This is a genomic window from Cellulomonas sp. SLBN-39 (assembly GCF_006715865.1).
In the GTDB taxonomy this organism is placed as follows: domain Bacteria; phylum Actinomycetota; class Actinomycetes; order Actinomycetales; family Cellulomonadaceae; genus Cellulomonas.
The window spans coordinates 2,916,383-2,974,053 of sequence record NZ_VFOA01000001.1; the positions used below are offsets into that span (position 1 = coordinate 2,916,383).

Genomic DNA, 57,671 nt, shown 5'->3' on the forward strand with positions numbered 1-57,671 from the left:
CCGGCCCGCCAGGTGCGGCGCCAGCAGCGCGACCACGTCGGGCAGGCGCAGCGGCACGTCCTCGTGCCCGGCACCCGCCTCCCGCAGCCGGGCGAGGACCGCGGCGGCCTCGACCGGGGCCCACGGCTCGTCGTCCGGCGCCAGCGCCAGCAGCGTCAGCGCCCGCTCCAGGGTCGCGTGCCAGTGCGCGGCCGGGTGCACGCCGTCCAGGTCGCCCAGCAGGGCGGTCAGCCGGTCGAGCAGCTCCGCCACCCGCCCCACGAGGTCGACGTCGGTGCTCGTCACGTCGTCCAGCGGCAGCGCGGCGCCGACGAAGCGGTGGTCCTCGTCGGCCATCGCGACGCCCAGCAGCAGCCTGTCGGTGCCCGTGCGCCACGTGCCCTGCGCCAGGCCCGTCAGCCCGTAGCGCGCCCGGCGCCCGACGTCCTCGCCCCACCGCACCCCCGCGTCCAGGGCCCAGGCGCGCAGCCGGGCGAGGTCGTCGTCGTCGAGCCCGAAACGGTGCCGCACGGCCGCCAGCCCGGCGAGGTCCACCACCGCCGACGCCCCGACGCGCGAGCCGGCGAGCGCGAGGAGGTCCGCCAGCACCCGCAGCAGCGGGTTGGTCCGGGCGGGGGAGCGGTCGGCCAGGCGCACCCGCAGCGCGCGCCCGGGGTGCGTCGGGACGTCGTCGTCGTCGACCGCGCCGAACGTCGCGACGACCAGCGGGGCGAACGCCTCGACGTCCGGGCAGAGGACCAGCACGTCGCGCGGCTGCAGCGTCGGGTCGTCGGCCAGCAGCCCCAGGAGCACCTCGCGCAGCACCTCGACCTGCCGGGCGCGCCCGTGGCAGGCGTGCACCTGCACGCTGCGGTCCTCCGGCCCCGCCACCCACCGCCCGTGCGCGGGGGTGCGGCGGTCGTCGCGCAGCGCACCCTGCACGGCCCCCAGCACCGTGGCCGGCGGCGGCGGGGCGGGGTGGTGCACGACGCGTGCCCCGCGCCCCGCCAGGCGCGCCCCCAGCTCGGCGGCGTCGCGGGCCGACGACGTGAGGACGGGGTGCGACGCGACGCCGGCCACGGTGCGCCGCCGCGGGGCGTCGCGGGTCGCGCCCGCGCCCGCGGCGTCCCACAGCACGGGCGAGGGGTGGGGGAGCCACAGGTGGACCTCGCGGTGCTCCGCCAGCGCGTCGAGCACGTCCAGGTGCGCCTGCGGCAGCCGGGTCGCACCGAGCACGTGCAGCCGGCCCGGCAGGTCCACCGTGGCGGGCCGTTCCCGGACCGTGGCGACCGCCGCGGCGAGCCGCTCCGCGGGGCTGGGTACGCCGACGCGCTCGCGCACCAGGCGCCACAACGGCGGCTGCCACGCCAGGTCGTCGGGCACGGGGGAGCCGGCACCGTCCTCGTCGAGGCCGCGCGCCCACGCGACGACGAGCGCCGGGCGCTGCGTGCCGTACGCCGCGAGGAGGCGGGCCGTGCGCCGGGCGAACGCGCCGCGCCGGGCGGCCCGCACCTCGTCGCCGCCCAGGTGCCGGCGCAGCGGCTGCGCCCACGGCGGCCCGGACACGACCGCGTCGTCCACCGCGCGCAGCACGTGCCACGTCAGCCGGTCCGGGTCCCACGGGTCCTGCTCGGGGTCGGTCCCGCCCGCGGCGGCCACGACGTCGCGGACCAGCCGCCCCGGCGGGTCCAGGACGAGACGCGCGCACACGCCGCCCTCGCCGTCCGGGCCCGCGCCGAGGTGGTGCGCGAGGCGCTGCACGAGCCACCGCTCGACGCCCCGGGTCGGCACGGCCACGACCTCCGGCGCGAACGGGTCGTCCGGCGCCTGCGCCAGCAGCCGGGCGAGGTGGTCGACGAGGACGTCCGTGCGGGGCGAGGTGTGCACCACCAGCCCCGTCGTCGTCACGTCCCGCACGCTAGCCCAGGGCGCCCACCGGGCCCGGGGAGCCTGTGGACGACGCGCTCAGGACCACGTCCCGCGCTCGCGCAGCACGTCCCTCAGCAGGTCGGCGCGGTCGGTGACGATCCCGTCGACGCCCAGGTCCAGCAGCCGGCGCATCTGCCCGGGGTCGTTCACGGTCCACACGTGCACCTGCCGGCCGGCCGCGTGCGCGGCGGCGACGGTGCCCGTGTCGACCACCCGCACACGGCCCTGCGCGACGGGCACCTGCAGGCAGTGCACGTCGCGCAGCGCACCGGCCGCGACCCTCCGCAGGCGCGCCCGGTGCGCGAGGACGAACCGCGCGACCTCGCCCGTCCCGGCCGACGTCGCCACGGGCCGGGTCAGCAGCGCCAGCGTCGCGCGCCGCCGCGCCGCGGAGAACGACGCCACGCACACCCGGCCGTGGGCGCCCGTGCGCTCGATCGCGGCGGCCACCGGGGCGACCGCCCACTCCGACTTCACGTCCACGTTGACCCGCAGGTCCGGCCACGTGCCCAGCACCTCCTCCAGGGTCGGCACGGGCTCGGACCCGCCGATCCGCGCGTGCCGCACCTGCGACCAGGGCAGCTCGGCGACGAGGCCCTCGGCGTCGGTCGTGCGGTCCAGGCTCTCGTCGTGCAGCGCCACGGCGACCCCGTCGGACGTCGCGTGCGCGTCGGTCTCCACGTAGCCGAAGCCGAGGTCGACGGCGGCGGCGAACGCCGCGAGGGAGTTCTCGCGCCCGTCGAGGGAGAACCCCCGGTGCGCGAGCGCGACCACCCCGCCCGGGGCGTCGAGGTAGGGGTGCGCCGGGCCCGGGGCGGCGTGCGCGGGCAGGGTGTCCACGGCTCCACCCTGGCGGGTCCCGGGCCCGCGTGCGAGGCCGGTCCGCGGCGGTGCGACCACCATCGGGTGAATTCACCCGATGGTCACCGGCTGCGCACCGGGACGTGGTCGCCCCGTGGCCCGCGCCCCCTTCGGTAGGGACGCATGAGACGAACCGTGCCCCGCCCGACGACGAGCCCGTCGCGCCGCCGCGTCGCGCTCCTGCTCACCGCCGCCCTGGCCGCGGCGGCCGTCCCCGGGCTGCTCGCCCCGGCCGCGGCGTCCGCGGCACCCGACGCCACCGCCGCCGGCGCGCACGGGACCCGCACCGCCCCGACGCTCGTCGCACGCGCCACCCTGGCCGCCGACCACCTCGCCGCCGGACCGCCCTCGGGCGCGCTGGCCACGCCCGCCAACGGCCGGCAGGGACCGTTCGCCGGGCAGGTCGTCCCCGGGTTCTCCGGCGTCGTCGACGCCGGCGACGGCACGTTCTGGGCGCTGCCCGACAACGGCTTCGGCACGAAGGCCAACTCCGGCGACTTCCTGCTGCGGCTGTACCGCGTCGACCCCGCCTGGCAGACCCGCCGCGGCGGGTCCGGGGAGCTGCATCTGACCGGGCACGTCCAGCTGCGCGACCCCGACGGGCACGTCGACTTCCCGATCCAGCGGGAGGGCACCGCGCAGCGCCTGCTCACCGGCGCCGACCTCGACGTCGAGTCCGTGGTCCGCGCCCCCGACGGCACGTTCTGGATCGGCGAGGAGTTCGGGCCGTTCCTCGTGCACGTCTCCGCCACCGGGCGCGTCCTCGCCCCGCCCGTGCCGCTGCCCGGTGCGACGTCCCCGCAGAACCCGTCCCTCGGCGCCGGCGAGCAGCCGACCGTCCGGGCGTCCGCGGGCTTCGAGGCCCTCGGCGGCCTGCGCGACGGGCGGTACCTGTACCCCGTGCTGGAGAACGCGTACCTCGCCGACCCCGACCAGAGCCGGCGCGTCGTGCACGAGTTCGACACCCGCCGCGGCCGGTACACCGGCCGGACGTGGGACTACCGCACCGACCAGGTCGGCAACCTGGTCGGCGACGCGTTCTGGGTGCGCGGGCACGAGCTGCTCGTCGTCGAGCGCGACAACCTCGACGGCCCCGCCGCCGCCGTCAAGCGCGTCTACCGCGTCGACCTGCGCCGCGAGGACGCTGACGGGTACCTGCGCAAGGAGCTCGTGCTCGACGCGCTCGCGATCGCGAACCCGGACGGCATCGGGGCCGGCGACGGCTACGGCACCGGCGACCCGTTCCGGTTCGCCGTCCAGTCGTTCGAGACGGTCGTGCGCCTGCGCGACGGCCGGCTGCTGCTCGCCAACGACACCAACTACCCGGGCAACGCCGCACGGGTCCCCGGCACCCCCGACGACACCGAGATGGTGCTCGTCGAGCTGCGCCGCACCCGCTGAGCCCGCTGCCGTCCCAGCACGCGGACGGCAGACGTCCGGCAGGCGTCGGTGACCGGGACCTCCGGCCCGCCGACGCCCTCCCGCGCCCGCCTACCGTCGGACCACGCCCGGGCGCGGCGGCGACGCCCGCCGCCGCGCCCCGGGCGCCCTGCGACCCTGAGCGGAGCGTGCGACGTGGCCGACCCCCGTGGCTTCCTCACGCACCGGCACCGCGAGCTGCCGGTCGACCGGCCCGTGCCCGTGCGCCTGCAGGACTGGGCCGAGGTGCACGCCCACCGGGCGGGGCACGACGACGACGTCGTCATGGTCCGGCGGCAGGCGAGCCGCTGCATGGACTGCGGCGTGCCGTTCTGCGCCGCCGCGTGCCCGCTGGGCAACGAGGTCCCCGCGTGGAACGACCTCGTGTGGCGCGGCGGCTGGGAGCAGGCCGCCGACCGCCTGCACGCCACGAACAACTTCCCCGAGCTCACCGGCCGCGTCTGCCCGGCCCTGTGCGAGGCCGCGTGCGTCCTCGGCCTGCACGACGAGCCCACCACGATCCGGCACGTCGAGGTCGCGCTCGCCGAGGAGGCCTTCGCCCGCGGGCTCGTCGAGCCCCAGGTCCCGCAGCGCCTGACGGGGCGCACCGTCGCTGTCGTCGGCTCCGGCCCCGCCGGGCTCGCGTGCGCGCAGCAGCTGACGCGCAGCGGGCACACCGTCGTCGTCCTCGAGCGCGACGACGCGGTCGGCGGGCTGATGCGCTACGGCATCCCCGAGTTCAAGCTCGAGAAGCAGGTCCTCGACCGCCGGCTGGCGCAGATGACCGCCGAGGGCACCCGGTTCCGGACCGGCGTCACCGTGGGCACCGACGTCACCGGTGCGCAGCTGCTCGCCCGCTACGACGCGGTCGTCGTCGCCACCGGCTCCACCGTGCCCCGCGACCTGCCCGTGCCCGGCCGTGGGCTGCGCGGCGTCGAGCAGGCCATGACCTACCTCACGCAGGCCACCCGCGTCGTGCACGGCGCGACCGTCGCCGACCAGGTCCTGGCCACCGGCCGCGACGTCGTCGTGATCGGCGGTGGCGACACCGGTGCCGACTGCGTCGGCACGGCTCTGCGGCAGGGGGCCCGCAGCGTCACGCAGGTCGAGATCCTCCCCGCCCCGCCCGCGACCCGGACCGACGCCGACCCGTGGCCCGCCTACCCGCGGATCCTGCGCACCTCGACGTCCCACGACGAGGGCGGGGTCCGCGTGTGGGCCACCAGCACCGTGCGCGTCCTCGACGACGGCACGGGAGCGGTCCGCGCCGTCGAGGTCGAGGACGTCGAGGCCCGCGACGGCGGGTTCGTGCCCGTGCCCGGCACCCGCCGCGAGCTCCCCGCCGACCTGGTGCTCCTCGCCCTCGGGTTCACCGGTGCCGAGCCCGGCCCGCTCCTCGACGGCCTCGGCCTGACCCGCACCCCCCGCGGCGCCGTCGCACGCGCCGACGACTTCAGCACCGGCACGCCCGGCGTCTTCGTCGCCGGCGACGCCGGCCGCGGCCAGTCCCTCGTCGTGTGGGCGGTCGCCGAGGGGCGGGCCGTCGCCGCGTCCGTCGACCGGTTCCTCATGGGCGGCACCGCGCTGCCCTCGCCCGTGCGCGCCGGCACCCGCCCCCTCGCCGTGCCCGCGCGCTGACCCGCGCCGCACCCGGTCGGGCCGTCGCGGCGATCACCCCGCGCCCGGGGCGCGCACCGGCGCCGGGGCCGCTAGCGTCGCCACCAGCGGACGACGCACCGCAGCGCCGCCCGCGCACCACGACGACGTGGACGCGAGGAGGAGCAGTGCGCGACGGGGTCCAGCTCATCACCTACGCCGACCGGCTCGGCGGCGACCTGCCCGGCCTGGCCCGCGTCCTGCGCGACAGGTTCGGCGACGCGTTCACCGGCGTCCACGTCCTGCCGTTCTTCACGCCCTACGACGGCGCCGACGCCGGCTTCGACCCCGTCGACCACACGCAGGTCGACCCCCGCCTCGGCGGCTGGGACGACGTGCGCGACCTCGCCCGCACCCACGACGTCATGGCCGACCTCATCGTCAACCACGTCTCGGCCGACTCCCCGCAGTTCCGCGACGTGCGGGAGCGCGGCGACGCGTCGCAGTGGGCGTCGATGTTCCTCACGATGTCCTCGGTGTTCCCCGACGGCGCCCGGGAGGAGGACCTCGCCCGCATCTACCGCCCCCGCCCCGGCCTGCCGTTCACGGCCCTGCGGCTCGGCGACCGGCTGCGCTACGTGTGGACCACCTTCACGCCCCAGCAGGTCGACGTCGACGTGCACTCGCCCGCGGGGCGCACCTACCTCACGTCGGTGCTCGACGCCGTCGCCGCCGCCGGGGTCACCCTCGTGCGCCTCGACGCCGTCGGGTACGCCGTCAAGACGCCCGGCACCACCTGCTTCATGACCCCCGAGACCTTCGCGTTCATCGACGAGTTCACCGCCCAGGCCCGCGCCCGCGGCGTCCAGGTCCTCGTCGAGGTGCACTCCTACTACCAGCAGCAGGTCGCCATCGGGCGGTCCGTCGACCTGGTCTACGACTTCGCGCTGCCCCCGCTCGTGCTGCACGCCCTCTACACCGGCGACCCCCTGCCGCTCGCGCACTGGCTCCAGGTCCGGCCCCGCAACGCCGTCACGGTGCTCGACACCCACGACGGCATCGGCGTCATCGACGTCGGCGCCGACCGCACGGTCGAGCCCGGCGAGGACCCCCGCCCGGGCCTGCTCACCGAGCCCCAGCTCGACGCGCTCGTCGAGGAGATCCACCGCCGCACCGGCGGGGCCAGCGCCCGCGCCACCGGCGCCGCGGCCTCGAACCTCGACCTCTACCAGGTCAACTCCACGTACTACGACGCCCTCGGCGGCGACGACCAGGCGTACCTCGCCGCCCGAGCCGTGCAGCTGCTCACCCCCGGCATCCCGCAGGTCTACTACGTCGGCGCGCTCGCGGGCCGCAACGACCTCGACCTGCTGGCGCGCACCGGGGTGGGGCGGGACATCAACCGGCACGTGTGGACGGCGGCGGAGCTGGACGCCGACCTGCAGCGCCCGGTGGTGCGGGCGCTGCTGGCGCTGTGCCGGCTGCGCGGCAGCGTGCCCGCGTTCGACTCCGACGAGGTCGGCGTGCGGGTCGAGGGATCGGTCCTGACGCTGGCCCGGCGGGGGGCGGCGCACCCGGCGGCGACGTTCACGGCCCGCGTCGACCTCGCTGCAGCCCGTGCGTCCCTGGACTGGTCGGACGCCGACGGCACCCCCCACCACGTCCCCGACCTCCTCTCCCTGGCCACCCACCCCTGACGCCCGGACCCCGCCCGACGGCCGTCCCCGGGAGGGGTCGGCCGTCGGGTCGTGCAGGTCAGGCGGGGGTGGTGGTGCGGGGGAGGAGGCGTTGGAGGACGTCCGCGAGCGTCACCACCCGCGGGCCGTCGGCCCCGGGGGCGCCCTCGACCACGGCCAGGTGGTGCCGGCCGTCGCGCATGGTCGCGAACGCCTGCGCCACCGGCGTCGACGCCGCGAGGGTCGGCACGCCCCGCACGAGCTCCGCCACCGGCGTCGCCGGGTCGGCGATCAGCGTGTCGCGCACGTGCACCGTGCCGGTGAACCGGTCCGCGTCCTGCACGAGGATGCGCAGGTGCCCGCTGCCCAGCGAGGCCCGCTGCACGTCCGCCGCGGTCGCGCCCGCGGGCACGCCCACCGGCGCGGCGGCGGGGTCGACGAGCTCGCCGACGGTGAGCCGCTGCAGGTCCAGCGCCTGCGAGAGCTGCCGGCCGAAGCCCGCGTCCAGGGCACCCACGTTCGCGGAGTGCTCGACGAGGTGGCGCAGCGAGGCCGGGTCCGACCCGACGGCCATCTCGTCCACGGGCTCGACCCCGACCCGGCGCAGGCACCAGTTCGCGGCCTCGTTGAGGGCGCGCAGCGCCGGCCGCGTCGCCCACATGAACGCCCGCATGGGCAGCGCGAGCATCGTCGCCGACGTCTCGGGGTGCGCGATCGCCCAGGACTTGGGCGCCATCTCACCGACGACGAGGTGCAGGAACGTCACGATGACCAGCGCCAGCACGAACCCGGCGACGTCCGCGACCCACAGCGGCCACCCCCAGGTCTCGAACACGGGGGTGAGCCAGTGGTGCACGGCCGGCTTGGTGATCGCGCCGAGCGCCAGGGTGGCGGCGGTGATGCCGAGCTGGCTGCCCGCGAGCAGCAGCGTCAGCTCCGAGGAGCTGCGCAGCGCGGCGCGCGCGGACCGGCTGGCACCCGCGGCGTCCTCCAGGCGGTGCTTGCGTGCCGCGAGCATCGCGAACTCGACGGCGACGAAGAACGCGGACAGGGCGATGATGACGACGGTCGCGACCAGCACGACCCACGGGTTGCTCATCGGACGTCCTCCGGGGTGGTGCGGGCGGTGCCGGGGTCGGTGTGCGCGGGGTCGGGCACGACGGTCAGCCGCAGCCGCGAGGGCACGTGCCGGGCGAGCGTGAGGACCTCGACCCGCAGGACGTCCCGGGGCGGGCTGTCGGTGACGGCCAGCAGCGCCGGGTCGGCGGGCAGCGGCACGTCGACGACCTCGCCGACCCGCGGCAGCGCACCGCGGTGGTGGATGGTCAGCCCGGCGACGGTCTCGTAGTCGTCGCGGGGCAGGTCCCGCCCGAGGGCGCGCTCGGCCTCGTCGACGTGCACGTCGCCGGCCACGACCCAGGAGCCGTCGTCGGCGCGTGCCGTCAGCTCGGACTCCATCGGGTCGTGCTCGTCGGCGATCTCCCCGACGAGCTCCTCGGCGACGTCCTCGAGGGTGAGGGCACCGGCGAACCCGCCGTACTCGTCGAGGACGCAGGCCAGCCGGTTGTCGCCGCCGCTGATGAGCTGCAGCGCGTCGGGCAGCGGCATGGAGGTCGGCACCAGCACCGCGGGGCGTGCGAGGGTCGCGGCGGTCGCGGCGGGGTCGGTGCAGCGCAGCACGTCGGCGAGGTGGACGACGCCGGTGACTGCCTCGTCGTCGAGCACCGGGTAGCGCGAGTGCCCGGTGCTCATCAGGGTGCGCAGCTCGTCGAGGGTCGTGCCCGGGTCCACGGTGCCGACCCGGCTGCGGGGCACCATGGCGTGCTCCACGTCGCTGCCGGGGAAGTCGAGGATGCGGTCGAGCAGCACGGCGACCTCGCGGGGCAGGTCCCCGCTCTCGCGCGAGTCCTGGACGATGTGCTCCAGGTCGCGCGCCGTCGCGGAGTGCTCGACGTCGTGGACGGGCTCGATGCGCAGGGCCTTGAGCAGCAGGTTCGACGCGGAGTCGAACACGTGGATCAGCCAGCCGAACACCGTCAGGTACGCGGTCGTCGACCGGGCCAGGCCCACGGCCACCGGCTCCGGGCGGGCGATCGCGAGGTTCTTGGGGAACAGCTCGCCGAAGAGCATCTGCACGAACGTGGACAGCAGCAGGGCCAGGACCGTGCCGACGGCGACGCCGACGCCCGTGGGCACGGACAGCCCGCCGAGGGCCTCGCCGACGGACTCGCCGATGAGCGGCTCGGCCACGTACCCGACGAGCAGGCCGGTCACGGTGATGCCGAGCTGGGCGCCGGACAGCATGAACGACGTGCGGCGCGTGACCTGCAGGGCGCGGCGTGCGCCGTCGTCACCGGCGTCGGCGCGGGCGGCCAGGCGCGAGCGGTCGACGGACATGTAGCCGAACTCCTGGGCCACGAAGTACCCGGTGACGGCGGTGATGGCCAGCACGACGAGCACACCCAGGAGGAGCGAGAGGACCCACATCAGACCCTCACCCCCCGGTGGGTGGCGGTGCGCGTGCGGGGGCGAGGGCGGCGACTGTGGCCGGGACTGTCGGGGTCCATCATCTCTTCCAGGTCAGGGGTCAGGTCCGGCGGGGGAACGAGCGACGCGGCCCACCGGTTCCCACGGTCTCACGGACGACGTCGGCGGCGGGGGCAGCACCCACAGCCCCGGCCGGGGCGCGGTGCGCGAACACGTAGGCCCGCTGCGCGCCGTAGCTCACGCACAGCAGCGTCACGTCGGTGCCGAGCTTCGCCACGAGCAGCGGCACCCCGACGTGCGTCAGCGCGGCCAGCAGCACCCAGGTCGCGCCCAGCAGGGTCACGGCGAGCGCCGCGTACCGGGCCAGCGAGACACGCCACGGCACGCGGGCGCCGCCGAACACGTGCCGCCGGTTGACCGTGAAGTTGACGGTCGCCGACACCGCCCGCGCCCCCACGACGGCCACGCCGAGCGAGCCCGTCAGCGCCTCCAGCACGAGCAGCGCCCCGGTGTCGACGACGGTGGCGGCCAGCGAGGACGCCGCGAACCGCAGCAGCGGCGCCATGACCCGGACCGAGTCGCGCACGGCGCGGAAGTGCGAGGAGGCGTTGCCGTCGAGGTAGATCGTGGCGATCGGCACCTCGACGACCGGGACCCCGGCGCCGGGTGCGCGCAGCAGCACCTCGAGCTCGTACTCGAAGCGGTCCCCGGGCACCTGCGCGAGCCAGGGCAGCAGGCCCGCGGGGTACGCGCGGAGCCCGGTCTGGGTGTCGACGAGGCGCAGACCGGTGACGGCGCGCAGCAGCAGCCGGCTGGCGACGTTCCCGACCTTCGAGCGCCACGGCACCTCGTCGACGAAGAGGCGGGACCCGAGGACGACGGCGCCGGGCTCGGCGGCGGCGCGCGCGGCCACGCGCAGGACGTCGACGACGGCGTGCTGGCCGTCGCAGTCGGCGGTGACGACGTCGTGCCCGGGGTGCGCGGCGCGGGCGTGCGCGAACCCGTGCCGCAGGGCGTGGCCCTTGCCGCGGTTGTGCGCGTACCCCACGACGTCGGCCCCGGCCGCGCGGGTGGCGGCGAGGACGGGGGCGTACGCGGGGCCGCTGCCGTCGTCGACGACCACGACAGGCAGGTCGGGCGCGGCGGCCCGCAGGTCCTGGACGAGGGTGACGAGCCGGGCGTCGGGCTCGTAGGCGGGGACGAGGACGATCACGGCGGCCCCCTCAGCCCGTGACGTACAGGATGTCGGAGGTGCCGCGCTCCTCGCCCCGGCCCAGGGGGTCGTTCACGAGCGCGCCGTCGTACCACATCGTCGAGGAGCCGCCGCCGTCGAGGTTGTACGCCGTGGTGGCGCCGAGGTCGACCATGATCTGCGCGAGCTCGGTCATGTCGACGCCCGCGCTGTAGCCCGGCGAGCGGCCGTCGACGACGACCATGACGAGGTGGTTGGTGCCGACGATGCCGATGGCGGTGCGCGGCTGGTCGCCCTGGACGGAGTGGTTGCCCACGTTGGTGTCGACCTCGACGTCCTCGATGCCGTCGAGCACCTGGCCGTCGTCGACGAGCGCGGGCCCGAACGAGACGGTCTGCCACGCGCCGGCGGCGACGAGCTCGTCGGCGGTGGTCGTGGTCTCGTCGTAGACCTCCATGGTGCCGTCGCGGTACAGCACGAGACCCTCGCGGGCGCCCTCGTCGCGGTAGACGACGCCGTTGCGGATGACGATGCCCGTCTCGCGGAACCCGTAGTAGTCGCCGTTGATCGCCAGCAGCGCGTCGTTGTCCTCGGCCATCTGCGACGTGGTCTGGGTGATGTTCGTGCCGAACTCGTTCTGCGCGAACGCGGACCGCAGGGCGGTGGCGTCGCCGAGGACGACGTCGGCGACGTAGTACGTGACGGTCGCGTCGCCGCTGCCGGTGGTCACGGTCGAGACGGTGACGCTCGTGCCCGCGGCGGACGTCGCGGCGTCGGTCGGGGTGGTGCCGGTCTGCGCGGCCTCGTAGGCCTGGACGTCGGCGATCTCGACGTGCTCGACGACGAACCGGTCCAGGGCCCACCACGTGGCGCCGCCGGCCGGCAGCGCGACGGCCAGGGCGGTGACGGCGGCGACGCGGACGCGGGCGCGCCGCGCGCGTCGGGGCGGGGTGCCGGCAGCCGGGCCGGGCGGGTGCGGGGCGGGGGTGTGGGGGTCCATGGGTTCAGGTGTACGGAGGCGGCCGGTGAGGCCCCCGTGCGGGTGATGTGCGCCCGCTGGGAGCCGTGATCGAACAGGTGTTCGATACGCTCGGACCATGCCCGACCGCACCGCCACGCCCGCGCCGGGCCCGGGCGCGCCCGCCGGCCAGACCCCCGCCCGGGCCCGTGGGGGCGGGTTCGCAGGTCAGCGCCGGGACGTCGCCAACAGCGAGGTGCCGGACGGCATCCCGACCCGGCCGCAGGGGGACGTGCCGGTGATCGTGCGGGTCGTGTGGTCCGACGGCGTGGAGGAGTGGCGGCCCGCACGGGCGGTGCGCTGGACGCGGTCGCACGTCATGGTCGCGTGGCGGGACCGCGAGACCGACCCGCGCTCCGAGCGGCACACGTGGCTGCGCGCGGGCGACGTGGCGCGCTCGGTGAGCTGGTTCGTCCCGCCGGCGCGCCCGGGCCCGTGAGAGGCCGGTGCGCAGCCCCGTGCGTCAGGCCGGGATGCGTCGGGTGACGGCCTTGCCGGCCTCGATCAGCAGCAGCACCCCGACGGCCACGGCCGCCGTGAGGGCCCAGTCGCGCAGGCCGATGGGTGCGGACTCGAACCAGTCGTTCATGAACGGCGCGTAGGTGAACACGAGCTGCAGCACGAGGAGCGACCCGACCGCCACCCACACGACCGGGTTCCCGACCAGCACCCGCGGCGTCAGGCTCGAGCGGTGCAGGAACCGGCACGAGAACAGGAACGCGATCTGCCCGAGCACGAGCATGGTCACGGCGCTGGTCTGCGCGACCCCGTCGGAGGCGCCCAGGTCCTTCTCGACGAGGTACACCGCCAGGGTCGTCCCGCCGATGAGCAGGGACGCCCACACCACGAGCACCAGTGCCCGGCGCGAGAGCACCGGTTCGCGCGGGGAGCGCGGCGGGCGGTCCATGATGCCGGGCTCGGCGGGCTCGTACGCCAGGGCGAGGGACAGCGTCACGGCGGTGACGAGGTTGACCCAGAGGATCTGCACGGGCGACAGCGGCAGCGTCAGGCCCAGCAGCACCGCGACGAGGATGACGAGGGACTGCGCGCCGTTGGTCGGCAGCAGGAACACCACGGACTTGCGGATGTTGTCGTAGATCCGCCGCCCTTCCTCCACGGCCCGCTCGATGGTGGCGAAGTTGTCGTCCGCGAGGACGATCTCGGCGGCCTCCTTGGTGGCCTCCGTACCCTTGATGCCCATGGCGATGCCGATGTCCGCGCGGGTCAGCGCGGGCGCGTCGTTCACGCCGTCGCCGGTCATGGCGACGACCTCGCGGTGCGACTGCAGGGCCCGCACGATCCGGATCTTGTGCTCGGGGCTCGTGCGCGCGTACACGTCGACCTCGCCCACGCACCGGCGCAGGTCCTCCTGGCTCATGGCCTCCAGCTCGGGGCCCGTCAGGGCCTGGACCTGCTCGCCGGCAGGGACGATGCCCAGCTCCCGGGCGATCGCGACGGCGGTGCCCGCGTGGTCGCCCGTGATCATCTTCACGGCGATGCCGGCACGGTGGCACTCGGCGATCGCGGCCACCGCCTCGGGGCGCGGCGGGTCGACGATGCCGACGAGGCCGAGGAAGACCAGGTCGGTGTCGACGTCGTCGATCTCGAGGGAGTCGTCGGCCGCGGCGGCCGGGCGGTGCGCCGCCGCGAGCACCCGCAGGCCGCGGGCACCGAGCTCGTCGACGGCGCGCTCCCAGCGCTCCTGGTCGAGGGGCACGGGTGCGCCGTCGGGGCCGCGCTGCGCGGTCGAACGGTCGAGCAGCCGGTCGGGCGCCCCGACCACGTGCACCTGACGCGTGCCGTCGGCCAGCGCGTCGAGCGTGGCGGAGAACTTGTGCGCGGAGTCGAACGGCACGGCGGCGAGCCGGGCGGTGCCGGTCGGGTCGACCCCGGCCTTGCGCGCCAGGGTGCGCAGGGCGCCCTCCGTGGGCTGGCCCACGACCCGCCAGCGGCCGTCCTCGTCGGTGACGACCTGGGCGTCGTTGCACAGCGCGGCGGCGAGGACGAGGGCGTGCAGGTCGCCGTGCTCCGCCAGGTCGGCCGGTGCGTCGGCGCCCTCGGGCGTGACCCGGCCCTGCGGGTCGTAGCCCAGGCCCTCGACCGTGTACGTGCCCCCCGCGGTGACGACCGTCCGCGCCGTCATCTCGTTCTTGGTCAGGGTGCCGGTCTTGTCCGAGCAGATCGTCGTCACCGAGCCCAGGGCCTCGACCGCGGGCAGCTTGCGGGTGATCGCGTGCCGGCGGGCCATCTGCTGCACGCCCAGCGCGAGCGTGATGGTCACCAGTGCGGGCAGGCCCTCCGGCACCGCGGCGACCGCGAACCCGATGGCGGCGGAGATGAGGTCGGGGGTGTCGAAGTCGTGCACGACCCGCCCGATGACGAGCATCGCCCCGGCCATGAGCAGGATCCCGCGCGAGAGCAGGGTCCCCAGGCGGCCGAGCTGGCGCTTGAGGGGCGTGTCCAGGTGGTCGACCTCGGCGATGAGGGCCTGGATGCGGCCGATCTCGGTGCCGCCGCCGGTGGACGTGACGACACCCAGCCCGGTCCCGGCGGACACGATCGTGCCCGAGAACAGCATGCTCGACCGGTCGCCGACCCCCGCGTCCTCGCCGACCGCGGCGACGTCCTTGACCGCGGGCACGGACTCCCCGGTGAGCGCGGACTCGTCGACCTGCAGGTGGGTGGCCTCGAGCAGCCGCACGTCCGCCGGCACCTTGTCGCCGCCGCGCACGCGCACCACGTCGCCCGGCACGAGCGTGGCGGCGTCGACGTCGCCCCACCGTCCGTCCCGGCGCACCGTGGCCTCGAGCGAGAGCATGGTGCGGATGCCGTCGAGCGCGCGCTCGGCCTGACCCTCCTGCACGAACCCGACCACCGCGTTCGCGACCGCGACGACGAGGATCACGGTGAAGTCGACCCAGTCGCCCAGGAAGGCCTTGAGCACGGCCGCGGCGAGCAGGATGTAGATGAGCACGTCGTCGAAGTGCCCGAGGAACCGCAGCAGCGCCGGCGTGCGCGCGGCGGTCGGCAGCCTGTTGGGACCCGCCTCGTCGAGGCGCCGGGCCGCGTCGTCCGTGCCCAGCCCGTCGGGCGTCGACCGCAGGGCGGCGAGCACCTCGTCGGGCGTGCGGGCGTACGGGCGCGGGTCGTCGGGTGCGGGGTCCGCCGTCAGCGCCTGCGCCGTCGTGCGGTCGGCCGGGCTCGGTGCCATCGGGTTCACCTCGGGTCGGACGTCGTCGACGTGCCTGGCACGTGCATCGTGGCACGGCCGCCCAGCCTGGGCGCGGGGGAGGGCGGGTGTGGCACGAGGCCGCACCCCGGGGTCGGGGTGCGGCCTCGCACGGCGGCCGGGCGGGTGGCCCGGACGCGGGTCGCGTCGCCCGCACGGCACGGGCGGCGCAGGTCAGGGCGTCACACGTACAGCGGTGTGAGGGCCACGTAGTCGTCGATCGTGCCGTCGGCCATGACGGTCTCGATGATCCGGCGGCCCAGCGGGTCGAGGTCGTCGGTGAGGAACTGCTCGAGCTCGGACTTGAAGAACCCCGTGAGGATGGCGCAGCCGGCGTCATAGGCCTCGAGGCCCACCTGCGACTGGTACTCGGGCTGCAGCAGCGTCGGGCGGATCTGCTGCCCGTCGAGCTTGATCTCCTTGGGCCGGTACCCGAACAGCGAGCACCGCGCGGGCGTGAGCTGCTCGGGCAGGATCCGACCGCCGCCGCGCCGCGCCAGGTACTCCCGGGTCAGCCACTCGGCGGAGAAGCCCACCTTGTACGCGCCGATGTGCTGGTTGGGCGTGAGCACGTACCGGGTGCGGTCGTTCTCGACGAGCTGGTGCAGCAGCAGGTTCGCCGCGGCGACCTTGGTGCCGGTGGAGAAGGGCCAGTAGGAGCCGACGCCCTCGGCGACCATGCCGCCGTGCTTGAGGGCCTTCTTGACCTCCTTGCTCTCGCCGATCGAGGGGTTCTTGTCCCCGCGCGGCGCGATGAGCCGCCACACCCACGCCAGCGACGGCGGGATGACGTGCATCATGCCCATGATCCCGTAGCTCGGGTTCTCCCGCGTGCACAGCGGCATCCGGACGCCGAACGTGCGGACGTCGACCTCCTTGGGCTCGCTGATGACGTTCTTCACCGAGCCGCGGGGGATGACCACCCGCGGGTTCGGGCACCGCTTGCCGTTGGAGTCGAGCGTGTGCTCCCAGGGCAGTGCGGTGGCGTCGGCGACGCCGTCGATCGAGAGGAACACCAGCGGCTGGTCGGGGTCGATGACGGCCCGCTCGAACGCGGGGTCCTCGCCGTAGCTCGTCATGTTGTCGACGCGGACGAACCAGCCGGCCTCGGCGTCGGCCACGACCAGCTTGCGGGTGCCCTTCTGGATGGACGGGTGGCACAGCGTCATGTCGTCCGTGACGGGGGCCAGCGCCGACGTCTCGCCGAGGAGGATGTGGTACGGCTCGTCGCGGACCACGTTGGTGCCGACGAGGATGCGCCCGTCGTCCTCGCGGCGGATCTCCTGGCACATCTCGGACTTGCCGCCGCCCGAGGCGCCCTCGTGCATGATCACGGTCTCGTTCTCGTACGGCGTGGTCACGCGCACGCTCGAGGCGTGGGCCGTGAGCCAGCCCTCCTGCTCGCCGATGTCGAGCAGCACCGAGAACACGCCCTTCTTGGCGCTGGGGCCCGGGTACAGGTTGTACGCCCACACCTCGTGCAGGGTCGTCGAGCGGTTGTGCACGACGACCTGGCGGCCCTCGAAGTGCGTGTGCCGGAACGGCGGGGCGCAGTACAGGACCGACCGCGGCGTGAACGGCCCGATCTCGTCGAACGTCACCCAGCCCTGCAGGTCCACGAGGGTGAGCGCGAAGAACGCCGAGCTCACGGGCACGACGGCCAGCGACGGGTAGCCGTGCACGGGGCCGCCGGCCTTGAACGGCACGACGACGAGCTCCTGGGTGGCCAGCCAGTCCAGGGTCTCCTGGCGCGTGTCGTCGAACCCGGTGCCGAACACGTCGCGGTAGCGGGGCTTGTCGGTCGGCAGGTCGTCGGCGATCCGCATGCAGTCCGGGTCGCGCCGGCGCATGTAGTCCTCGGGGTAGTTCACGGCGAGCCCGTTGCGGCAGCGCGTCACGGTCGCCTCCGGCACCATGCGGCCGTCGACCTCGTACTCGACGGTGAACACGGGGCCGCCGTCGGGCCCGAGGCACAGCTCGTACAGCTCGGCCCGCGTGGCGGGCACGATGATGCGCGGGCACTTCTCGAGCGCGGCGCGCACCTCGGGGGGCAACGAGACGTCGAGCAGGCTCTCGGGGACGGTGACGCTCACGGCAGCTCCTTCGTCGCAGGTGCGACCGGGTGCGTGCGCCCTCGCGGTGGGCGGGTGCGTGGGCGGCCCGGCCGAGCGTCGTCGCGCACGCGGAGGTCGTCCCCGGGCGCGGCGTGCTCTTGACCTGGACGTTACGGCTGCTCGACCCCGTTCGTCGTGGGACCTTCGGCCGGGCCGGGGCCGGGTCCGGCGTGCCCGGCACCGGCGTGTCGTGCGGCCCCGGTCGGCCGGCGTGGTCCCGGGCGTCAGGCAGGGTCGCCGACGGGTGCCGCAGGGGCCGGTGCGGCGGCCGCGGCGCGCCGGCGCCGGGAGCGCCGCACGAGCACCACCGGGACGACGACGAGGGCGACGGCCGCGGCCCAGGGCAGCAGGACGCCGACGACCACGAGCGTCGCGCGCGCGGCCCCCACCAGCCCGGCCCAGCCCGACCCCAGCCCGTCGAGGAACGTGCGCGGCCCGGCCTGCGCGACGGGTGTGCCCGCCGGCGGGTACAGCTCCACGTGCAGCGTCGACAGCGCCACCCGGTCGGCCACGCGGGCCCGCTCCGAGCGCAGCTGCTCGAGGTTCGACTGCCGCTGCGTCAGGGCCTCCTCGGCGGCGATCACGTCGGCGTTGGTGCGCGCCCGCGACAGCAGGTCCTCCATGCGGGCCACCGACACCTCGGTGGCCGAGATGCGTGCGTCGAGGTCCTCGGCGGCCGCCGTGACGTCCTCCCGGCTGATCGTCAGCTCCTCCACCACGCCGATCCGGTCCAGCTCGGCCGTGACCTCGTCGACCGTGCCGGCCGGCACCCGGATCGTCAGGCGTGCGCTGCCGGGGTCGTCCTCGGTGCCGGCCCGCTCGTACCGGTCGTCGACGCGGCCCTCGACGCGCTCGACCAGGGCGACGACCTGCCGCACGGCCTCGTGCGGGTCCGCCACGGCCACGTACACGTCGCCGGTCTGCACGACCTGCCGGTCGTCCTCGCCGCTCGAGGACGTGTCGCCGCCCTCGTCCGCCGCCACGCCGTCCATCTCCTCGGCGACGTCCTGCCGGGCCATCTCCACGGACGACGCGCCCGCGTCGTCGCCCCCGCCGCTGCACGCGGCGAGCAGGGCGACGAGCACCGCGGCGGTGGCGCCCGCCAGCACGTGCCGTCGCCGCCGGGCGCGGCCGGCCGGTGGCGTGCCGCCCCGTGCGGGCGGGGCGAGTCGCGCAGCGGCCTCGGGGGCGGTCGGGGGGGACGGTGCGCGTGGTCCTCGTCATACCTGGCCACGGTAGGCACCTCGGGCCCGTGACGTCGACGGTTGGCGCGATCGTGACCGGAACGGCACCGGATCACCCCGTCACGGTGACCTGGCCGTGACCTGGCGCCCGTCCTGACGCGCGGCCGAGACCGCGCCGTGACCTGGATGTCAGTCCGCGTACCCGGCCGCGGCCCACAGGTGCGTCGCCGCGACGGCACGGTACGGCGACCACGGTCCGGCGACGGCGGCGACGGCCTTCGGGTCGGGCAGGTCGAGCACCCGGCGCAGCACGAGGTCGCCGCCGGGGAACGCGTCCCGGTCGCCCAGCGCCCGCAGCGCCACGACGTCGGCGGTCCACGGGCCGATCCCCGGGAGGGCCAGCAGCCGCGCGCGCACCTGCGCGAGGTCCGCGCCGGGCGCGAGCACGAGCCCGTCGGCGCACGCCGTGGCGAGGGCGTGCACCGCGCGGGCCCGCGCGTGCGGGACCCGCAGCACCGCCTGGAGCGCGACGGGGTCGACGGCGGCGAGCGCGTCCGGCGCCGGGTAGGCGAGCAGCCCGTCCGGTCCCGGCGTGCCGTACGCGGTCGCGAGCCGACCGCCGCACGTGCGTCCCGCGGCCAGGGTCACCTGCTGGGTGAGCACCGCCTGCACGGCGGCCTCGAACCCGTCCGGGTGCCCGAGCACCCGCAGGTGCGGCCGGGACCGCAGCAGGGGCGCGAGGCGCCGGTCCCGCCCCAGGTGCGCGTGCGCCGCCGCCAGGTCGTCGCCGAGGCCGAGCCACCGGTCGAGCAGCGCCCCGGTGGCCGCGGGCGGGGCGTCGGCGGTCGCGCTCACGCCGTCGGTGGTCACGCGCACCGTCACGGGCGTCGGCCCGCCACCGAGGTCGACCAGCCGGCGCACGGTGCCCGCGGCGTCTGCGGCCGGGCTGCCGGCCGCACCCGGCGTCGGGTCGTCGTCGGCCGGTGCCGCGTCCAGCGCGACGTCCTCGACGCCCGGCACGGCTCGGGCGCCGAACGAGACCAGCACGGCGCGTGCGTCCACCGGGGTGACCCGCGTCACCGTGACGGGTGACGGCCGCACGGGCGCGGTCCCGGCGTCGCGCGGCAGGTGCGGCGTCGTCATCCGTCGACCGTACGGGTTTTCACCCGCGGTTGCGGGCCGCGGCGATCGGGCTGATCTTTGACGGTTCAGCGACGTTCGGTCGAGAGAACGTCAAGGCCATGTGACGTACTGGTCACACGTTCGACATGCCAGACGTGACGAACGGTGCCACACTCGACACAGCCGATCGCGGGGACGTGCAGCTCCCGTGACCGGCCGCACCAAGGTCCGGCGAGAGCCGGCCGGCCCGGGAGGGTCCAGGGAGTGCGCCACGCCTCGTGCCGGCGAGACGCCTCTTGCGCCGGGTCCCGCCCCCGTCCGACGGGGGCGGGACCGGTCGCTCCCACCGCTGCACCCGTCCCACCACCAGCGTCCCCGCCAGCGCGGCCGGGCACGCGCCGCGTCGAGGGTGAGCACGCTCACGGCGTCCGGACCGCTTCCCCTGGTGCCGGTCCGCGGGCCTCTGCCTAGCCTGGACGGATGACCACTCCCTCCGTGGCCACCACCGTCCCCCTCCGTGCCGAGCCCGCCGCCGTGCCGACGCCCTCGCCGACCGACGGCGAGGTCCTCGTCGCCGCAGCGCGCGACGTCGGCGACGTCCTGCTGCTGGTCCTCGCCGCGCTCGCCGCCGTGGCCGTCGCGTACGTGGCGGCGGCCGTCATCGGTGCCGTCGTGCGCCGCGTCGCACGCCGCTCGACGGTCGCCGCCGAGCTGTCGCGGCGCTCGCGCCGCCCGCTGCGGGCCGTGCTCGTGGTCGTCGCCGTGTGGGTCGCCGCCCGGCTCAGCACGTCCGCCGACGAGGTGTGGCGCCCGGCGCTCGAGCACGTCGCCCTCATCGCCCTCATCATCACGCTGACCTGGCTGGTCGGGTCGTTGGCCTTCGTGCTCGAGGACCTCGCGCTCGCCCGGTACCGGGTCGACGTCAAGGACAACCGGCACGCGCGCCGCATGCGCACCCAGGTGCAGGTGCTGCGCCGCCTCACCGTCGCGGTGCTCGTCCTCGTCGCGATCTCGGCCGTGCTGCTGACGTTCCCCGGCGCCCGGGCCCTCGGGGCCAGCCTCTTCGCGTCCGCCGGGCTCCTGTCGATCGTCGCCGGCCTGGCCGCCCAGAGCTCGCTGGCGAACATGTTCGCCGGCATCCAGCTGGCCTTCACCGACGCGATCCGTGTCGACGACGTCGTCGTCGTCGAGGGGGAGTGGGGGCGGATCGAGGAGATCACCCTGACGTACGTCGTGGTGCACGTGTGGGACGACCGGCGGCTCATCCTCCCCTCCACGTACTTCACGACGACGCCGTTCCAGAACTGGACCCGGCGCGCGGCCGAGCTGCTCGGCACCGTCGAGATCGACGTCGACTGGCGTGTCCCGGTCGACGCGATGCGTGCCGAGCTCGCCCGCCTGCTCGCGGCCACCGACCTGTGGGACGAGCGCGTCGGCATCCTCCAGGTGACCGACGCGGTCGGCGGCGTGGTCCGCGTCCGCGCGCTGGCCAGCGCCGTCGACGCCCCGACCCTGTTCGACCTGCGCTGTCACGTGCGTGAGGGCCTCGTCGCGTGGCTCCAGCGCGAGGCGCCGGAGGGTCTGCCCCGCACGCGGCTGGAGCACGACGGCCGACCGTCCGAGGTGGTGCCCGAGCGCCCGGCGCCGCAGCCGGCCGACCGGCTCTTCACCGGGAGCACCGACGCCGTCGCGCGGTCGCAGGCCTTCAGCGGGCCGGGGCAGGAGGTCATCGACGAGCGGGAGCACGCCGCGCACCGGCAGGACGAGCCGGACCCTGCCGACGGACCGGCCGACGAGCCTGCGGGCACGGCCGCGCGCGACGTCCCGCCCGCGCAGCACGCCGACGGGCGCGGCGAGGACGACCCCGTCCGCGGCCGGGGCGAGTGACGCCGCGGCCCGCACGCCGCTGCCTCAGCCCGCGGGCGGCGCGGCGGCGGAGAGCCGCGCCGCCAGCCGCACCACCGCGTCCCGCAGCTCCTCGGGCCCGACGACGACGAACGGCACGCCGTACATCGTGAGCACCGCCGCCAGGCCGTCCCACGACCACGCGCCGACGACGACCCGGCTCCGGTCCGGTCCGAGCGCCTCCACCTCGGTGTCGCGCGCCGACCACCGTGCCGCGGTCGCCGCGGGCATCTCCAGGACCACCTCGCCCCGGCACGCCGCGTCGGGACGCCGCCCGAGCCGTCCCGCGACGAACGCGGCGACGTCCCCGCCGGGCACCGCGCGGGCGGGCACGCGACGACCCGCGGTCCCGCGCGGCGTCATCCGGTCCACCCGGAACAGCCGCCAGTCGTCCCGGTCGAGGTCGAACCCGACGAGGTACCAGCGTCCGCCCCACCGCACCAGGTGGTGCGCTTCGGCGCGGCGCGGCGGCCGGAACGCCGCCTCGCCCGTGCCCAGCACGGGTCCGCGGCCGCCGTCGTGGTCGAACCGGAGCACGACCCGCTCGCGCACGGCGGTGCCGACGGCCAGCAGGACGTCCCCGGCGACGACCGGGGTCTCCCGGTCGTCCGCGCGCGCCACCACCGTCACGGCGAGCGCGTCCGCCGCCGCCCGCAGCCGGGACGGCATGACCTGCCGGAGCGTCTGCAGCGCGCGGGCCGCGGCCTCGTCGACCCCGGCGACACCCGTCGCGGCCGTCTGCAGCGCGATCGTCAGGGCCACCACCTGCTCGTCGTCGAGCAGCAGCGGCGGCATGTGCGCACCCGCCTCGAGCCGGTAGCCGCCGTCCGGCCCCTTGGTGGCGTGCACCGGGTACCCGAGCTCGCGCAGCCGGTCGACGTCGCGCCGCACGGTGCGGGGGCTCACGTCCAGACGCCGGGCGAGCACGTCGCCCGGCCAGTCGCGGTGCTGCTGCAGCAGCTGCAGCAGCGCGAGGATCCGCGCCGAGGGTCCGGTCATGACCCCACCCTGGCACCGGTGGCGGTCAGGACCTGTCCGCCACCGCACCTCACACCCGCACGGCGTGCGGCGTCTGCCGGGTGCACGGGACGGCGGTGTCGGGGGCGAGGGTGAGGATGGGACGCATGGAGCACGTGCACGTGGTGGTCGGCTCGCCGATGGGCCCGGTGGTGGTGGCGGCGCAGGACGTGGCCGACGGGGCGGTGACGCACGTGCGGCTGCCCCGGGCCGACGGGTCCGCCGCCGACGACGCCCTCGGCGGACGCGTCGAGCCGCACGAGCACGCGGCCCTCGCGCACGCCGCCCGTGAGCTCGACGAGTACTTCGCCGGGGAGCGCCGCGACTTCACGGTGCCCCTCCACCCCGCCGGCACCGCGTTCCAGCGCCTGGTGTGGGACGGGCTGCGGCGCATCCCCTACGGCACCACCACCACCTACGGGGCGCTCGCGGCCGCCCTGGGCCTCGACCCGCGCACCACGTCGCGCGCCGTCGGGGCCGCGAACGGCGCCAACCCCGTCGCGGTCGTCGTGCCGTGCCACCGCGTCATCGGCGCCGACGGCACGCTCACGGGCTTCGCGGCGGGGATCGGGCGCAAGCGTGCCCTGCTCGACCTCGAGGCGGCCGTGGCCTCGGGCACGACGGTGCTCTTCTGATGGCGGCGCCGCACGCCGGTGGCGCACCGGGCCCCGCCGGCACGGTGATGGTCGCCCTCCTGCGGGGCGTCAACGTGGGCGGCGCGTCCCGCGTGCCGATGGCCGAGCTGCGGGCGGTCGTGCACGCGTGCGGCTACGGCGACGTGCGCACCTACGTCACCAGCGGCAACGTCGTCCTCACCTCGCCCGACCCCGACCCGGCCGACGTCGCCGCACGCCTGCGCGAGGCGTGCGCGCAGGCGTTCCCCGCCGCGCCCGACGTGGTGGTGCGCACCCGCGCCCAGCTCGACGCGGTCGTCGCCGCCAACCCCTTCCTCGACCGCGACGACGACCCCACCCACCACCACGTCGTCTTCCTGCCCGGCGCGGAGCCGGCCACCGCCCCCGCGCTCGACCTCGCCCCCTACGCGCCCGAGGAGTTCGCCGTCGGCGACCGTGAGCTCTACCTGCACCTGCCGCACGGCATGGGGCGCTCCGCGCTCGCGGTCGCGGTGACCCGTGCCACGCGGGGGCGCGGGACGGCCCGCAACTGGCGCACCGTGACGACCCTGGCGGGCCTGGCCGCCGCGACGCCGGGCTGACCCCGGCTCCACCCCGGGGCTGACGGCCCACGGCGGCGCCCCACCCGCCGGCCGACGCGCGGCCGCCGGGCGCCCCGCCATGCTCGGCGCGTGTCGACTCCCGCGCTCCGCGCCCCCGCCGCCCCCGCGACCGTCGCACCGCGCCGGGGCACCGCACGCACCGTGGTGCTCGCCGCCACCGCCGGGCTCCTCGCCGGTGTCGTGACGTCGTTCGCGCAGACCGTGCTGCCCGGCCCCGTCGCCGGGCTGGCGAACGCCGTCACGCCGTGGCTCGTCGCACCGTTCCTCGTCGGCGTCCTCGGCCCCGCCCGCCGCTGGGGCGCCGTGCTCGGCGTCCTGGCGTGCGCGCTGCAGGTCGTCGGCTACTACGCCACGGCCGCGGCCCGCGGCTTCGGCGTCAACCCCGGGACGGTCGGCTTCTGGCTGGTGTGCGCCCTGGTCGGTGGAGCCGTCGCGGGTGCCGCCGGCTGGTCGTGGTGGCGCAGCGGCGAGCCGGCCGCCACCGGGTCCGGCGCCGTCCACGGCCGGGAGCGAGGGCTCGGCGCCGCGCTGCTCGTCGCCGCCTGGCTCGCCGAGGCGCTCGTCTCCTACGGCTACGTGCTCGGCTACGTCGACGACGCGGTCACGTTCGCGGTCGTCGGCCTGCTCGCCGCGGTCCTGCTCACCCGCCGGGGCCCGCAGACCCGCGCCGTCCTGCGCTGGCTCGCGCCCGCGCTGGCCGCAGGATGCGTCGGCTTCGCCGCGCTGCACGCCTTCGGCGGTGCGGTGTGACGGCCGCCTCCGGACGTCTGCCCGGTGCGGTGCCCCCCGGGCGCAGCCGGCTCAGCGCGCCCCCGCAGGGAGCCACGTCCAGCTCGCGAGGAGGGCCTCGACGAGAGCCGTCGACGTCGGCTGGTCCGCCGGCGCGTCGAACACCCCCACGGTGAGCAGCCAGCCGTCGTACGACACGATCGTGTCGGTGTGCACGTGCCGGCGCGGAGAGCTCTCCACCTCGATCTGGAAGGCCGACGCGGGGGCGCCCGCCAGGCTCGTGGCGTAGGGGGCGGCCAGCTGCCGGGCCCGCAGCCCGTGGCTGCCGGACAGGACGTGGTCGAGCGACTCCTGCGACAGGGCGAGCAGCCCTTCCGCAGCGTCGCCCGGCCGGGCGCACGTGCCCATCACATAGCTCGCCGCCCCGACCCGTACGACGAAGTCGGTGGTCGCCCCGCGCGTGGAACGCTCCCGGACGGGGCGCGACGGCCCCGCGGCGGCGAACCGGTACCCGGGCCGGCCGGCGCGGTCCCGGGGCACGACGATCTCGCGGTCGATCCTGTCGGAGTACGGCAGCGGCGGTCGCCGCCGCTCCCACCGCACGAGCAGGCGGAGATGGAGGTCGTCGAGCCATGACCTGAGGTGCGTCATGCCGGTCGCATCGGTCGTCCTCCGTCCGGGCATGAGGCCGGAACTCTTCTCGCCCTGTGGTCGGCGCCGCGCCACGCCACGGTCCGGTCCGGCCGGGCGGCTGCGCCTCCGAGCGGGTGCGGTACCGGCCGTGCGGTGCGACGGTGGAGGGGCACGACCGGTGCTCGTCGAGAAGCGGGCGGCACCCCGCCGCGGCCGGTGGCCGCAGGCCCTCCCCCCAGGACGAGGTGATGACGACGTGCGTGCACTGACGTGGCAGGGACGTGAGCAGGTGGCGGTCGAGGACGTGCCCGACCCCCGCATCGAGGAGCCGACGGACGCGGTGGTCCGCGTGACGTCGACGGCGATCTGCGGCTCCGACCTGCACCTGTACTCGGTCCTCGGGCCGTACCTGAAGCCCGGCGACGTGCTGGGCCACGAGACGATGGGCGTCGTCGAGGAGGTCGGCCCGCAGGCCGCGGGGCGGCTGAGCGTGGGCGACCGCGTGGTCGTCCCGTTCGGCATCGCGTGCGGCACGTGCTTCATGTGCACCCGCGGGCTGCAGTCCCAGTGCGAGACGACGCAGGTCCGCGAGCAGGGCAAGGGCGCAGCGCTGTTCGGGTACACGTCGCTGTACGGCAGCGTCCCCGGCGGGCAGGCCCAGTACCTGCGCGTGCCCCAGGCGCAGTACGGGCCCGTCGTCGTCCCCGCGGACGGTCGCCCCGACGAGGCGTACCTGTACCTGTCGGACGTGCTCCCGACCGCGTGGCAGGCCGTCGTCAACGCCGACGTGCCCCCGGGCGGCACCGTCGTCGTCGTGGGGCTCGGGCCGATCGGGCAGATGGCCGCGCGCATCGCCCGCCACCGCGGCGCCGGGCGGGTCGTCGGGATCGACGGCGTGCCCGAGCGCCTCGCCATGGCGCAGCGGCACGGCGTCGAGACGATCGACGCCGCCGCCACCGACGACGTCGTGGCCGCCGTCAAGGACCTGACCCAGGGGCGCGGCGCCGACGGGGTCGTCGAGGCCGTCGGCATGGAGGCCCACGGGTCACCCGTCTTCGCCGCCGGGCAGAAGGTCGCCGGGCTGCTGCCCGACGCGCTCGCGCAGAAGTTCATGGAGAAGGCCGGCGTCGACCGCATGGCCGCGATGCAGACGGCCATCGGCGCGGCCCGCCGCGGCGGGACGGTCTCCGTGGTGGGCGTCTACGGCGGTGCCGTCGACCCGTTCCCGATGATGGACGTGTTCGACCGGCAGCTGACGTTCCGCTTCGGCCAGGCCAACGTGCGGCGGTGGACGGACGAGCTGCTGCCGCTCGTCACCGACGACGCGGACCCGCTCGGCGTGCTGGACCTGCGCACGCACCGGGTGCCGCTCGAGCAGGCGCCCGCCGCGTACGACATGTTCCAGCGCAAGTCCGACGGCTGCGTCAAGGTCGTCCTCGACCCCGCGGCCTGACGGGTCCGCGTGCGGCGTCCCGGCGCGTGACGTGCCGGGACGCCGCGCAGGGAGCAGACTCGGCACCCACGAGACGTCCCGGCCGGGACGCGAGGAGGAGGCACCGTGCGGGTCGTCGTCGTCGGAGCCAGCGGCAACGTGGGCACCGCCCTGCTGCGGCGGATCGCCGCGGACACCACGATCACGTCCGTCACGGGCGTCGCCCGGCGGGTGCCCGCACGCACGCCGCCGCCCCCGTACGACGTGGCCGACTGGGTCGCGTGCGACGTCGGGGCCGGGGACGACGACGCGCCGACCGTCGCCGCCCTGGCCCGCACCTTCGCCGGCGCCGACGCCGTCGTCCACCTCGCCTGGGCGATCCAGCCGAGCCACGACCGTGCCACGCTGCGGTCCACGAACGTCGTCGGCACCCGCCGCGTGGCGCAGGCCGCCGTGCGTGCCGGCGTCCCGCACCTGGTCGTCGCGTCCTCCGTCGGCGCGTACTCGCCCGTCGCCGACGACGACCCCCGCGACGAGGACCTGCCCACGGGCGGCACCCGGACCAGCACGTACAGCGTCGACAAGGTCTCCGTCGAGCAGCTCCTCGACCGCGTCGAGGCCGACCACCCGTCGCTCGTCGTCACCCGGCTGCGCCCCGCCCTGGTCTTCCAGCGCGACGCGGGCCACGAGATCGCGCGGTACTTCCTCGGCCCCTTCGTGCCGACACCCGTGCTCGCCGGCAAGGTGCCGGTGCTGCCGTGGCCGACGGGCCTGCGGCTGCAGGTCGTGCACGCCGACGACCTCGCCGAGGCGTTCCGCGAGGCCGTCGTCCGGCAGGTCCCCGGCGCCTTCAACGTCGCCGCGCCCCAGGTGCTGCACGGGCACGACGTCGCCGCCGTGGTGTCGCAGGGCCGGGTCCGTGACGTCCCCGCCCGCGCCGCCCGGCTCGCGCTGTCCGCCGCCTGGCGGGTCCGCGCCGTGCCCGTCGGCCCCGGCTGGTTCGACATGGCGCTCGGGGTGCCCGTGCTGAGCACGGCGCGCGCCGGACGCAGCCTCGGGTGGCAGCCCGCCCGGACGGGCCACGAGGCCCTCGCCGAGCTGGTCGAGGGCATCGCCGCCGGCGCCGGCACCGCGAGCCCCCCGATGCGCGCGCGGTGGCGGCTGTGACCGGCGAGCACCCCCACGTCCTGGGCGACCCGGACGCACCCGTGACGGTCGTGGAGTTCGGCGACCTCGAGTGCCCGTACTGCGCCGAGGCGGCACCCGTGCTGCGCCGCCTCGTGGAGGAGTCCGACGGCCGGGTCCGCCTCGTGTGGCGGCACTTCCCCCTGTTCCAGGTGCACCCGCACGCGCTCGCGGCCGCGCTCGCCGCGGAGGCCGCCGGCGCCCACGGGCTGTTCTGGCCCATGCAGGAGCTCCTGCTGGCGCGTCAGGACCGGCTCACCGAGGCCGACCTGCGCGCCTATGCGACCGAGCTCGGCCTCGACCCCGACGACGTCGTCGGCGACGGTGCCCAGCAGTGGGCGCCGCGGGTGCAGGCGGACTACGCCGAGGGCCTCGCGCACGACGTGCACGGCACCCCCGTCGTCTTCGTCGACGGCGTCCGCCAGCGCGGCCGTCCCACCCTCGACGGCCTGCGGGCCGTCGTCGACGCGGTCTGACCGGCGTGGTGCCCGGGGACCGCCGGCGCGGACCTGCGCCCGCGAGGCGGCAGGATGGGGGAGTGAGCACCCCCGCCGCCCGCACCGCAGCCCCGCGCGACGCCGCCCCCGGCCCCGCCGTGCCCCGCACCGCGCTCGTCACCGGCGCCGGTCGCGGCATCGGCCGCGAGCTCGCCCTCGCGCTCGCGCGCGCCGGGTGGGCCGTCGGACTCGTCGGGCGCACCCGCAGCCACCTCGACGACGTCGCGGAGCAGATCCGCGAGGACGACGGGCACGCGGTCGTCGCCGCCGCCGATCTCGTCGACGCCGCCGCGGTCGCCGCGGCCGTCACGCACGTCGAGACGGGACTGGCCGGCGGCATCGGCCTGCTCGTCAACAACGCCGGCGTGATCGAGGACGAGGAGCTGCCCTTCGCCGCGGCGGACGTGGAGGACGTCTGGCGCGTCGTCGAGACGAACGTCCGCGGCCCCCTGCTGGTCACCCACGCCGTGCTGCCCGGCATGCTCGCCCGCGGGTCCGGCCGCGTGCTCAACGTGAACTCCGGCTCCGGACACCGCGCCCAGCCCACCTACACGGGGTACACGATCAGCAAGGGCGCGCTCGCCCGGTTCACCACCCAGCTCGACCACCAGTACCGCGACGCCGGCATCCGCGTGCTCGACCTCGCGCCCGGCGTCGTCGCCACCGCCATGACCGCCGCCATGCCCGTGCACGCCGGGCGCACCGCGTGGACCGACCCGGCCGACGTCGCCGCCCTCGCGCTGGGGTTCGCCGCCGGCGATCTCGACGACCTGTCGGGCCGGTTCGTGCGCGCGGGCGTCGACACCGTCGCGTCCCTGCGCGAGCACGCCGCCGCGATCGTCGACGCCGACGCCCGCACGCTCCGCCTGGCGACGTGGGGAGCCGACGACCCCATCGTCTGAGGGCCCGCCTGACGACCTGGTCGTCCCCGCTGCTCCCGACGAGCCGGGCCCTCAGGCCGGCGGACGCCAGGGCAGGGGCGGCAGCTCCGCGGGCACCTGCGGCGGCGAGCACAGCGGCAGCCGCTCACCCAGCCACCGCAGCAGCAGCGACCCCGCGACCGCGGCGACCAGGGAGCCCGCGAGCACCCCGATCTTCGCCTGCTCCAGCAGCACCGGGTCGTCGAACGCCAGCTGGGCGATGAACAACGAGATCGTGAACCCGATGCCCGCCAGCACCGCCCCGCCCAGCAGGTGCCCCCACCGCACCCGCCCGGGCAGGTCGCCCAGCCCCAGGCGCAGCGCCAGCGTCGCAGCACCCGTGATCCCGACCGCGTTGCCCACGACGAGCGCGACCGCCACGCCGATCGTCAGGCGCGACGACGCCGCCTCGGCCAGCGTCGCCGGGTCCAGGCGCACCCCGGCGTTCGCGAGGCCGAACAGCGGGACGACGACGTACGCGCTCCACGGGTGCAGGGCCCGCTGCAGCCGGTCGCCCGTCGGCACGGCCGCCCGGCCCGCACGCTCGGCGTCGCGCTCGCGGTCGGCGCTCGCGTCCTGCAGGAAGCGCCGCGCGTGCAGAGCGACCGCGTCCCGCCGCCGCTCGTGCGGCACCGCCGTGGGCACGAGCAGCCCGACGAGGACCCCGGCGATGGTCGCGTGCACGCCCGAGGCGAGGACCGCCGCCCACAGCGCGAGCCCCACCAGCACGTACGGCGCGAGCTGCCACACCCCGCGGACCCGCAGCCCGACGAGGGCGAGCACGAGGACCCCGGCCACGGCGAGCGCGACGACGTCGACCTCGTCGGTGTAGAAGACCGCCATCGCCGTGATCGCGCCGATGTCGTCGACGATGGCCAGCGTCAGCAGGAAGAGCCGCAGGCGGTCGGGGCAGCGCGGGCCGAACAGCGCGAGCACCCCGACGAGGAACGCCGTGTCGGTCGACATGACGACGCCCCAGCCGTGGACGGCGTCGGTGCCGGCGTTGAACGCGACGAACACCAGCACGGGGACGAGCAGGCCGCCGAGCGCACCGAGCGCCGGCACGGCCACGGCCCGCGGGTCGCGCAGCTCGCCGCGCGTCAGCTCCCGGTTGATCTCCAGGCCCACGACCGCGAAGAACACGGCCATCGCGGCGTCGTTCACCCAGTGCTGCAGGTCCAGCTCCAGGGCCCACGGGCCGACCGCCACCCCCGCGGGGGTGTGCCACAGGGCGGTGTAGGCGTCGCGCCAGGGCGAGTTCGCCCAGGCCAGGGCCAGCACGGTCGCGGCGAGCAGCACGACGGCGCTGCCCGCCTCGGTGGCCAGGAACGCCCGCACGGGCGGGGCGAGCGTGGCCATGCGGGCGCGCGTCGACGTCGGGCGGGCGGTGCTCACCGGGTCACCCGGTGCGCTGCGGTCGGCGCCGTCACAGGTCGGGGGAGCCCGCCGTGGCGGGGACGTGCGCGCCGTGCCCCGCGGCCCGCAGCGCGTCCCGCAGCCGCTCTGCCGCGGCGTCGAGGTCCGCGGCCGGCACGTCGGCGCGGGCGTTGGCGAACGTGAGGCTGGACTCGTCCCACGCGGGCAGCACGTGCAGGTGCAGGTGCGGCACCTCGAACCCGGCGACGAGCAGCGCCGCACGCGGTGCGTCCCACGCGGCCTGCTGGGCCCGGCCGACGGTCTTGGCCACGACCACCAGGTGCGCGAGCAGGTCGTCGGGGGCGTCGGTGAGCTGGTCGACCTCGGCGCGCGGCACGACCAGCGTGTGCCCGTCGGTGATGGGCGCGATGGTGGTGAACGCGACGGCCCGGTCGTCCGACCAGACGAAGCGCCCGGGGATCTCGCCGTCGATGATGCGCGTGAACAGCGTGGTCATGGGCCCACGCTACTGCCGCAGGACGCCGGTGGTCGCGGAGCGCCCGGGCGGCGCCGGCCGGGTGCTGAATCGTTTAGGTCGTGGACCGGGGTGGTTGCCGGACGCCGCGAACCGGTAGGAAACGGGTGTGCTCCCCTCCACCACACCCGCCCCCTCCGCCGCGCGGACCACGTCAGCGCCCACCCGTCGCGCCCGGCCCGCCGTCGGCGCCCTCGCCGCCGTGCTCGCGCTGGCGGCGCTCACCGCCTGCTCCTCCGACACCCCGCCCGATCCCGAGGCCGTGCCCACGAGCGCGACCACCACGCTCGCGGCCGCGCCCGTCGAGCTCACCCCGACCGACCCCGACGCCTGCCTCGCGGAGGGCGTCGCCGCCGCCGACGTCGGCGAGGACCTCGCCGCCACGCACGTGGCGTGGGCGGGCTCGGGCACCCGCGGCGTCGTCCTGTCGCCGCAGGACGGCGGCGACGTGTGCCAGTGGGCCGACGAGCTGGTCCGGCTCGCGTCCCAGGGCTACCTCGTGGCCACGTTCACCTGGGGCGGTGCTGCGGAGGAGTCCGTGCGCGGCGCCGTCGACGTCCTGCGGGCCGCCGGCGCCCAGGACGTCGCGCTCGTCGGCGCGTCGATGGGCGGGGCCTGGTCGGCGGCCCTCGCGCAGGACCTCGACGCCGCCGCCGTCGTCGCGCTCAGCCCGCCCGCCGCCTTCGGCGACCTCGACGCGACGGCCGCGTCGCACGGGTACACCGGTCCGATCGTCGTGGTCGCCTCCGCGGACGACGGCGACGTGCCGGCCGCGCAGAGCATGCAGGTCGCCCCGCTCGACGACCCCGACGCCTACGTCGAGCTGAGCGGGTCCGCGCACGGCGTCGCGCTCCTGGACGGCGAGCACGCCGACCAGGTCCGCGACATCATCGACGAGACGCTGGCCGCCGGCTTCGGCGGCTGACCGTGGACCGGCACCGGGCTGCGCGCCCTGGAGCGTGCAGCCCGGTGCCGGTGGGCCCGGCGGGCGTCAGAGGTAGCGGACGGGGTCGAACTCCTCGAGCGGGATGATCCGCAGCCGCGGCAGCTGCACGTTGAACGCCGCGACGTCCGTCTCCAGGTCGAACACGCTCAGGCCGCGGGACGTCAGCTGCGCGAGCTGCTGGCTGGTGAACTCCCGGAACGCCATGAGCCCGACCCGCCGGCCGCCGTCGACGAGCTGCTCGACCTCGGGGGCGAAGTCGCCGTCGTGGCTGGCCAGCAGCACGTCGCCGTCGCGCAGCGCGATCGCCTCGAGCGTGCGCTTGATGCCGATGTCGACGACCTTCTCGTACGACTCGCCCGACAGCGGGATCGGCACGAACCCGATGGCCGTGAGCGCCTGCACGAACGACATCGGCAGCGTGCCGTTGGACGCGTTGAGGAAGAACAGCGCCTTGACCGGCTGCCCCCACGTGCTCTGCGCGAAGCTCAGCACCCGCTCCCAGCGCGGCCGCTGCTCGGGCGTGGGCCGGCCGCCGAGGATCGACGAGCCGAGCGTGGCGTCGATGTTCTCCCCGTCGACGAGCAGGTAGGTCGTCCCGGTCCCCGGGGGCGCGGCGTCGCTCATCCGGCCAGCGTAGACGCCGGGGCCCGCGCGGCGCCGGGCGACGGGCCTGCGACCTGCGGCGGTGGCATGATGCAGCGCGAGCCGGGGCGGCCGGCGCGGGTGGACCGGTCCCCGTGCGCGACCGGCCGACGGGCACCGGCACGGGCGGGGGGGGACGGGCGATGGTCGACGACGGCGTCGCGGACGACCGGACGGCGCAGCCGCGGGCCGACGTGCGGCTGGCCGCCGAGGCGTGGGAGTCCCTGTTCCGCGCCCAGGTCGCGCTCATGCGCCGGTTCCAGGCCGACGACGTCTGGGGCGAGCTGAGCATCCAGGAGTACGACGTGCTGTTCACGCTCGCCCGTGCCCCGGAGGGCACGCTGCGCCCGCGCGACCTCGGCGAGGGCAGCCTGCTCACCCAGCCGAGCCTGTCCCGGCTCGTCGACCGGCTCGAGGCGGCCGGGCTGGTGACGCGCGCGCCCGTGGCGGGGGACCGGCGCGGACGGGCCGTCCGGCTGACGGACGCGGGCCGGGCCGCGCAGCGCGAGATCGGCCGCCGGCACGTGCGCTCCATCGACCACCTCGTGGGCGGCGCGCTCGACGCCGACGAGCTGACCACGCTGCGCCGGCTGTGCGACAAGCTGCGGGCCGCCCAGCCGCACCTGGTCGACCCCGTGGCGGCGCCCGGGCGCGCCGGCTGACCGACCCCACCTCCTGCCGGGCCCGGCCGGTCGGTGACCTGCGGCACCTCAGGACCTCGGGCCCACCCCTGCCGGACGGGTGACGGCGACGATGGTGAGACGTCGCACCCGCGGCGGCCACCGATCGCACACCGAGGAGGGGACGGATGCGGATCCTGCTCGCCGTGGCCTCGCGCCACCAGGGGACCTGGGAGATCGGCGAGGTGATGGCCGGGGTGCTCGCCGGCCGTGGCCACGTCGTGGACCAGCGCGCGCCCGAAGACGTCCCGTCGCTCGACGGGTACGACGCCGTGCTGCTCGGCTCCGCGGTGTACGTCGCGCACTGGCTGCCGGCCGCCCGGCACCTCGCCGACGCGTTCGCCGACGAGCTGCGCGCCCGGCCGGTGTGGATCTTCTCGTCCGGCCTGGCCACCCAGCCCGCCAACTCGGCGAACTCCCCGCTCGAGATCGCCGCGCTGCGCGAACGGATCGGCGCCCGCGGGCACCGCTCGTTCCGCGGGCGGCTGGACCGTGCGGCGCTGACGTTCGCCGAGCGCGCCATCATCGCCGGCGGACGCGCCAAGGAGGGCGACCACCGCGACATGGCGGCGGTCGCGACGTGGGCGACGCAGATCGGCGAGGAGCTGGACCTGCTCGCGGCGACGCCGGCGACGCCCGCCCGCGTCTGACGCGGGCCCCGGCCGTGCCCGCCGCCGTCAGGCGGGCGCGGGTGCGGCCAGCCGCAGCGCGCGCAGCTCGGCCTCGACCGCCCGCATGCGCGGGCGCTGCGCCGGGTCCTGCCGGGTCATGGCCCGCAGCAGGCGCGCCCAGTCGGGGTCGACCGACGGCGGCACCTGCGGCCCGTGCAGCAGGCGCGCCACGGACGTGCTGATCGGGTCGCCGGGGTAGGCCCGGTCGCCCGTGAGGCACTCGAGGAGCACCAGGCCGAGGGAGTAGACGTCGCTGCCCGGGCCGATGTCCAGCCCGAGCGCCTGCTCGGGGGACTGGTACGACGCGGTCGCGCTGGCGCTCGCGGTCCCGCCGTGCGACGCGGCGATGCCGAAGTCGGCGACCACCACGGGCACGCGCGGCGCGTCCCGGTGGCCCGACGGGGCGGTGCGGGACGAGACGAGCACGTTCGACGGCTTGACGTCGCGGTGCACCACACCGGCCGCGTGCGCGTGCCCGAGGCCCTGCGCGACCTGCCGGCCGATGTCGGCTGCCGTCGCGGCGTCGGTCGGGCCCTCGGCGAGCAGCTCGCGCAGCGTCCGGCCCTCGACGAGCTCCATGACGAGGAACGCCACCGGGCCGGTGCCGTCGAGGACGTCGGCACCCACGTCGAGCAGCGCGACCAGCGTCGGGTGCGTGAGCTCGGCGAGCACCCGCGCCTCCTGGGCGTAGCGGCGCACCTGCTCCGGCGTGGCGTCGTCGAGCCGGAAGATCTTCACCGCGACGGGGCGGTCCAGGCGGGTGTCGACGCCGCGGAACACCTGTGCGGAGCCGCCCTCGCCGAGGCGCGGGCCCAGCACGTACCGGTGCGCGAGCTCGGGGGCGGCGTGCCGGCCGCGGCCGCTCACGGGCGGTCCTTGGTCATCGTCTGCACGTCCTCGCAGGGGGCTGTCAGGGGGCGGTCAGGGGGCGTCTCGACGGTAGGGCGGGTGCGGACCGGTCGCACGCCGGGGCGCGTCGGTGCTGGTCAGGCGTCCGGGAGGGAGATGACACGGCGTCGGGTCAACGTCACTGCGGCGGGGTGCGTGCTCCGGTCGGCCGGTACGCGCCAGCGGTGCGATGATCGTCGGGTGTCCGTGACGCCCCCCACCACGACCACCGCCACCGCCGACGCGCTCGCCCCGTACGACGCCGTCCTGCTCGCCTCGTTCGGCGGACCGAACGGTCACGACGACGTGATGCCGTTCCTCCGCAACGTGACCGCGGGCAAGGGCATCCCGGACGAGCGCCTGGCCGTGGTCGCCGAGCACTACCACCACTTCGGCGGTGCCAGCCCGATCAACGGACAGAACCTCGCCCTGCGGGCGGCCCTGGTCGACGAGCTGGCCCGACGCGGGATCGACGTGCCCGTGCTGTGGGGCAACCGCAACTGGGAGCCGTACACCGCCGACGCGCTCGCGCAGGCGCACGCCGACGGGGCCCGCCGCGTGCTCGCGCTCGTCACCAGCGCGTACTCCTCCTACTCGGGCTGCCGCCAGTACCGCGAGCACTTCTGGTCGTCCCTCGAGGAGGTCGGTGCCCAGGTCGGCAGCGCACCCGGGGAGCACCCGCTCGAGATCGACAAGGTGCGCTCCTACTTCAACCACCCGGGGTTCGTCGAGGCCGGCACCGACGCCGTCGTCGAGGCCTACGGGCAGGTGGACCCCGCCGCGGACTGGCCCCGGCTGCTGTTCGTCACGCACTCGATCCCCGACACGATGGAGGAGGCCTCGCAGGTCGCCGGAGCCTCCTACCGCGCCCAGCACCTGGACGTGGCGCGCTCGATCGCCGCCGCGGCCACGCGTCGCCTCGGCCGGCCGCTGGAGTGGGACCTCGTGTACTGCTCCCGCTCCGGCCCGCCCCACCAGCCGTGGCTCGAGCCGGATGTCAACGACCACCTGCGGGCCCTGCACGCCGCCGGCACCACGTCGGTCGTGATGGCGCCGATCGGCTTCGTCTCCGACCACATGGAGGTGGCCTTCGACCTCGACACCGAGGCGATGGCGACGGCGGCCGAGCTCGGCGTCCACGCGGTGCGGGCCGGGACGGTCGGCACCCGGGAGCCGTTCGTGCGGGGCCTGGTCGACCTGCTGCTGGAGCGCGCTGCGACCCGTCGCGCCCTCGACGCCGGTGCCGAGCCGGTCCGCGGCGCGACCGTCGGCGACCTGCCGCCGTTCCGGTCGGTCTGCGCCCCCGGGTGCTGCCGCCAGCGCGCCGGCGTCGACTCCGGCGTCCTGGCCGCGTGCTCGGCCGACCCCGCGTCCTGACGCACCCGCCCCACCCGGGACGCCACGTGCGCCCGACCCCACCGAAGGAGCCCGCTGTGACCACGCCCGACGCCGAGGCGCTGAACGCGACCGTCCGCTACACGATGTGGACGGTCCTCGCCCTCGCGCAGCCGCTGCCCGCCGACGACGACGCGCGTGACGCGGCCGTCGCCGACGCCCTGGCGGCCGTCACGTCGGACCCGGGCCTGGTGGTGCGCGGCTGGTACGACGTCTCGGGGCTGCGGGCGGACGCCGACCTCATGGTGTGGTGGCACGCAGAGACGGTCGAGCAGGTCCAGGGCGCGTACCAGCGCCTGCGGGCCAGCGGGCTCGGTGCGCACCTGACGCCCGTGTGGTCGGTCGTCGGCCTGCACCGCCCGGCGGAGTTCAACCGCGGGCACGTGCCGGCGTTCCTCGCCGGGGAGCCCGCCGGGGACTACATCTGCGTCTACCCCTTCGTCCGGTCGTACGACTGGTACGTGCTGCCCGAGGCGGAGCGTCGGGAGATGCTCGTCGAGCACGGGCACGCCGCCCGTGACTACGCCGACGTGCGCGCCAACACCGTCGCGTCGTTCGCGCTCGGCGACTACGAGTGGATCCTGGCGTTCGAGGCGCCCGAGCTGCACCGGATCGTCGACCTCATGCGCGAGCTGCGGAACACGAAGGCCCGCCTGCACGTGCGCGAGGAGCTGCCCTTCTACACCGGCCCACGGACGACCCTCGAGGCGTGGGCCGCGACCCTGCCGCGCGCCTGACGCCCTGCGACCCGGGCGCCGCCGGGGGATGATCGGGGCATGCCCGACGACGTGCACCCCCAGCGTCCCGCCGAGGACCCGACCGCCCGGCCGTACGACGAGCGGCCGGCAGGGGGCGGTCCGTCGCCCGCCGGGACGTGGGCCGTCGTCGAGGTCGCCGGGGCGGTCCCGCCTGCGCACGGGCCGCACGGGCACCCGTGGCTCACGTTCGACGGCGACGGGGTGCTCTTCGGCCACGCCGGCGTGAACCGGGTGCGCAGCACCTGGTCGCTCGACGGTGGTCGCCTGACGGTGGGCCCGGTCGTCCAGACGATGATGGCCGGGCCGGACGACGTCACGCGCAGCGAGGTCGCCCTCGTCGCGGCGCTCACCGCGGGCGGCACCCTCGAGCCGACCGACGACGGGCTCGCGCTGCGCGCCACGGACGGGACGACGCTCCTGCTGCGGCCCGCACCGCCCGGCACCGGGACGTCCGGAGGAGCGGGGCACGCGCTGCGCTGACGCGCAGGCGTGGCCTCACGGGACCGTCAGGGGTACAGGCCGCGGATCAGGTGCGCCTCGGCGACGCGTCGCACGCCGATCGTCAGGGCCGCCTCGCGCAGGCTCACCTGCTCGGCCCGCGCCAGCTCGCTGACCGCGCGGTACGAGGCGAGCATCCGCTGCTCCAGGCGCTCCGCGATCTCCTGCGCGGTCCACCAGTACGCCTGGTTGGCCTGCACCCACTCGAAGTAGCTGACGACCACGCCGCCGGCGTTCGCGAGGATGTCCGGAACCACGACCACGCCCCGGTCGGCGAGCACCCGGTCGCCCTCGGTCGTCGTCGGGCCGTTGGCACCCTCGACGACCCACCGGGCCTTGACGCGTGCCGCGCTGTCCGCGTCGAGGACGCCCTCCACCGCCGCGGGCACCAGCACGTCGACGTCGAGGGCCAGCAGCGCGGCGTTGTCGACCGCGTCCGCGTCGCCGAACCCCACGACCGACCCCGTGCGGCTCACGTGCTCCAGCAGCGCGGGCACGTCGAGGCCGTCGGCGCGGTGCACGCCTCCGCGCTCGTCGCTGACCGCGACCACGCGCGTGCCGGCCTCGTGCAGCAGCCGGGTGGCGTGCGAGCCGACCTTCCCGAACCCCTGCACCGCGGCCGTGACCTCGGAGAGCTCGACGCCCGCGTCGGCGAGGGTGGCCCGGGCGGCGTGCACGACACCCTGCGACGTCGCGGTCGGGCGTCCCAGCGACCCGCCCACGGCCAGGGGCTTGCCGGTCGTCACGGCGGGGATGGTGAAGCCCTGGTTCACGGAGTAGGTGTCCATCACCCAGGCCATCGTGCGCTCGTCGGTCCCGATGTCGGGGGCCATGATGTCCTTCTCCGGCCCGATCATCGACGAGATCTCGCTGGTGTACCGGCGCGTGACCCGCTCCAGCTCGGCCGGCGAGTACGCGTGGGGGTCGATGGTCACGCCACCCTTCGCGCCGCCGTACGGCACGTCGACGACCGCGCACTTCCACGTCATCCACATGGCGAGCGCGCGGACCTCGTCGATGTCGACGCCCGGCGCGTACCGCAGGCCGCCCTTGCCGGGCCCGCGGCTGATGTTGTGCTGCACGCGGTAGCCGGTGAAGACCTCGACGCCGCCGCCGTCGCGCCGCAGCGGCACCGCGACGCGCATCTCGCGCCGCGGGGTCGCGAGGACCTCGTGCAGCCCGGCGTCGTAGCCGAGGATCTCGACGGCCCGGGCGAGCTGGGCCTGGGCGGTGAGCAGCGGGGCGTCGGGGTCCACGTCGGGCATGGCGTCCACCCTGGCACGCGATCGACGCGCGCGCGCCCCGATCGGCGTCGCTCGGACGTCCCGGTCCCGACGGGCGGGACGCGCGGGCGCACCCGCCCCGGTCGGTGGACGTCCTGGTCAGGCGGACGAGCGCACCACGAGCTCGGGGGCGAAGATCTGCGGGGCGCTCGGCGGGGCGCCGTTGAGCTGGTCGAGCAGGCGCGCACCGGCGGCACGGGCCATGGCGACCACGGGCTGGATCACGGTCGTCAGCGGGGGTGTCGTGGACGCGGAGACGCCCAGGTTGTCGTAGCCGACGACCGCGATGTCGCCGGGGACGTCCTTGCCGAGCTCGGTCAGCGCGCGCAGCGCCCCGGCGGCCATGAGGTCGGACGCGACGAAGATGCCGTCCGTCTCCGGGTGCGCGGCGATCAGCGCGCGGGTGGCGTCCGCCCCGGAGGAGATCGTGAAGTCGCCCTGCACGACCGCGGAGTCGTCGAGGCCAGCGTCGCTCATCGCGCGGCGCCACCCCAGCAGACGGTCGATGCCGGCGGACATGTCCTGCGGCCCGGCGACCGTCGCGATGTGCCGGCAGCCGCGGTCCACGAGGTGCTGCGTGGCCAGTCGCCCGCCCTCGGCGTTGTCGGTGTCGACGTACTGGACGTCGTCGTCGGGCGCGGACAGCGGTCGGCCGACGAACACGTTCGGCACGCGGGACGTGAGCAGCGCCTGGTCGAGCGCGTCGTCCCGGTGGTGCGAGACGACGATCGCGCCGTCGACGTGCCCGTTGCGCAGGTACCTGATCGTGCGGTCGCTCTCGCCGGGGCGGGCGATGACCAGCACCACCTGGATGTCGGAGTCCGCGAACGCCGTGCTCAGCCCGTTGAGGGTGCCGGCGAAGAAGGGGTCGGAGAGCACGCGCTCGTCGGGCTCGGGCACCACCAGGGCGATCGAGTCCGTGCGACGGGTCACGAGGGACCGTGCGGCGCGGTTGGGGGTGTAGCCGAGGTCGGCGACGGCGGCCGCGACGGCCGCGAGCGCCTCGGGCGAGACGCGCAGCCCGCCGTTGATCGCGCGCGAGGCGGTCGACCGGGACACGCCCGCACGCTCGGCGACCTCCTCGAGCGTGGGCGCTGCGGGACGGACGCGCTCGGCGCGTACCGGGATGCTGTCGACCACCGTTGGTCTTCCCTCCTCGCTGCCCGGGGCAGCACGACGTGCGGCGGTGTTCGGCCGGGACCTCGTCGGCGAGGGTACCCGCACACCGTGGGGCTCACGGGGCCGGGCGTCCCTGGTGGACGCCCGGCCCCGTGGTCGCACTAGCCCTTGACGGCGCCGGCCATGATGCCGGCGACCAGCTGACGCCCTGCGACCGCGAACAGCACGAGCAGCGGGATGGTCGAGAGCACGACGCCCGCCATGATCAGCGACATGTCCTTGAAGTAGGACGCCTGCAGCAGCTGCAGCGCCACCGGCAGCGTCGGGTTGGTGGACCCGAGCACGATGAACGGCCAGAAGAAGTTCGTCCAGGACGCGACGAACGTGAACAGGCCGAGCATGACCGCCGCGGGGCGTGCGGCGGGCAGCGCCACCGACCAGAACGTGCGGATCATCGACGCGCCGTCCACGCGGGCGGCCTCGATGAGCTCGTACGGCAGGGCCGACTCGAGGTACTGCGTCATCCAGAACACGCCGAACGCCGTGACCAGGCCGGGCACGATGACGGCCTGCAGCTGGCCGATCCACCCGAGCTGCGACATGACGATGAACAGCGGGATGATGCCGAGCTGCGTCGGCACGGCCGTGGTGGCGATGACGAACAGCAGCAGGCCCTTGCGCCCGCGGAACCGGAGCTTGGAGAACGAGAACCCGGCGAGCGTGGAGAACAGCACGGTCGTGGCGGACGTCACGGTCGCGACGATCACCGAGTTCGTCAGGGCCTGCCAGAACCCGATGTCGGACTCCAGGACCCGCTGGACGTTGGCGAGGAAGTTGCCCTCGGGCAGCAGGCCCGGGATGGGGTTCTGCGCGATGGTCTGCGCGTCGGAGCTGGCGAGCAGGAACGCGTAGTAGATCGGCAGCACGAAGACCGCGAGCGCGAGCGTGAGCAGCAGGTACGTGACCCAGCCGGGCCGCCGCTCGGAGCCGTGGCCGCCGCTGCGCCGGCGTCGGGCCGCGGCCCGTGCGGCGCCGGCGCCCGCGGTCTGCCGGACGTAGGGGAGGGACGGCGCGCTCATCGTGCGACCTTCTTCCGTGCCTTGGCGGTGGCGGAGCCGTCGGACGCGATCCGCTGGGTGAGCCAGAAGTTCAGCAGGCCGATGGCGACGATGATGATGAAGAGCACCCAGGCGACCGCCGCGGCCCTTCCGAAGCTCTTCTGGCTGCCGAACGCCAGCTCGTAGACGTACATCGTGACCGTCATCCACTGCCGGCCGGGGCCGCCCTGGCCGAGCTGGTCGAACATGCGCGGCTCGTCGAAGATCTGCAGCCCGCCGATGGTCGAGGTGATGACCACGAAGATGATCGTCGGGCGCAGCTGCGGGATCGTGATGGAGAAGAACTGCCGCACGCGGCCGGCGCCGTCGATGACGGCCGCCTCGTACAGGTCGCGCGGGACGGCCTGCATCGCGGCGAGCAGGATCAGCGTGTTGTAGCCGGTCCAGCGGAAGTTGACCATGGTGGCGATGGCGATGTGGCTGGGCAGCGGCTGCGCGTGCCAGCCGATCGGGTCGATGCCGACGAGGGCGAGGACGGCGTTGGCCACGCCCGACTGGTCGGCGAACACCTTGCCGAAGATGAGGGCGACGGCGACCGGTGCGACGACGTACGGCACCAGGACGCCCATGCGCCAGAAGGTCTTCGCGCGCAGGTTCGCGTCGAGGATCGCCGCGAGGACGACCGCGACCATGAGCTGCGGGATGGTCGACAGCGCGAAGATGCTGAAGGTGTTGCGCAGGCCCTTCCAGAAGTTCGGCTCGTTGAACACGAACGCGAAGTTCTCGAACCCGACGAAGTCACCCTGGCCCCCCAGCAGGTGCCAGTCGAAGACCGAGACGTACGCGGTGTAGAGCAGCGGGAACAGACCCGTCAGCCCGAACAGCAGGAAGAACGGGGAGATGTACAGGTACGGCGAGACCTTCACGTCCCAGCGGGACAGGGTCTGGCTGAACCCGACGCGCCGCGGGGCCCGCGAGGGGTCCTGCGCCGGGCGGCGCATGCGCGGCGGTCTGGTCGACGTGGCCATGGCGGGGGTCCTCCGGAAGGGGTGGGGTGCTGACGCGGGCGGGGCCGGGCCGGTGGCGGTCGCCACCGACCCGGCCCCGTGCTGCGGCTGGTCAGGTCAGCCGAGGCCCTCGACGACCCCGACGACGGTCTCCCACTGGGCGGCCGGGTCGGCGCCGTTGACGTCGACCTCCGTCAGCGCGTTGCCGATCGCCTGCTGGATCGTGAAGTAGTTCGGGCCCTTGAAGGGCACGACGACACCCTGCGAGCGGTTCGAGAGGATCTCACCGACGGGGGCGTCGTTGAAGAACGCGTTGGTCGCGGACTGGATGTCCTCGGACTCCTGCGCCTCGATCTGGCTCGGGAAGGTGCCCTTGTTGTTGAAGGCCTCGATCTGCTGCTCGGGCGCGGTCAGCCACGCGGCGAGCTTCTTGGCCTCCTCGACGTTGGCGCCCTGCGACGGCACCGTGAGGAACGAGCCGCCCCAGTTGCCGGCACCGCCGGGGAACACGTCGGCCAGGTCCCAGCCCTCGACGCCGGCCGCGTTGCCCTCGATCACGCCGAGCATCCAGCCCGGGGCGAGCATCACGGCGAAGCCGTCGTTCTGGAACGAGTTCGTCCAGTCCTCGCTCCACTGCGAGTAGTGGGCGGAGAGCCCGTCCGTGACCGAGGCCTGGACGACCTGCTCGTAGATCTCCTTGACGCGACCGTCGGAGACGGCCGTGACCGTGCCGTCCTCGGACTCGTAGGGGAACTCCTCCTGGTTGATCATGCCCTGGTAGATGGCACCGGCGGAGTCGAAGAACGCCTTGCCGCCCGAACCCTCGGAGTACTGCTTGCCGACCTCGAAGAACTGCTCCCACGTGGCGGAGTCGCCGCCGAAGAGCTCCGCGACGGACTCACGGTCGGCGGGCAGGCCGGCGGCCTCGAACAGGTCCGCGCGGTACGCGATGCCCTGGGGGCCGATGTCCGTGCCGTAGCCGACGAGCTTGCCGTCCTCGGTCGTGGCCTGCGCGACCTTCCAGTCGAGCCAGCGGCCCTCGACGTCGGGGGAGGACAGGTCCTCGAAGTAGTCGGGGAACTGCATCAGCTCGGGCAGCCAGTCGACCTCGACGGCCTCGATGTCCGAGGTGCCGGAGCCCGCGGCGAGCCGGCTGTTGAGGTTCTCGCGGGCCTCGTCGGCGGTGGCCGCACGCTTCTGCTCGATGGTGACGCCCGGGTTCTCCTCCTCGTACCGGGCGAACATCTCGTCGGTGTAGCCGAACTCGTTGAACGTCGCGACCGTGAGGGTGACGTCGCCACCCGCGGTCTCGTCGTCGTCGCCCCCGGCGTTGCCGGAGCAGGCCGTGGCGAGCAGGGCGACGCTCGTCACCCCGGCTGCGAGCGCCCACGCCTTGCGTGTGGTCTTGCGCACTGTGACTCCCTTGTCATCGGACGGCGTCCTCGCCGTACCCCGTGTCGCGTCCGGCGCCCGGCCGTCGCTGGGGGCGCGGCGGGCGTGCGGACGTGGGGCCGTGGGGCCCCCGCGTGGTTGCGCTCTCACGACCAGGCTGACCCGGACCGCGGGAGCGTTCCCACGCGCTGCGGACACCTTGGTCCGGTGCTGGTCCGGTGTCAAGGACGGGTGCCCCGGGGGCGAGGTGTGGTAGCGGTCCCACGGTCGTATGTGCCCAGGTCAGAGCGCTGAGTCGCGTCAGTTGCGTTACCCAATCGTTACGGCTGGGACAAGCGTCCGACACCGGTCCGTGATGCGCCCGGACCGGCGTCCCGGGGTCAGGTTCAGGCGTGCGCGGGCGGGTGGGGGGCTCCGCCCTGCGTGCCGGGCGCGCGCGCGACCCAGCGCCGCGCGACCTCCTGCTCGACCTCGAGCACGGAGCGCACGGCCCCGGCGGCCGCGTCCTCGACGGCGGCGGCGAACAGCGGGACCGTCGCACGGACCTCCCCGACGTAGCGCACCTGCGTGCTCGTGCCGTCGTCGCCGGGGGCGAGGGTCGCCCGGCCCGTCACGCGCACGGGCGCGCCCGCGATCTCCACGACCACGGTCCCCGCGCGCGACCCGTCCGCGGCCGGGGCCTCCCAGGCCTCGACCTGCCGGACGTCGATCCTCGAGCCGACCAGGGCGCGGGCGTGGGCGGGGATCTGCTCCGACGGCAGCGCCCGGCGGGTGGTGACGGTGAACGCGCCGTCCGCGTCGCCCGTCACGTCGACCTGCTGGTCCAGCGCCCCCGACGCGCGCACCTTCGCGTGCACGTACTGCGGGTCGGCCAGCATCCGTGCCGCCCCGGCCGTGCCGACCGGGAACGAGAGCCTCACGTCGATCAGCACACGCCCTCCCTCGCAGGGCGCGCCGCCCCTGCCGCGAGCCTAGTCGCGCCGGGGTCCGCCCGCGTGGACCGACGGTCCGACCGACGTCCGCGGTGCGGGCGGGCCCGCCGGGTCGGCACGCCGGAACGTACCCTGGGGCGGTGTCCACGCTCAGCGACCTCGTCGCGCACCACGGGCCGCTCGGCGCGCCGGACCTGGAGTGGCTGCACCTGCTCGTCGGCGACTGGCAGGTCATCTCCGACCTCGCGTTCGCCGACCTCGTGATGTGGCTGCCGGTGGCGGACGGCGACTTCGTCGCGGTGGCGCAGTGCCGCCCGTCGACGGGTGCGACGGTGCACTACGACGACGTGGTGGGCTCCCGGCCGCCGGACGGGCAGCGCCCGCAGCTGCGCCGCGCGCTCGTCGAGCAGGCCCCGCAGCGCTCGCGCGAGCCGCGCTGGTTCGGCTCGTACGCCGTGCGCGAGGAGGCCGTGCCGGTGGTGCGCGACGGGCGCGCCATCGCGGTCATCGCCCGGCAGACGAACCTCGGCGGCGCGCGGACACCGAGCCGGCTCGAGCTCAACTACGTCGAGGCGGCCGACGACCTGCTGGGCATGGTCGCGCGCGGGGAGTTCCCCGCCACGGACGCGCCCACCGGACCCCGCCGCGGCGCGCCCCGCGTCGGCGACGGCCTGGTGCGTCTCAACGGCGAGGGCGAGGTCCTGTACGCCAGCCCCAACGCGCTGTCCTGCTTCCACCGCCTCGGCGCGCTGGGCGACCTCACCGGTCGTTCGCTGGTCGAGGTCACGGCCGACCTCATCGAGCAGAACGCGACCGTCGACGAGTCGATGCCGCTCGTCCTCATGGGGCGGGCCCCGTGGCGCGTCGACGTCGAGGCGCGCGGCGTGGCGCTCTCCCTGCGTGCGGTGCCGCTCACCGAGCGGTCCGAGCGCGTGGGTGCGGTGCTGCTCTGCCGGGACGTGTCCGAGCTGCGGCGTCGTGAGCGTGAGCTGATCACCAAGGACGCGACGATCCGCGAGATCCACCACCGCGTGAAGAACAACCTGCAGACCGTCGCGGCGCTGCTGCGCCTGCAGTCGCGCCGCATGAGCTCGCCCGAGGCCCGGGACGCGCTGGCCGAGGCGATGCGACGGGTCGCGACGATCGCGCTCGTGCACGAGACCCTCTCGCAGACGCTCGACGAGTCGGTGCCGTTCGACGACCTGGTCGGTCGCAGCCTGCGGCTGGCGGCGGACGTCGCGACCGCCGGTGCGCAGGTCCGCACCACCGTGCGCGGCTCGTTCGGCGCCGTGCCCGCGGAGGACGCGACGGCCCTGGCGCTCGTGCTGACGGAGCTCGTCACCAACGCGGTCGAGCACGGGTTCGACGGGCGTGAGCGCGGGACGGTCGAGGTCGTGGCGGTCCGTGACGAGGACGCGCTGCGGGTCGAGGTCAACGACGACGGCGCCGGTGTGCCGGCGGAGCAGGGCGCGGGCACGGGGCTCGGGACGCAGATCGTCCTCACCCTCGTGCGCAACGAGCTCGGGGGCTCCATCGAGTGGCTGCCCCGCGAGGGCGGCGGCACGTCGGTCGTCATCGAGGCCCGTCTGCGCCAGGGCCGCGACGCGGCGACCGTCGCGTGACACGCGCGGTCGGCGATCTTGGCCCGCGGCTACGACGCCGCAGGGCTCTCCGCTGACGCATGGCTCTCCGCTGAGGGCCCGTCAGGCGGACGGCGTGACGAGGTCCGCCGCGCAGGCGTGACGAGGCACCGCCGCGCAGACGTGACGCGCAGACGTGACGAGGCCCCGCTGCCCGGGGGCGGGCGGCGGGGCCTCGTGCGTGCGTCGGTGCGTCAGCCGGCGCGGCGCTGGCGCGCCGTGCGACGCTTGAGCGCGCGGCGCTCGTCCTCGGACAGGCCGCCCCAGACGCCGGCGTCCTGGCCGGTCTCGATGGCCCACTTCAGGCACGTGTCGACGACGTCGCAGCGACGGCAGACGGCCTTGGCCTCGTCGATCTGCTGCAGCGCGGGGCCGGTGTTGCCGATCGGGAAGAAGAGCTCAGGGTCCTCGTCGAGGCAGGCTGCGCGGTGGCGCCAGTCCATGTCAGGCCTCCTTGGCACGCGACAGTGCGGCGCCCCGTGATGGGGGCGCGCCGATGTCGCGAGATGCAGTGGTGGGGGGAATCGTGCTGCGGACAAGCCTCACACCACCTGGACGCGGGCACAAGGGTTACGGCAACGTTTCCTCAGGGTAACGCGTGAGGCGTTCGTCACATCTGAGCCCTCGCTGGGAGTCCGCCCCACGCGGCCTGTGCGCTCCCCGGCAGGAGTGCTCTGAACATCCGTCCAGAACAAGGGACGTTGGGCCTGGCATGTGCTCTGACCTGCAGGTTCACCCGTTCGAGGGCTGGTGCGCGTCGCTCGGGGCGCCTCGGGCGCCGCGCTCGACGCCGCCGTCGTGACGTGGCTCACGCGCCACCGGCGGGGCGCGGGCTCGTCCCGTCACCTCCGCCCGGTGGTCCGAGCATCCGGCGCAGTCTGGTAGTGGGTGTGACGCACGCGACGTCCGGCTGCGCGCCGTAGGGTCGTGCCGTGCCGCACGACCTGCCCCGGACCCGCCCGCCCGCGCTGCTCGCCGTCGTCGTGGCCGTCGGCCTCGAGGCGCTGGCGCTCGTCGTCGCCGCAGGTGCCGGGCTCGTCTCGGCGGTGCGCGGCGCGCAGGACGTGGGCGCGACGTGGGGCCTCGTGGTCCTCGCCGCCCTCGCCGCGCTCCTGCTCGCGCAGGCCGCGCGCGGGCTGTGGCAGGGGCGGCGCTGGGGGCGGGGCCCGGTGCTCACCGCCCAGATCCTCCTCGTCGTCGTCGCCTGGACCTGGTGGGGCGTCGGCGGGTCCGTCCCGGCCCTGCTGGTGGCGGCCCTCGGCCTGCTCGTCGGGGTCGGCGTCCTGCTGCCGTCGGTCGTGCGGGCCACCACGCGCACGGGCCCCGACGGTCCGCCGAGCCCGCCCGCGGGCTGACCCTCCCGGCGGCCTCACACGTCGCACGCGTAGACCTGGACCGGCTCCAGGACGCGGTCGAGGCGCAGCACGCCGCGCCCCGGGCCCGACCGGTGCGGGTCGACGAGCAGCCACGCGCCCGGCCCCAGCAGATCGGCCGCCGCGCTGCCGCGCGCGTCGAGCACGAGCAGGTGCCGACCGCGCACCGCCTGCGCCACCATCCCCCGGTACGCGGTGGTGGCGTGCGTCGTCGTGGTGGCCACCGCCGCCGTCCGGGCACCGGCGCGCGGGAGGGCGAGCCCGTCGAGCACACCCGGTGCCGAGTGCTCCAGCTCGTCGGCGTCGTCGACCAGGACGACCGGCGACGGCGTCCCGCCGCCCGACGCCGTCCCGCCCGGCACCGGGCCGACCGGCAGCGCCCGGCCGTCCAGGCCCGCGAGGTCGTCCGGCGAGACGTCGCGCCAGGGCCCCGGCTCGGCCCGGGGCGCCACGCGCAGCACCGGCACGCCGCGGCGCGCCCACGCGTGCGCCAGGGTCCGCAGCGCGCCGGTGCGGCCCGAGCCCGGCGGGCCCGCCACCAGGAGGGTGGCCCCCGCCGGGACGGCCGTCGGCCCGGGCCCGTCACCCCCCAGCCCGAGGAGCAGACCCGCCGGCACGGGCAGGGTGCCGGCGTCCGGCAGGGGCACCCGCTCGGGCAGCGGGCCGATCCGCAGGGGCGTGGCGACCGCTGCCCGACCCGTGCGCCGCGCCGGTCCGGCGGTGACCGGTGCGTCGGAGACAGGTGGGGCGCAGACGGGTGGCGCGGTGACGGGGGCGGTCGCGACCTGGCACGCGGCGGCCGTCCCCGGCAGCAGGGCCACGGCGCGTCCCGGGGTGGTCCTGGCGCCGGCCAGCTGCGCCGGCACCCCGGCGAGCGTGTCGAGCGTCGGGTCGGACGTCGGCAGCACGAGCCGGTGCGCGACGTCGCCCAGCAGCCGCAGCAGCGTCGGGCTCGCCGGACCGGCCACCGCCAGGTGCGCACCGGTGCCGCGCCCGCGGCACAGCGTCGCCAGCAGATCGGTCCCCTCGCCGCGGCCGAGCGGTGCGAGACGCTCCGCGAGCACGTCGAGGCCGTCGACGAGGACGAGGTCGGCCCGGCCCTCGCGGTCTCGTGCGACCGCGTCGGTGTCCACCGTGCCCGCGCCCGTCGCGGCGCCGGGCCCGCCCGCCAGGAGGCGGGCGAGCAGGCGGGCGGCGCGGGAGGGGTCGTCGAGGGGCACCACGGTGCCCAGGCCGTCCGGGCCGGCGGCGCGCAGCGCCGCCACGTGGGGCGCGGGCAGGCCGATCGCGTGGACCGTGCGCCCCGCGCGCAGGGCCTGCGTGCCGACGGTGCGCAGCGTCGTCGAGCGGCCGGAACGGGCGCCGCCGAGCACGAGGAGCGTGCCGTCGGCGGGCTCCCAGCGCACCGGCGCGCGGCGCTGCTCCTCGGGCAGGTCCGCGAGGCCGAGCGCCAGGCCCGGTCCCGGCGGCACCTCGGCGACGTCGACGTGCGGCGGCAGCTCGGGCCACCAGGTGACGTCGGGCCGGCGGTCCCCGGCCGCGGCCCGCGCCGCGCCGACCCACGCGGCGACGTCGTCCGGACCCTCGGGTGCGCCGGGTCGCCAGGACGGGGCGGCGTGCGGGTGCCAGGGCGCGGCCAGGCGGACCGCGCGCGCGGAGGTGCGCCGGCGCGCCCGCGCCACCTGCAGAGGCACCGGTGCGCCCGGTCCGGTGCGCAGCAGAGCGCGACCCGGGCTGCGGGGGTCGAGAGCCGCGGCGTCGGGCACCTCCAGCACGTCGCGGGAGTCGGCCGGGTCCGCCACGCGCAGGCACAGCCGGGCGGTCACGTTCGCCCGCAGCTCGGCCGTCACCGTCCCGGCCGGGCGCTGCGTCGCGAGCACCAGGTGCACGCCGAGCGCGCGGCCCTGGGCCGCGATCCGCGCCAGCACGGCGGAGGCGTCGGGCACGTCGTCCAGCAGCGCACGCAGCTCGTCGACCACGACGAGCAGGCGCGGCGGCGTGCCGGGGACGGCCGCGTCGAGGTCGCGCAGGTGGGTCGCGCCGTGCGCCGCCAGGACCCGTTCACGGCGGCGCAGCTCGGCGCGCAGCCCCACGAGCGTGCGCCGGGCACGTCCCGCGTCGAGGTCGTCGACGTGCCCCACCACGTGCGGGAGGGCCGCGACCGGCCCCAGCCCGGTCCCGCCCTTGAAGTCGACGAGCAGGAGCGCGAGCCGGTCCGGCGGGCGGCTCAGGGCGGCGGCCAGGACGAGCGTGGTGAGCAGCTCGGACTTGCCCGCGCCGGTGGTGCCGGCGACGAGCAGGTGCGGGCCGTCGGCGTCGAGGTCGAGGACCGTGGTCGCGCCGCCGGGGCCGGTGCCGAGCGCCAGGCGCAGCCCGTCCGGGGTGCGCGCCCAGGCCGCGGCGACGGCGCCCGGGTCGGCGGCCGGAACGTCGTCCAGGTCACCGAGGGTCGCGACGGGCGCGGTGCCCGCCACGTCCGCGGCGGGCACCGCGTCCGCGCCGGTGCGGGCGAGGTGCGCCACGTGGTCGCGGGCGCACCGGTCGGCGACGTCCGCCGGCACGAGCTCGACCGCGGCCGAGGTGCCGGACCTGCGTCCCGGTCGGGGCGGCGACGCGTGCAGCCACCGGGCGGCGGGGCACCGGCGCCGGGCGGGGCGGCCGTGGGAGGTGGACCCGACCGCGACCACCGTGCGCACCCAGGCGGGCGGTTGCGGCGCGCCGACCACGAGCACGGACTGCCCCGGGGGCCGGGCCGCGCGCCACCGCCCGAGGCCGGGTGCGTGACCGTCGACCACGACGAGGTGCGGACCGGTCTCCCCGGGTGCCGGCAGCCCGGTCGCGGGTGCCCACCAGCGGGTCCACGCCCAGGCGTCCGGGTCCTGGGTCAGCACGACGAGCCGGGTGCCGGGCGCGGCACCGAGCCGGTGCAGCACGACCGCCCGGGCGGCCCCCAGCACCTCGGGACGCGTCCCGACCAGGGCGACGTCCCCGTCGGCTGTCCCGCCCGGCTCCCCGGCCACCCGGGGCCCGGTGCCCCGGCGGTCGGACCGGGCGGCTCCGTCCACGCCCGTCGCGGCCTCCGTCCCACCGAGCAGCGTGCGGGCGTGCCGTGCCGCGACGTCGGCGGGGGAGGGCGGAGCGACGTCGGCACCCGCACCGGGGCCGTCCTGCGCGCGCCCGGCCATCAGCGCGACGAGGCCCAGCGCCGCACCCACGAGCAGCACGGGCTGGCGCAGGGTCACCGCGAGGGCTGCCGAGGTGGCGGACGTCGCGAGCCCCGACCACGCCCACACGGGCAGGCGCCGTCGTGGCGGCGCCTCCTGCGGGTGCAGCAGGTCGGCGGGCGTGCGCAGGACCAGCACGCTGCGTCCGACGTGCAGCGCGTCGCCGGTCCGCCACCGGGCCCACCGCCCCGGCCGTAGCCGTCGGGCGGGGCGCAGCCGTCGGGTGCGGTGCCGCGCCGCCGCCGGGCCGCGCGTCGGGCGTCGGGCCGGCCCTGCGAGGTGGGGCGCGGCCCGCGCGCCGTCGGCCGAGGTGCGGACCGCGCGCACCTGCGTGCGGCGCCGGACCGTACGGACCTCGACCAAGCCGTCGATGCCGTCGATGCCGTCGGTGCCGTCGGTGCCGTCGGTGCCGTCGGTGCCGCGCGTCCAGGGGGCAGCGGGGCCGACCACGAGCGCGCCCGTCTGCGGCACGGCGACGAGCGCGCCCGCACCGGGCCCGGCCACCACGGCCACGTGGGCGTCGGCGCGGACGGCCGCGTGCGCGGCGTGCGGCGGACCCGGTCGCCGTGACAGGTGGGCGCCGGGCAGGAACGGCTCCGCACCGGCGGGGTGGGTGTCGTCCAGCGCCACGTCGTCCACGTGCAGGCGTGCCGCGGGCCCGGCCCACCCGGGGTCGCCGGTGAGCAGGGCCAGGTGCCGGCGGACCTCGCCGGCGCTCGTCCCCGGGGCGACCTCCACGTCGACGGGGGTCGCGGGCGGGGCGGGGTGGACGGTGGTGCGCACCCCCGCACGGTGCCCGCGCAGGGGCGCGCCCGGCCCGACGGGGGAGTCGGACCGGGCGCGCGCCTCGCTCGGCGGGCGGCTGTGGGCGGCTCGCCGGGACGGCTCAGTCGACCGCGAGGGCGGCGACCGGCGGGGTGCGGGCGGCCGAGCGGCCCGGCAGGACGGACGCCAGCAGGCCCGCGGCGAGCGCCACGACCATGACCAGCGCCAGGTCGAGCCACGGCACGGCCAGCGTGAGGTCGCTGATCGTGCCGAACACCGTCGCGGCACCGGCCCACCCGTAGAACAGCCCGAGCGCGGTGCCGAGCAGCGCCCCCACGCCCGCGATGAGCATGCCCTCGACGGCGAGCATCCACCGCAGCCCGCGGCGCGAGAGCCCGATCGCCCGCAGCGTCGCCGACTCCCGGCGCCGCTCGATCACCGACAGCGACAGCGTGTTCGCCACCCCGACGAGTGCGATGACCACCGCGACGCCCAGCAGGCCGACGACGACGGCGAGCATCGTGTTGATGACCTGCTCGTACACGGCGCGCTCGGCGGCCGGGCTGACCACCGAGACGGCGGCGTCGCCGACCGCGTCCTGCACGGCCTGCTGCACCTCGCCGGCGTTCGCCCCCGCGTCGAGCGAGACGAACGCGAGGGTCTCGGTGGCGTCGGGCGCCAGCCGGTCCATGGCCGCCTCGCCGACCCAGCCGACGGACGTCGGCGCACCCGCCGTGCGCAGCGTGGTGCCCGCGCCCGTGAGCTCCCAGCTCTGGTCCCGGCCCGAGACCGTCACGTCGCCGCCGACCCCGGCGTCGTCCGGGAGGACGACGACGTCGGCGGCCAGGGCGTCCAGGACCGGCTCGTTGCCCACGACGCGACGGGCGTCCTGCGGGTCGATCGCGAAGACGACGCCGTCCCACGTGCTGCCGTCCGTGCTCTCGGCCGTCACCGACGCCTGGCGGACCGGCACGAGGTCGCGCACCCCGTCGACGGCGGCCACGGCCCGCAGCACCGCCGGGTCGATCACGTCCGTGCGGCCGGACTCCGGGTCGAGGCCCTCGAGCAGCACGTCCACCGGGTAGCGCTGGTCCAGGTCCTGCGCGAGCGAGGACCGGGCCGACGCGGCACCGGTGCTCATCATCACCACGAGGGTGACGCCGATGAGCAGCGCCGTGCTCGTCGCGGCCGTGCGCCGCGGGTTGCGCACCGTGTTCGCCGCGGCGATCCGGGCGCTCGGGCTCGACCCCTGCACGAGACGGCCGATGCCGGCGACGACCTTCGGCACCCAGAACACCGCCCCGAGGACCACGCCGACGAACGACGCCGCGCCGCCGAGGATCCCCAGGCCCAGCGTCGCCATCTCGTCGACGGCGCCGAGGCGGGCCAGCGCCACGGCCGCGAGCATGCCCGCGGCGCCGCCGACCGACAGGAGCAGGGAGAGGACCAGCCGGACCCGGCCCGAGCGGGCACCGACCGCGGGGGCGTCCGACGGGCGCAGCGCGGCGACGGGCGCCACCCGCGTCGCGGCCCGCGCCGGCACGAGGGCGGCGAGGACCGTCACGAGCGTGCCGACGGCCAGCGGCACGAGCACCGCCACGGCGGTCACCGAGACGGTCGTCGGCAGCGGCACGCCGACGTCCACGCGCGCCAGCACGGCGAGCGCCCCGGCGGTCAGACCGATCCCGACGAGGACGCCGAGGCCGGACGCCGCCAGCCCGAGCAGGCCGGCCTCCAGGAGCACCGACGCCCGCAGCTGCGCCCGCCGGGCCCCCACGCAGCGCAGCAGCGCGAGCGTCCGGGTGCGCTGGGCGACGAGCACCTGGAACGTGTTGGAGATGACGAGCGCGGCGACCAGCAGCGCGATCGACGCGAACGCCAGCACCACCGAGACCATCACGTTCGTCCCGTCGGCGAGCGACTCGACGCTCGCCGCGGCCGCCTCGTCCCGCGTGACCACCTGCGCGTCGGGCGCCGCCGCGGCCACGAGCGCCGCCCGGGCGGTCTCCACGGCACCGGGTGCCGCGGCCACGACGGCCTCCGTGGCGTAGGCCCCCTCGAGCTCGGACCACCCGCTCCACGTCAGCACCGACGCCTCGGGAGCCAGGCCCGCGCCGCCGTACCGTGCCCAGGCCTGCGCAGGGTCGTCGACGACGCCGACGACCCGCACCTGCGCGACCTGGGCCTCCGGCTCGTCGTCGGACCACTCGGTCCAGTCCACCCGGACCGTGTCGCCCAGGGCGGCGTCGAGCCGCTCCAGGGTCGCCACCGGCAGGGCCACCTCGTCGGGCCCCGCCGGGACGGCGCCCTCGGAGACCTCGAGGGACGCCAGGCGGGGGTCGCTCGGCACGACCAGCAGCCGCTCGGTGGTGCTGCGACCGCCGAGCGCGAGCTGGACCCAGCCGACGACCATCGGGTCGACCGCGACGACGCCGTCCGCCGCGCGCATCGCCTCGACCTGCTCCTGCGTGAGCGACGAGTCCTGCCGCACCACCAGGTCCGCGTCGCCGTACGTCGCCGTCACCGCGTCGTACGCCGTCCGTGTCATGACGTCGCCGGCGATCAGGGTCGCCGCGACGAACGCCGTTCCCAGGACGATCGCGACGGCCGCCGCCGTCAGCCGGCCCAGGCTCCGGCGCATCTGCGCGAGGGTGAGCCGCAGCATCAGGCGCGCACCGCCCCGCCGTGGACGGGCTCGTCGGACGACGACTCCAGCGCCCGCAGGCCCTCGAGGCCCGCCAGCACGGCCTCGGGGGTCGGGTCGGAGATGTCCCCGGCGATCCGGCCGTCCGCGAGGAGCACCACCCGGTCCGCGTACGCGGCAGCCGTCGGGTCGTGCGTGACCATGATGATCGTGCGGCCCAGCTCGCGGACGGACCGGCGCAGGAAGCTCAGCACCTCCGCGCCCGACCGGGAGTCCAGGTTGCCCGTCGGCTCGTCGGCGAAGACGACCTCGGGCTGCGCGACCAGCGCCCGCGCGATCGCGACACGCTGCTGCTGCCCGCCGGACAGCTCGCTCGGCCGGTGCGTCAGCCGCTGCCCCAGGCCCAGGGTCTGCACCAGCGTCGCCAGCCAGGCCGGGTCGACCTTCGCACCTGCCAGGTCCAGCGGCAGCACGATGTTCTGCTCCGCCGTGAACATGGGCAGCAGGTTGAACGACTGGAACACGAACCCCACGCGGTCGCGGCGCAGCCGGGTCAGCGCGTCGTCCCCGAGCCGGGTGATCTCCGTCGCCCCCAGGTGGACGGTGCCCGACGTGGCCTGGTCCAGCCCCGCCAGGCAGTGCATCAGCGTCGACTTGCCCGAGCCCGACGGGCCCATGATCGCGGTGAAGCGGCCGGCGGCGAAGTCGACGTCGACGCCGTCGAGCGCCCGGACCTGCGCGGCACCGGTGCCGTAGACCTTCGTCAGGCCCCGCGCGGACGAGGCGGCCGGTGGTGCGGTGGACGGGTGGGTCGTGGGTTCCATGGGCACCACCCTCGCCCCCGTGCCGCCCCGCTGTCGTCGGGCCCCGGTCGCGGCCCGTCCGCGGGCACGTCATCCCGTGGTCGCACACCGCGTCCGCCGAGGTCGCACGCCCGGCGCCACCGGCGTCCGTCCCTACGACCCCGGGCGGACCAGACCCGTCTCGTAGGCCACGACGACCGCCTGCACCCGGTCCCGCGCCCCGAGCTTGGCCAGGATCCGTCCCACGTGCGTCTTGACCGTGGCCTCCGCGACGAACAGGTCCCGGCCGATCTCCGTGTTGGACCGGCCCCGGGCCATGAGCACGAGGACCTCGCGCTCGCGGTCCGTCAGCGCCGCGACCGCGCGCCGGGCCGGGTCGTCGGCGTCGGCGGGCGCGTCCTCGGGCAGCGCGGTGACGAGGTGCTCGAGCAGGCGCCGCGTGCTCGACGGGGCGATGACGGCGTCGCCGCGGTGCACGGTGCGGATCGCGGCGAGCATCTCCTCGGGCGGTGCGTCCTTGAGCAGGAACCCGCTGGCGCCGGCGCGGATCGCCGCGAGGACGTACTCGTCGAGGTCGAACGTGGTGAGCACGATGACGCGCGGGGCGGGGTGCGCGGGGGTGCCGCGGGCGACGATCTGCTCGGTCGCGGTCAGCCCGTCCATGGTGGGCATGCGCACGTCCATGAGCACCACGTCGACGCGCTCGCCACCGGCCCGGGCCACGGGGTCCAGGGCGCGGACGGCCTGGGCGCCGTCGCCGGCCTCGACGACGACGCGCAGGTCGGGCTGGGAGTCGATGACCATGCGGAACCCGGCGCGCACGAGCTGCTGGTCGTCGACGAGCCCGACGTGCACGACACCCGGCCCGTCGTCGAGGCCCGGCCCGTCGTGGAGGTGCGGTCCGGCGCCGTGCGCGGGGGGCAGCGTGCGGCCGTGGTGCTCGGTGGTCATGCGGGGGTTCCTTCCGCGGCGGGGGCAGGGGCGTCGGCGGGTCCGCGGGCGTCGGGCGTGGGCAGCTGGGCACGCACGCGGTACCCGCCGCCGGGCCGGGGGCCGGCGGTGACCGTGCCGCCGAACATCGCGGCCCGCTCCCGCATGCCGCGCAGCCCCTGGCCGAGGCCGTCGCCTCCCGCGGCCGCGCCGCGCCCGTCGTCGGACACCTCGACGCTCACGGTCGCCGGGCGCCACTGGAGCAGCACGGTGACGGTGGGGTCGGGCCCGGCGTGCTTGAGCACGTTGGTCAGGGCCTCCTGCGCGATCCGGTAGATCGTCAGGCCGGCACCGGGCGGCAGCTGGCGCGAGGTGCCGAGGCGGACCAGCGAGACCCGCATGCCGCTGGCCCGCAGCTGGGTGACCAGCCCCTCGACGTCGTCCGCGGCCGGCTGGGGGGCGGTCGGGACGAGCGTCGCCGCGGGACGCTCCGGCGGTGCGGTGCCGTCGACCGTGCCGGGCCGGGCCCCGGGCAGCACACCCGGGTCGGCGTCCGGGACGACGTCGTCGGCCCGCAGGACCCCCAGCAGGCGGCGCATGTCGGTCAGTGCGGCGCGTCCGGTCTCGGCGATGGTGCCGAGCGCGCGCGTCGCGGCCCCCGGGTCGGCGGCGGCGGCGTACCGGCCGCCGTCGGCCTGCGCGATCATCACCGACAGCGAGTGGGCCACGATGTCGTGCATCTCGCGTGCGATGCGCGCGCGCTCCGCGGCGGCGCCGATGACCGCCTGCTGGTCGCGCTCGCGCTCGAGGCGCTCGGCGCGGTCGACGAGGGCCTCGAGCGTCTCGCGCCGGCTGCGCCGCACGAGCCCGAACGCCCACACGCTCCCCGTGATCGACCACAGGAACACCGACACGAACGCCGCCCCGCCGGCGCCCCCGCCGCCGCTCCAGGCCACCACGGCGGTCCCCGCGAGGCACCCCCACAGGGCCAGTCGGTAGGCCCAGCGGCTCCCGTGCACCGTCACCGAGTACAGGGCCAGCAGGACGGCGACGTCGGCCGGCAGCAGCAGCGGGATCCCGAGCGCGAGCTGGGCGAGGCCCGCGGCGTACACCAGCGCCGCCGAGAGCTCGGGACGCACACGTCGCCACGCGAGGGGCGTCACCAGGGCCGCGGCGAGGAAGAACGACGCGGCGGTGCCGCCGGCGTCGCCGTAGGTCAGGTCCGCCGCGAACGGTACGGCCACCAGTGCGAGCGCGGCGGCGAGCGTGGCGTCGACCGCGAGGCGGTGGCGCTCCTCCCACCGCAGCACCCGTTCCCAGCGTGTCACGCGTCGAGCGTAGGCGGGCCCGTGCGCGCCGTCGTGCACCCGCGGTCGGACCTGCGGGGCGGCCCGGTCCACCCCCGGGTGCACGTCCGTCACGACGCGCCGGGACATCCGGGACCCAGGGCGCGGGTGCCCGACCGAGTCGTGACCTAGCATTGCCGACATGACCCAGGTGCTTCTGGCGGAGGACGACCCGGCGATTGCCGAGCCTTTGGCTCGGGCACTGGGACGTGAAGGGTACGACGTGCGTGTGCAAGGCACGGGTCAAGGCGCCATCGACGGTGCCGGCTCGGCCGACCTCGTCGTGCTCGACCTCGGGCTGCCCGACATGGACGGCCTCGACGTCGCGCGCGCCATCCGCGCCCAGGGCCTGACCACGCCCGTCCTCGTGCTCACCGCGCGGGCCGACGAGGTCGACCTCGTCGTCGGCCTGGACGCCGGTGCCG

49 protein-coding genes (2 of these 49 running past the window's edge) are annotated in these 57,671 nt (G+C 76.2%); 21 read left to right on the forward strand and 28 right to left on the reverse strand.

Going from position 1 to position 57,671, the window contains the following annotated elements:
* Together recC and FBY24_RS13375 are read right to left on the reverse strand one after the other, a co-directional pair.
* Positions 1-1,887: the 5' portion of an exodeoxyribonuclease V subunit gamma gene (gene recC, locus FBY24_RS13370; protein ID WP_255432389.1), read on the reverse strand. The gene continues 1,491 nt to the left of window position 1, outside the view; only the first 1,887 of its 3,378 coding nucleotides appear in the window; its start codon is at positions 1,885-1,887; the stop codon falls past the left edge of the window.
* Positions 1,888-1,944: 57 nt separating this feature from the next.
* Entirely contained in the window at positions 1,945-2,748 is an 804-nt protein-coding gene (locus FBY24_RS13375; RefSeq protein ID WP_370510990.1) for a glycerophosphodiester phosphodiesterase, read from the reverse strand.
* Between the two features lie 144 nt (positions 2,749-2,892).
* Here FBY24_RS13375 and FBY24_RS13380 point away from each other — a divergent pair, with 144 nt between their 5' ends.
* The 3 genes from FBY24_RS13380 to gtfA all read left to right on the forward strand — a co-directional run bounded on the left by FBY24_RS13380 (position 2,893) and on the right by gtfA (position 7,481).
* Complete coding sequence (locus tag FBY24_RS13380) at positions 2,893-4,170, forward strand: esterase-like activity of phytase family protein (RefSeq protein WP_142161288.1); 1,278 nt, start codon at positions 2,893-2,895, stop codon at positions 4,168-4,170.
* A gap of 174 nt (positions 4,171-4,344) precedes the next feature.
* Positions 4,345-5,826 (forward strand): glutamate synthase subunit beta, encoded by a 1,482-nt coding sequence (locus tag FBY24_RS13385; RefSeq protein WP_142161290.1) that lies wholly within the window; start codon positions 4,345-4,347, stop codon positions 5,824-5,826.
* A gap of 146 nt (positions 5,827-5,972) precedes the next feature.
* Positions 5,973-7,481 (forward strand): sucrose phosphorylase, encoded by a 1,509-nt coding sequence (gene gtfA, locus FBY24_RS13390; protein ID WP_142161292.1) that lies wholly within the window; start codon positions 5,973-5,975, stop codon positions 7,479-7,481.
* 58 nt (positions 7,482-7,539) lie between these two features.
* Here the strand turns inward: gtfA and FBY24_RS13395 are convergent, their stop codons facing one another.
* The 4 genes from FBY24_RS13395 to FBY24_RS13410 form a co-directional block, all read right to left on the reverse strand.
* Positions 7,540-8,559 (reverse strand): CNNM domain-containing protein, encoded by a 1,020-nt coding sequence (locus FBY24_RS13395; protein WP_142161294.1) that lies wholly within the window; start codon positions 8,557-8,559, stop codon positions 7,540-7,542.
* Positions 8,556-9,947, reverse strand: coding sequence for a hemolysin family protein (locus FBY24_RS13400; protein WP_222117249.1), 1,392 nt, complete (start codon positions 9,945-9,947; stop codon positions 8,556-8,558). Before FBY24_RS13400 ends, FBY24_RS13395 begins: the two co-directional genes overlap by 4 nt.
* A 100-nt stretch (positions 9,948-10,047) precedes the next feature.
* On the reverse strand, positions 10,048-11,160 hold the full coding sequence (locus FBY24_RS13405) for a bifunctional glycosyltransferase family 2/GtrA family protein (protein WP_142161298.1): 1,113 nt from the start codon (positions 11,158-11,160) through the stop codon (positions 10,048-10,050).
* A gap of 10 nt (positions 11,161-11,170) precedes the next feature.
* Positions 11,171-12,139 (reverse strand): phosphodiester glycosidase family protein, encoded by a 969-nt coding sequence (locus FBY24_RS13410; protein ID WP_142161300.1) that lies wholly within the window; start codon positions 12,137-12,139, stop codon positions 11,171-11,173.
* A 97-nt stretch (positions 12,140-12,236) separates the two neighbouring features.
* On the opposite strand from FBY24_RS13410, the gene FBY24_RS13415 reads away from it, so the two are divergent.
* Positions 12,237-12,596, forward strand: coding sequence for a hypothetical protein (locus FBY24_RS13415; protein ID WP_255432390.1), 360 nt, complete (start codon positions 12,237-12,239; stop codon positions 12,594-12,596).
* 24 nt (positions 12,597-12,620) lie between these two features.
* Here FBY24_RS13415 and FBY24_RS13420 read toward each other — a convergent pair whose 3' ends face one another.
* The 4 genes from FBY24_RS13420 to FBY24_RS13435 form a co-directional block, all read right to left on the reverse strand.
* Entirely contained in the window at positions 12,621-15,368 is a 2,748-nt protein-coding gene (locus FBY24_RS13420; protein ID WP_142161302.1) for an HAD-IC family P-type ATPase, read from the reverse strand.
* A 200-nt stretch (positions 15,369-15,568) separates the two neighbouring features.
* Positions 15,569-17,479 (reverse strand): DUF4914 family protein, encoded by a 1,911-nt coding sequence (locus FBY24_RS13425; protein WP_142161304.1) that lies wholly within the window; start codon positions 17,477-17,479, stop codon positions 15,569-15,571.
* A 245-nt stretch (positions 17,480-17,724) separates the two neighbouring features.
* Positions 17,725-18,609: a DUF4349 domain-containing protein gene (locus FBY24_RS13430; RefSeq protein ID WP_142161306.1), complete on the reverse strand. Its 885-nt coding sequence runs from the start codon at positions 18,607-18,609 to the stop codon at positions 17,725-17,727.
* 264 nt (positions 18,610-18,873) lie between these two features.
* Positions 18,874-19,827, reverse strand: coding sequence for a DNA-3-methyladenine glycosylase (locus FBY24_RS13435; RefSeq protein ID WP_142161308.1), 954 nt, complete (start codon positions 19,825-19,827; stop codon positions 18,874-18,876).
* A gap of 459 nt (positions 19,828-20,286) precedes the next feature.
* Between FBY24_RS13435 and FBY24_RS13440 the strand changes: the two genes are divergently transcribed.
* Entirely contained in the window at positions 20,287-21,693 is a 1,407-nt protein-coding gene (locus tag FBY24_RS13440) for a mechanosensitive ion channel family protein (RefSeq protein ID WP_142161310.1), read from the forward strand.
* A gap of 24 nt (positions 21,694-21,717) precedes the next feature.
* Here the strand turns inward: FBY24_RS13440 and FBY24_RS13445 are convergent, their stop codons facing one another.
* On the reverse strand, positions 21,718-22,710 hold the full coding sequence (locus FBY24_RS13445) for a YafY family protein (protein WP_142161312.1): 993 nt from the start codon (positions 22,708-22,710) through the stop codon (positions 21,718-21,720).
* A gap of 125 nt (positions 22,711-22,835) precedes the next feature.
* Here FBY24_RS13445 and FBY24_RS13450 point away from each other — a divergent pair, with 125 nt between their 5' ends.
* From FBY24_RS13450 to FBY24_RS13460, 3 genes are all read left to right on the forward strand, one after another.
* Positions 22,836-23,363, forward strand: a complete 528-nt coding sequence (locus FBY24_RS13450) for a methylated-DNA--[protein]-cysteine S-methyltransferase (RefSeq protein WP_142161314.1) — start codon at positions 22,836-22,838, stop codon at positions 23,361-23,363.
* Positions 23,363-23,944 (forward strand): DUF1697 domain-containing protein, encoded by a 582-nt coding sequence (locus tag FBY24_RS13455; RefSeq protein WP_222117250.1) that lies wholly within the window; start codon positions 23,363-23,365, stop codon positions 23,942-23,944. Before FBY24_RS13450 ends, FBY24_RS13455 begins: the two co-directional genes overlap by 1 nt.
* A gap of 90 nt (positions 23,945-24,034) precedes the next feature.
* Complete coding sequence (locus tag FBY24_RS13460) at positions 24,035-24,715, forward strand: DUF6518 family protein (RefSeq protein WP_142161316.1); 681 nt, start codon at positions 24,035-24,037, stop codon at positions 24,713-24,715.
* Between the two features lie 51 nt (positions 24,716-24,766).
* Here FBY24_RS13460 and FBY24_RS13465 read toward each other — a convergent pair whose 3' ends face one another.
* Entirely contained in the window at positions 24,767-25,345 is a 579-nt protein-coding gene (locus FBY24_RS13465) for a hypothetical protein (RefSeq protein WP_142161318.1), read from the reverse strand.
* A 238-nt stretch (positions 25,346-25,583) separates the two neighbouring features.
* Here FBY24_RS13465 and FBY24_RS13470 point away from each other — a divergent pair, with 238 nt between their 5' ends.
* From FBY24_RS13470 to FBY24_RS13485, 4 genes are all read left to right on the forward strand, one after another.
* Positions 25,584-26,780: an alcohol dehydrogenase catalytic domain-containing protein gene (locus FBY24_RS13470; protein WP_142161320.1), complete on the forward strand. Its 1,197-nt coding sequence runs from the start codon at positions 25,584-25,586 to the stop codon at positions 26,778-26,780.
* A 105-nt stretch (positions 26,781-26,885) separates the two neighbouring features.
* Positions 26,886-27,926 carry an NAD-dependent epimerase/dehydratase family protein gene (locus FBY24_RS13475; protein ID WP_142161322.1) on the forward strand — a complete coding sequence of 347 codons (1,041 nt, stop codon included), beginning with the start codon at positions 26,886-26,888 and terminating at the stop codon, positions 27,924-27,926.
* Positions 27,923-28,420: a thioredoxin domain-containing protein gene (locus tag FBY24_RS13480; protein ID WP_255432391.1), complete on the forward strand. Its 498-nt coding sequence runs from the start codon at positions 27,923-27,925 to the stop codon at positions 28,418-28,420. The genes FBY24_RS13475 and FBY24_RS13480 overlap by 4 nt, the downstream gene beginning before the upstream one ends.
* 62 nt (positions 28,421-28,482) lie before the next feature.
* Positions 28,483-29,343 carry an SDR family oxidoreductase gene (locus tag FBY24_RS13485; protein ID WP_142161326.1) on the forward strand — a complete coding sequence of 287 codons (861 nt, stop codon included), beginning with the start codon at positions 28,483-28,485 and terminating at the stop codon, positions 29,341-29,343.
* A 51-nt stretch (positions 29,344-29,394) separates the two neighbouring features.
* Here FBY24_RS13485 and nhaA read toward each other — a convergent pair whose 3' ends face one another.
* Both nhaA and FBY24_RS13495 read right to left on the reverse strand, forming a co-directional pair.
* Positions 29,395-30,720, reverse strand: coding sequence for a Na+/H+ antiporter NhaA (gene nhaA, locus FBY24_RS13490; RefSeq protein ID WP_142163544.1), 1,326 nt, complete (start codon positions 30,718-30,720; stop codon positions 29,395-29,397).
* Between the two features lie 67 nt (positions 30,721-30,787).
* Positions 30,788-31,234 (reverse strand): HIT family protein, encoded by a 447-nt coding sequence (locus FBY24_RS13495; protein ID WP_142161328.1) that lies wholly within the window; start codon positions 31,232-31,234, stop codon positions 30,788-30,790.
* A gap of 127 nt (positions 31,235-31,361) precedes the next feature.
* Between FBY24_RS13495 and FBY24_RS13500 the strand changes: the two genes are divergently transcribed.
* A complete protein-coding gene (locus FBY24_RS13500; RefSeq protein ID WP_142161330.1) occupies positions 31,362-32,177 on the forward strand; it encodes a S9 family peptidase in 816 nt (271 codons plus the stop codon).
* A gap of 66 nt (positions 32,178-32,243) precedes the next feature.
* Here the strand turns inward: FBY24_RS13500 and FBY24_RS13505 are convergent, their stop codons facing one another.
* Entirely contained in the window at positions 32,244-32,822 is a 579-nt protein-coding gene (locus FBY24_RS13505) for an NYN domain-containing protein (protein WP_142161332.1), read from the reverse strand.
* A gap of 161 nt (positions 32,823-32,983) precedes the next feature.
* On the opposite strand from FBY24_RS13505, the gene FBY24_RS13510 reads away from it, so the two are divergent.
* Positions 32,984-33,502 carry a MarR family winged helix-turn-helix transcriptional regulator gene (locus tag FBY24_RS13510; RefSeq protein WP_142161334.1) on the forward strand — a complete coding sequence of 173 codons (519 nt, stop codon included), beginning with the start codon at positions 32,984-32,986 and terminating at the stop codon, positions 33,500-33,502.
* Between the two features lie 146 nt (positions 33,503-33,648).
* Positions 33,649-34,170, forward strand: a complete 522-nt coding sequence (locus FBY24_RS13515; RefSeq protein ID WP_142161336.1) for a flavodoxin domain-containing protein — start codon at positions 33,649-33,651, stop codon at positions 34,168-34,170.
* A 27-nt stretch (positions 34,171-34,197) separates the two neighbouring features.
* Here the strand turns inward: FBY24_RS13515 and FBY24_RS13520 are convergent, their stop codons facing one another.
* A complete protein-coding gene (locus FBY24_RS13520; protein ID WP_142161338.1) occupies positions 34,198-35,058 on the reverse strand; it encodes a serine/threonine-protein kinase in 861 nt (286 codons plus the stop codon).
* A 222-nt stretch (positions 35,059-35,280) separates the two neighbouring features.
* Here FBY24_RS13520 and FBY24_RS13525 point away from each other — a divergent pair, with 222 nt between their 5' ends.
* From FBY24_RS13525 to FBY24_RS13535, 3 genes are read left to right on the forward strand one after another with little or no spacing between them, the layout of a single operon-like run.
* Positions 35,281-36,456, forward strand: a complete 1,176-nt coding sequence (locus FBY24_RS13525) for a ferrochelatase (protein ID WP_255432393.1) — start codon at positions 35,281-35,283, stop codon at positions 36,454-36,456.
* A gap of 56 nt (positions 36,457-36,512) precedes the next feature.
* On the forward strand, positions 36,513-37,211 hold the full coding sequence (hemQ, locus tag FBY24_RS13530) for a hydrogen peroxide-dependent heme synthase (protein WP_370510991.1): 699 nt from the start codon (positions 36,513-36,515) through the stop codon (positions 37,209-37,211).
* Between the two features lie 39 nt (positions 37,212-37,250).
* Complete coding sequence (locus FBY24_RS13535) at positions 37,251-37,712, forward strand: META domain-containing protein (RefSeq protein ID WP_142161342.1); 462 nt, start codon at positions 37,251-37,253, stop codon at positions 37,710-37,712.
* Between the two features lie 26 nt (positions 37,713-37,738).
* Here the strand turns inward: FBY24_RS13535 and FBY24_RS13540 are convergent, their stop codons facing one another.
* The 6 genes from FBY24_RS13540 to FBY24_RS13565 form a co-directional block, all read right to left on the reverse strand.
* Positions 37,739-38,995, reverse strand: a complete 1,257-nt coding sequence (locus FBY24_RS13540) for a Glu/Leu/Phe/Val dehydrogenase (RefSeq protein ID WP_142161344.1) — start codon at positions 38,993-38,995, stop codon at positions 37,739-37,741.
* 117 nt (positions 38,996-39,112) lie between these two features.
* On the reverse strand, positions 39,113-40,153 hold the full coding sequence (locus FBY24_RS13545) for a LacI family DNA-binding transcriptional regulator (RefSeq protein ID WP_142161346.1): 1,041 nt from the start codon (positions 40,151-40,153) through the stop codon (positions 39,113-39,115).
* Positions 40,154-40,293: 140 nt separating this feature from the next.
* Entirely contained in the window at positions 40,294-41,211 is a 918-nt protein-coding gene (locus FBY24_RS13550; RefSeq protein ID WP_142161348.1) for a carbohydrate ABC transporter permease, read from the reverse strand.
* A complete protein-coding gene (locus FBY24_RS13555; protein WP_142161350.1) occupies positions 41,208-42,218 on the reverse strand; it encodes a carbohydrate ABC transporter permease in 1,011 nt (336 codons plus the stop codon). The genes FBY24_RS13550 and FBY24_RS13555 overlap by 4 nt, the downstream gene beginning before the upstream one ends.
* A gap of 96 nt (positions 42,219-42,314) precedes the next feature.
* On the reverse strand, positions 42,315-43,610 hold the full coding sequence (locus tag FBY24_RS13560; RefSeq protein ID WP_142161352.1) for an ABC transporter substrate-binding protein: 1,296 nt from the start codon (positions 43,608-43,610) through the stop codon (positions 42,315-42,317).
* Between the two features lie 365 nt (positions 43,611-43,975).
* Positions 43,976-44,521, reverse strand: coding sequence for a DUF2505 domain-containing protein (locus FBY24_RS13565; RefSeq protein ID WP_255432394.1), 546 nt, complete (start codon positions 44,519-44,521; stop codon positions 43,976-43,978).
* A 140-nt stretch (positions 44,522-44,661) separates the two neighbouring features.
* On the opposite strand from FBY24_RS13565, the gene FBY24_RS13570 reads away from it, so the two are divergent.
* Positions 44,662-46,143: a sensor histidine kinase gene (locus FBY24_RS13570; RefSeq protein ID WP_140458522.1), complete on the forward strand. Its 1,482-nt coding sequence runs from the start codon at positions 44,662-44,664 to the stop codon at positions 46,141-46,143.
* 212 nt (positions 46,144-46,355) lie between these two features.
* On the opposite strand, the gene FBY24_RS13575 is transcribed toward FBY24_RS13570, so the two are convergent.
* Positions 46,356-46,604 (reverse strand): WhiB family transcriptional regulator, encoded by a 249-nt coding sequence (locus FBY24_RS13575; protein WP_140458523.1) that lies wholly within the window; start codon positions 46,602-46,604, stop codon positions 46,356-46,358.
* Between the two features lie 489 nt (positions 46,605-47,093).
* On the opposite strand from FBY24_RS13575, the gene FBY24_RS13580 reads away from it, so the two are divergent.
* Entirely contained in the window at positions 47,094-47,516 is a 423-nt protein-coding gene (locus FBY24_RS13580) for a hypothetical protein (protein WP_142161354.1), read from the forward strand.
* Positions 47,517-47,530: 14 nt separating this feature from the next.
* On the opposite strand, the gene FBY24_RS13585 is transcribed toward FBY24_RS13580, so the two are convergent.
* The 5 genes from FBY24_RS13585 to FBY24_RS13605 all read right to left on the reverse strand — a co-directional run bounded on the left by FBY24_RS13585 (position 47,531) and on the right by FBY24_RS13605 (position 57,228).
* A complete protein-coding gene (locus FBY24_RS13585; RefSeq protein ID WP_142161356.1) occupies positions 47,531-51,541 on the reverse strand; it encodes an FtsK/SpoIIIE domain-containing protein in 4,011 nt (1,336 codons plus the stop codon).
* Between the two features lie 103 nt (positions 51,542-51,644).
* On the reverse strand, positions 51,645-54,188 hold the full coding sequence (locus FBY24_RS13590; protein WP_142161364.1) for an ABC transporter permease: 2,544 nt from the start codon (positions 54,186-54,188) through the stop codon (positions 51,645-51,647).
* A complete protein-coding gene (locus FBY24_RS13595; RefSeq protein ID WP_142161365.1) occupies positions 54,188-54,991 on the reverse strand; it encodes an ABC transporter ATP-binding protein in 804 nt (267 codons plus the stop codon). The genes FBY24_RS13590 and FBY24_RS13595 overlap by 1 nt, the downstream gene beginning before the upstream one ends.
* 132 nt (positions 54,992-55,123) lie before the next feature.
* Positions 55,124-55,921 (reverse strand): response regulator transcription factor, encoded by a 798-nt coding sequence (locus FBY24_RS13600; RefSeq protein WP_142161367.1) that lies wholly within the window; start codon positions 55,919-55,921, stop codon positions 55,124-55,126.
* Positions 55,918-57,228, reverse strand: a complete 1,311-nt coding sequence (locus FBY24_RS13605) for a sensor histidine kinase (protein ID WP_142161369.1) — start codon at positions 57,226-57,228, stop codon at positions 55,918-55,920. Before FBY24_RS13605 ends, FBY24_RS13600 begins: the two co-directional genes overlap by 4 nt.
* A 160-nt stretch (positions 57,229-57,388) precedes the next feature.
* Between FBY24_RS13605 and FBY24_RS13610 the strand changes: the two genes are divergently transcribed.
* On the forward strand, positions 57,389-57,671 hold the 5' end (the start) of the coding sequence (locus FBY24_RS13610; RefSeq protein ID WP_140458530.1) for a response regulator transcription factor. It continues 416 nt past the right edge of the window; 283 of the gene's 699 nt are visible here — the first part of the coding sequence; it begins with the start codon at positions 57,389-57,391; its stop codon lies off the right edge, out of view.

Bases quoted from the DNA above. Each gene is read 5' to 3' on its own strand.
- FBY24_RS13380 (WP_142161288.1), top strand. From the start codon at position 2,893: ATGAGACGAACCGTGCCCCGCCCGACGACGAGCCCGTCGCGCCGCCGC.
- FBY24_RS13395 (WP_142161294.1), bottom strand. From the start codon at position 8,559: ATGAGCAACCCGTGGGTCGTGCTGGTCGCGACCGTCGTCATCATCGCC.
- FBY24_RS13400 (WP_222117249.1), bottom strand. From the start codon at position 9,947: ATGTGGGTCCTCTCGCTCCTCCTGGGTGTGCTCGTCGTGCTGGCCATC.
- FBY24_RS13410 (WP_142161300.1), bottom strand. From the start codon at position 12,139: ATGGACCCCCACACCCCCGCCCCGCACCCGCCCGGCCCGGCTGCCGGC.
- FBY24_RS13415 (WP_255432390.1), top strand. From the start codon at position 12,237: ATGCCCGACCGCACCGCCACGCCCGCGCCGGGCCCGGGCGCGCCCGCC.
- FBY24_RS13420 (WP_142161302.1), bottom strand. From the start codon at position 15,368: ATGGCACCGAGCCCGGCCGACCGCACGACGGCGCAGGCGCTGACGGCG.
- FBY24_RS13435 (WP_142161308.1), bottom strand. From the start codon at position 19,827: ATGACGACGCCGCACCTGCCGCGCGACGCCGGGACCGCGCCCGTGCGG.
- FBY24_RS13440 (WP_142161310.1), top strand. From the start codon at position 20,287: ATGACCACTCCCTCCGTGGCCACCACCGTCCCCCTCCGTGCCGAGCCC.
- FBY24_RS13445 (WP_142161312.1), bottom strand. From the start codon at position 22,710: ATGACCGGACCCTCGGCGCGGATCCTCGCGCTGCTGCAGCTGCTGCAG.
- FBY24_RS13450 (WP_142161314.1), top strand. From the start codon at position 22,836: ATGGAGCACGTGCACGTGGTGGTCGGCTCGCCGATGGGCCCGGTGGTG.
- FBY24_RS13455 (WP_222117250.1), top strand. From the start codon at position 23,363: ATGGCGGCGCCGCACGCCGGTGGCGCACCGGGCCCCGCCGGCACGGTG.
- FBY24_RS13465 (WP_142161318.1), bottom strand. From the start codon at position 25,345: ATGACGCACCTCAGGTCATGGCTCGACGACCTCCATCTCCGCCTGCTC.
- nhaA (WP_142163544.1), bottom strand. From the start codon at position 30,720: ATGGCCACGCTCGCCCCGCCCGTGCGGGCGTTCCTGGCCACCGAGGCG.
- FBY24_RS13495 (WP_142161328.1), bottom strand. From the start codon at position 31,234: ATGACCACGCTGTTCACGCGCATCATCGACGGCGAGATCCCCGGGCGC.
- FBY24_RS13505 (WP_142161332.1), bottom strand. From the start codon at position 32,822: ATGAGCGACGCCGCGCCCCCGGGGACCGGGACGACCTACCTGCTCGTC.
- FBY24_RS13510 (WP_142161334.1), top strand. From the start codon at position 32,984: ATGGTCGACGACGGCGTCGCGGACGACCGGACGGCGCAGCCGCGGGCC.
- FBY24_RS13515 (WP_142161336.1), top strand. From the start codon at position 33,649: ATGCGGATCCTGCTCGCCGTGGCCTCGCGCCACCAGGGGACCTGGGAG.
- FBY24_RS13535 (WP_142161342.1), top strand. From the start codon at position 37,251: ATGCCCGACGACGTGCACCCCCAGCGTCCCGCCGAGGACCCGACCGCC.
- FBY24_RS13540 (WP_142161344.1), bottom strand. From the start codon at position 38,995: ATGCCCGACGTGGACCCCGACGCCCCGCTGCTCACCGCCCAGGCCCAG.
- FBY24_RS13550 (WP_142161348.1), bottom strand. From the start codon at position 41,211: ATGAGCGCGCCGTCCCTCCCCTACGTCCGGCAGACCGCGGGCGCCGGC.
- FBY24_RS13555 (WP_142161350.1), bottom strand. From the start codon at position 42,218: ATGGCCACGTCGACCAGACCGCCGCGCATGCGCCGCCCGGCGCAGGAC.
- FBY24_RS13575 (WP_140458523.1), bottom strand. From the start codon at position 46,604: ATGGACTGGCGCCACCGCGCAGCCTGCCTCGACGAGGACCCTGAGCTC.
- FBY24_RS13590 (WP_142161364.1), bottom strand. From the start codon at position 54,188: ATGCTGCGGCTCACCCTCGCGCAGATGCGCCGGAGCCTGGGCCGGCTG.
- FBY24_RS13595 (WP_142161365.1), bottom strand. From the start codon at position 54,991: ATGGAACCCACGACCCACCCGTCCACCGCACCACCGGCCGCCTCGTCC.
- FBY24_RS13600 (WP_142161367.1), bottom strand. From the start codon at position 55,921: ATGACCACCGAGCACCACGGCCGCACGCTGCCCCCCGCGCACGGCGCC.